Here is a 57,525-nt window from a genome sequence, read left to right as displayed (position 1 = left end):
TTCAGTTCTGTTGAAAACAGTGATTGAAACAGCTGAAGCGAATAACGCACCAGTTATCGTTGAATTAGCGCCGCCTGAAGTGGATTTTGTTGGTGATGAGTTTTTCCAACTTGCAACAGAACGACTGAGAAATGCAAAAGTTCCAGCAGTGCTGCATCTTGACCATGGAAAAACTGTTGAGGATTGTGTAAGGGCTATTCGCAATGGTTTTACAAGCGTGATGATTGACGGCTCTGAATTAAGTTATGAAGAAAATATTGCGCTTACTCAGCAGGTTGTTGAAATAGCACATGCCGTTAATGTGAGCGTAGAAGCAGAGATTGGAACAATTGGCGCTATGTCTGACTCCGTTGAAGGCGGGGTGGAAAACATTACCTATACTAAACCTGAAGAAGTAGAAGATTTCTCGCAAAGAACAGGACTTGATTCACTTGCGATAGCTATTGGCACTGCCCATGGTATTTATCCAACTGGTTTTGTACCTGAATTAAAGCTGGAAGTCTTGGATGCGATTCATCAGCTGACGCCGGATTTACCTTTAGTATTGCATGGCGGCAGTTCGAATAAGGATGAAGAAATTCATCAAGCTTGTCTTCGCGGCATCAATAAGGTGAATATTGCGAGTGATTATCGAAAAGCTTTCTTTTCTCAGTTGGAAAAAACATTGAATGAAAAGCATCTGTTTTGGACAGCCGATGCTGTTGATGAAGCTATGAAGGAAGCAAAGAAAGTAATTACTCACAAAATGCAGCTGTTTGACTGTATCGGCAAAGCTGATTTGTATAAATAGGAGGGATAGCTTGGTAACCAAAGATATAAGTGAAATGTGTAATAAAATCAGAAGTTTGACCAGCCAAATGTTTATCGAAGAAGGTATGGGGCATGCCGGCGGCGTCTATTCAATTATCGAATGTATAAGTGTTTTATTTGCGAAATATATCAAAGATGATCCAAAGGATTGGTTTGTTTTATCTAAAGGTCATGCCGGACCGGCTTATTATGCAGCCTTATGTGTAAAAGGTAAAATAAGTGAAGAAGCGCTTATGACATCAAATAAAAATGGCACACTGCTTCCGTCCCATCCAGATCGAAATAAAACACCTGGTGTTGACTGCACAACTGGCTCGTTAGGTCAAGGAATCAGTCAAGCGGTTGGTTTGGCACATGGATTAAAGCTGCAAAAAAAGGCCGGTCATGTTTACTGCATCATCGGCGATGGTGAATGTAATGAAGGAGAAGTGTTTGAAGCTTTTCAATATACAGTTAATAAAAAGCTGGATAACTTGACGATTATTATTGATGATAATAAAAAACAAGTAGATGGTTATACCAAAGAAGTAAGCTTTAATTTTCATTTTGACGAAATTATGCCATCTTTAGGCTTTTACACAATAACAATTAATGGAAATTCACTTGATGAATGTGATTCTGCGATTCAATTATGTTTAAATAGTAATAGACCTAATTGCATAGTTATGAATACCATCAAGGGACATGGTGTACCAGAAATAGAACAGATGAGTAATTGTCATCATATCCATGTCGATAAAACATTAAGTGATATTTTGAAAAAGAATATTGAACTATGGGAAGCAGGTGAAGAATGATGATGAAAGAAATGAGAGCTCAGCTAAGTGAAACCTTAGATGAATTAATGAGCAAAGATGATAAGCTCATTGTATGTGACGCTGATTTGGCCTGTTCATCAGGTTTAAAACCATTATTCGAAAAATATCCGGAAAGAAGTTCGAATTTTGGTATTTCTGAGGCAAATATGACTGCAGCCTGTGCCGGCTTTTCTCAAACAGGACTCAAACCTATTATGCATTCATTTTGCCCATTTGTAACCCGGCGGGTTATGGATCAGTTATATGTATCAATTGGTTTTGCACAGAATAACCTGTTTGTTTATGCCTCAGATCCAGGCTATTGGTCACAGTATAACGGTGCTACTCATACATCTTTCGAAGATATTGCAATCACCAGAAGTATACCTAATCTTACCGTTTTTGCGCCTAGTGATGCTCGATGTGTCGATTGGATATTAAGAGAATATGCCAGTCATCCTCGCTTTATTTATGCTCGTATTCCACGGACTAAGAATCCAGTCCTTTATGATGAAGGTACACAATTTGAATATGGAAAAGGTAAAATTTATAAGCAAGGCAAAGATATTGCTATTATATGCTGTGGCCCTGAAATTAACGATGCTATCGAAGCGGCAAAACGAATTGAAGAACAATGTGATAAGACTGTATCAATTATCGATCTGCTGTTTCTAAAACCCCTTGATACTGATTTGATCAAGCGGGTAATCAATACTCATAAAATTGTTATCAGCGTCGAAAATCACAATCGTTTTGGCGGCATAGGCGAAGCCATCGGCGCTTTGATCAGTGAAACACAGCTTCCGCAAAAACCTCTGTTTAAGATTATAGCTGTCAATGACCGTTATAGTGAGGTAGGCAGTGTGGATTATCTGAAATCACAGCTTCATATTGGGAAAGAAGCAATCTATGATGCTTGCATGGAACTTGTCAGCCAGCTGTAAATAGTGTTGAAATAATCCTAATTGTTGTCTAAAAGATGGGTTTACTGTTAAAGATTATGTCAATAAAGGTTTTCTTAAATTAAGATGTAATATAGAAATAGGAGTTCATATGAGTACAACAAAAAATGAAATTTTGAGTTATGTCGAAGAACTGACACAAAGCCTTGATTTTCATAATATGGATTGTTTTACATCAAATTCAATTTGCGAAGAAATGTCCATATCTAGAAGTTTGGCAAGTCAGTATCTGAATGATTTGAATCGTGAAGGCATTCTGGTCAAGATAACTTCAAGACCTGTTTATTTTCTTGATCGGCGTACCCTGGAAGATAAATTCCATGTCAGTCTTACTGAGGATTATTTTTTAGGTTTAGATGATTTGATTGAAACGATACAGGAGGAATCGGAAATTAAACGTAATTATCAAAAATTGGTTGGCTACGATACATTTTTAAAACAACCGATCAATCAAATCAAAGCAGCATTAAAATTTCCAGGGATTGGCTTACCGGTTATCCTGCATGGTAATGCTGGAGTAGGAAAAACCAGACTGATAAGAGAAATGTTTATCTATGGTGCTGATAACGGTTTATTTTCAAAAGATGCGAAGCTTTTGGAGATTAAAGTAGCTAAGGATACAGATGTACTGAGTCAGCTGGTCGGTACAGAATCTGCCAAAGGATATCTTGAAAAAGTGAACGGCGGCATAGTCTTTATTCGTAATTGTCAGAATATGTCGTTAGAAAATCAGCAGCAGTTAAGCAGGATAGTCGAAAAAGGCTTCTATTTTGATGCTAAGACATGTGTGAAAAACGAAGTGAAATGCCATATTTTTATATCAGTGGATGGCAATTACAAAACGCTGATTGATGGTGATCTTGCTCAATGCTTTCCCGTAGTCTGTGAACTTCCGGATTTTCATCTTTTAGATTATGAAGAAAGAGAATTATTTGTAATTCAGATCTTGCAGGATAAAGCGTTAAAGCTGAGGAAGAAAATATTTCTTTCTAAAAATGCGCTGCAGGCTTTGATTAATCAGAAATATAACCGAAATATTGATGATTTAAACAATATTTTAACTGATCTATGCGCTCTTTTGAATGCCCGTTCTGATGAAGACAGGCTGATTATTGACGCTACTGAATTACCGCTTAATTATGTAAGGCTGAATGATTTAGAGAATAATTGCTTGCCTAAGGGTGAGGAATTGAATTTGATCGATGTATCAGCTTATACACCGTGTAATAAAAATCATCGGATTCTTGATATTCTGTCGAGTTTATTGATCCAATTTTCAAATAAGCAGCTTCATGGTGATTTTCCAACTCTGCAGAATAAACAGCTTTTTCTAGATTTAGCCTCTTGTTTTAATTCATGTCTGAAAGTTGACAGTCTAACTGAAATTGAAACATTGTCAACTAATGTTCAGAGGGTAATTACTAATTTGGTTAAATCATATGGATATACAATGCCGTATGTTTCTTATAACATGATTGCCTATTTTTTGATTAACAGTAAAGATAAATCAGATATGTATGTTGAGTGGGAAGGTAAAAATAGATATAAAATTGAAACTCTTATAAGCTATTACCAAATGAATTATCCTGCCGCTCATCTGCTAACAGAGAAAATCATTAAACTGCTGGAAGTTACTTTAGACTTCCGCGGAGACGATGTGCTTCGTTCAATCTTGCTGTTAAATTTAAATATGTATAACAATTTTGATAATGCCTCACCGTTTCTGTGCTTTATTGTTGCCCATGGTGATTCAACGGCATCTTCAATGGCGAATGCAGTAAATACATTATTAGGATCAAGCATTTTTGAAGCACTAGATCTATCATTAAACTATTCAACGCTTGAATTGATGGATGAAATAAAGAACATTGTCCTGCAATACATGATTAAAACAGATATTTTGATTCTGGTTGACATGGGTTCATTGGAAGGTATTAATGATTCTCTAAAAGATATTCCTAATAAGAATATAGGATTGATTAATAATGTTTCAACAAAGTTGGCATTAGATATTGGATATATGGTGAAAGAAGGTTTATCCATCGAAAAAATTCTGAAAACATCAGTTGAACATTCTAAAAGCAGTTATACATTATATAAAAACATGTCTAAAAAGAATCTGATTATATTTGTATCAGATAATGGAATCAGCATGGCTAATCGAATGAAGCAGCTGTTTGTTAATAGTCTGCCTAAAAACATCATGCTGGAAATTGAATCATTTACAGTTGATAACGTTATGAGTGAAGACTTTATGAGTAATATTGAAAATGAATACAATTTATTATTTATTTCTGGAATGACAAATAAAGTGACAAGTGAAAAGTATATTTCATTAGAGAATATTTTGAATACAAAAAATCTAGATTATCTTTTGAGCGGACTGAGTCAGTACTTCAGCAATGATGAGACACAAACATTGCTAGATAACTTGCTGCATAATTTTTCGTTAGAAAATATTATAGCAAATTTAAGTATTCTTGATGGCAGAATATTGTTTAAGTATGTGGAAAATGCTGTGAATGACCTGCAGTGTGAATTAAATGTTAAATTCAGCAGGAATAATCTAGTTGGTTTGTATATCCATTTATGTTGTATGGTTGAACGACTTGTTACAAAGGAACCAATCACCAATAAAGAGGATCTTGATGAATTTATCGTAAAGCACAAGGATTTTATTGATATAGCCAGAAAAAGTATGAAGAAAACTTGCGATCATTATGGCATCCAAATTGAAATCGCGGAAATAGCGTATCTCTTTGATTTTGTCAGGGAAGATATCGTGAAGTAGAAAGGAAGTTATTAGTGCAAAGAACGAGAATTATTTTAGCCACACATGGATATTTTGCTGAGGGAATCTTATCATCAGCAAAAATTATTGTTGGTGAAATACAAAATGTTGAAACATTGTGCTGCTATGTAGAAGAGGGCGAGGACTACGAGCAAAGAATTAAAAGTTTATTAGAATCTCATGATTATTCAGAAAGCAGCTTGATTGTTGTTACTGATTTATTAGGCGGCAGTATCAATAATATGTTTATGAATTATATTAATGATTTTCAATTCTACTTGGTAAGTGGTTTGAATTTGGCTCTTCTATTGGAATTAATAATGCAGACAGAGGAAGTAAACAAAGAACGTATTCGTGCAGTGATTAAGAGCTGTGCTAAGGGAATGTCTTTGTGTAATGATATTGAACAGAATTCTAATGTTGATGATGATTTTTAAAGAGGAGGATTTCATTAATGATTAAGATTTTAAGAGTGGATCATCGCCTGCTGCATGGTCAAGTTGCGTTTTCTTGGACCGGTTATTTAGGAGCTAATTGTATTTTAATTGCAAGTGACACAGCAGTTTTAGATGATCTTAGAAAAACAACGCTAAAGCTGGCAAAGCCGCAATCATGCAAGCTGATTATTAAATCAGTTGAAGAATCAATTGAGGCGCTGAACCAGGGGAAAGCAGATAAATATGAATTATTTGTAGTTGTTGAAAATATTCAGGATGCATATCGATTAGGTAAAGCAGTTGATCGAATTAAGAATATTAATATTGGTAATGTGAAACCACATGATGGATCACATGTATGTAAATTGAATCATAGTGTGAATCTGACGGACAGAGAAGAGGAAATGCTTCGCGAGCTGAAGTCAGAGGGCAAAGAAATTGATTTTAGAAGTGTTCCAAGTGATGGAGCAAGAAAATTATAAAAAAGGAGAAAAAATATGATACAATCAGTACTCATTGCATTGATTGCTTTTCTGGTGTATATGGGAGATACTCTCGGTTATTCACAGTATGACAGACCTATATGTACAGGTCTTCTTGTTGGCATTGTGTTAGGTGATGTTACTCAGGGATTGATTATTGGTGCTAGTTTAGAGTTGGCTTTTATTGGTACTGTATCGATTGGGGCTGCTCTGCCGCCGGATATTTATACCGGTGGAATCTTGGGAACAGCTTTTGCAATCACAACTGGCAGCGGAGTTGAAAGTGCGCTGGCGCTAATGCTGCCAATTGCAACATTTGCATTAATTATTAAGCAGTTTATTTATTCTGTGATTCGTGAATCATTTAATGGCGTAGCTGATGCTTATGCTGAAAAAGGTGATGATAAGGGTGTAGCAAGAATGCATGTGATTTCAACCTTGACCTACCCGATTATGATGTCAGTCTTAGTTGGTTTTTGCTTTTATCTGGGAGGCCCGGCGGTTGAAGCATTGCTGAATCAGATTCCGGCATGGGTATCTAAGGGATTCTCGGCAGCATCAGCAATGTTGCCGGCACTTGGTTTCGCGATGCTTGTTAAAATGACGGTTACAAAAGACTTAGTACCTTATTTCTTTGCTGGTTTCCTGATTGCGACTTATTTAAAGATTCCGGTTATTGGTATTGCGGCAATTGCACTGGTAATAGCTTATTTGGTAACGAACAATCATGGCACACAGTTGGTTGAAGGAGGTAGTGACGATGACTTCTAATACAGTGATTACAGAGAAAAAGATAACGAGAAAAGAGCTAAAGCAAGTGTTTGTTCGCTCTATTGCGTATAATTCTTCTTTCAATTATGCACGGCAATTAAACTTAGGCTGGGCATGGTCAATGATGCCGGTTCTGCGAAAGCTGTATGGCGATGATAAAGAAGCGATGTCTGAGGCTTTGAAACGGCATTTAGTATTTAATAATATTACACCGTTTATTTGTACCTTGCTGATGTCTATAACAGCGGCATTAGAAGAGAAAAATGCGACTGTCGATGGCTTTAATGCTGAATCTATTAATGAAGTTAAAGTAGGTTTGATGGGGCCGTTGTCAGCTATTGGTGATTCTATTTTCTTTGGTTGTATACGTGTAATTGGTTCTTCAATAGGCGCATCACTTGCACTCCAAGGTAATATTTTGGGACCTATTCTCTATTTGTTGATTTTCAATATTCCGAATTTTGCGGCTCGTTATTGGCTAGTGTTTAAAGGTTATGAGTTAGGGTCGAGTTTTTTGACAAGTGTCCAGGAGAGCGGTATCTTAGATCGTATCTTCAAAGGTGCCGGTATTCTTGGTTTAATGGTTATTGGCGCGATGGTTGCAACAAACGTAAGTGTTCCTCTGGCAATTATGTTTGATGAAAGTACAAGCCTAGTTGCTACTTTAGATACAATCATGCCTAACTTACTGCCTTTATTATTTACTGGTTTTGTATATTGGCTGCTGAAGAAAGAAATGAAGCCGATTTCGATTATTGCTTTAATGATCGTATTTGGATTAGCCGGCGCATTTATTGGGATCTTCTAATATGAGAATAGCGGTAATAAATGAAGATTCGCAGGCAGATAAACATGAACTAATTTGTTCAACTTTAGCTGATGTGGTGAGCCAATACGGCCATGATGTGATTAGTTTAGGAATGGTAAACGAGAAAGATCAGCATGAAATCAATTTCACTGAGATTGGTGTTTTGGCTTCAGTATTAATTGAGTGCGGTATTGCTGATTTTGTAGTAACAGGCTGTGGTACTGGTCAAGGAGCAATGATGTCGTGCAATTCTTTTCCAAACTTGTACTGCGGATATGTAAATCAACCTTTAGATGCATACTTGTTTGCGCAGGTAAATGCTGGTAATTGTATCTCAATGCCATTTGCACAATATTTTGGCTGGGGTGCTGAGATTAATCTGCGATATGTATTTGAACGGTTATTTGAACGTGAATTTGGGCAGGGTTATCCCGATATTTATGCAAAAGGTGAAGCAAGAAGCCGAGCCAACTTCATGAATAATATAAAAGGTAAAATAAGTAAATCAACCATTGCTGCACTTAAAGGCTTGGATCAAGAGTATTTAAAATCCATTCTTGATTATACAGAATTTAAAGAAAACTATAAGAAATTCAGCAGTGATTGTGAATTGAGTGCGTATATTAAGGAATTGTTGAAGTTGTAATACAGGTGAATGAAAAAGGGTTGAGAAAAGATCTCAGCCTTTTTGTTTGCGCTTACTGATTCTCGGAATAGATTGTTTTATGTTATGACTAATGTTGATTTACGTGGGAAGGTACTTTATAGTATTATTATAAGAAAATAGGATGTTTATTATGAGGGGAAAACATAATGAAAAAAATTTTAGATAATTATTATGAGAATTGTACTTGTTTAGGTTTACTAAGAAAAACTGGCATCATCTATAAATATAACATTGCGTTTTCTTTCTTGCTGGCAGTTCCGTTGTGTGCTTTAGTGTATTTGTTTTTTTATTATTTAATTGGTGGATTACCTGAGATTATTGTAGTTGTTATGTATATTATAATTAGTATGTTTTTTGTATGTCTTTCTCTTCATTCGGTAACAAAAAAATGGAGAGATATATACAAAAACATTTGGATTGAAAGAGTCAAAGATGAAGAAAAAAAGGTAATATTAAACAGTAAATGTTTATTTAGAATTAATAATAAAAAAGTGCATATCACATACTTTTAAATTTGATTATCAAATATAATGAATCTAAATTTGTAACTGAATTTAATATTTATAATATAGAAATGATAGATTTCCTCATTCAGTACAATGATGAAGTTATGAAAAAAAATAAACATATAATAGATAAAAGTAAAATCAAGGATATATATAAAACTGTAGGTTTAATTGTTTTAGGAATAGTTATTTCTAAAACGCTTGATTTTAATGTCTTCAACTATGAAAATTTATTATCATCTGCGAATTTGATTTCATTTATAATATATTTATTCATTTGTTTAATTGTTTTTATTGTTTGTGTATATATTTTATTGTTATTAGAATCAGTTTTTGATTATTTAATAAAATTTATATACTCTGGTGAATTTTTAAGTTTGCAAAAATGTGATCAGTTTAATGCATTCCTTTTGAATAAGAAATTTGAATTAATACAAAAATCTGAATCAGAAAATGTATGATTATATAATTACATTTATCATCCCACACAGAATCATAATCACAATCGGATTCAGCTTGGTCTTTCTCACTAGAATAAGCGCAGTCATGCAGATAATCACTGAGCTCATATTAAGCGCCGATAATTTTATATTCTCAGAACCAAAAAAAGCCAATGCGAGAATAATCGCTGCCGCCGATGCAATTAGACCCAGTGAGGCTGATTTCAGCCCCTTCAGCATCTCTTTAAAATACGCTGAGTAAGAATATTTACTGAATAGCTTATAGAGTCCCACCGTTATCACAACACCCATTAAAATACATCCAACCGTAGCCAGCAATGCCCCAGCTAGTCCGCCGACTCGCATACCAACAAAGGTAGAGGTATTAACGGCTAAAGGCCCTGGTGTCATCTGTGATATAGTGATGATATCTGTAAATTCCTGATAAGTGATCCACTGTCTTAAAATGACAACCTGATCTCTTATTGCTGGAATGATCGCATAACCACCGCCGATACTGAATAGACCTATCTTAAAAAAATCAAAGAATAATTGAAATAAAAGATTCATTATCAAGCCCTCACTTTAAAGAATTGGTATTTAAAAATACACACAAACAGCGTGCCAAGTATGATTATGGCAACATTTACATGAAAAATATAATTAAGAATAAACGCAGCTGGCACCATGCAAGTATAAAACAGCTGCTTTTCTTTGATGATTAAAGCATACATATCAATAATTAAATCGACGATCAAAGCAGCTACACCAGCTTCCATTCCTTTTAAAACCGCCGATATGATGCGATTATCCCGAATCAACGAATATACCGCTGAAACAACAGACAAAATTACTAGCGGCGGTAAAATGGCCGCAAAGCAGCTAATCAACAACCCCTGCCAGCCAGCTACCCGATATCCGGCTAATGCGCTCATATTAATCGCGATTGCCCCAGGTGAAGACTGTGCAATAGCCGCAATATCCATTAATTCCTCTTCATCAAATAACTGCTTTTCTTCTACATAATATTTCTTAATCATTGGAATCACTACATAACCGCCGCCAAAAGTGAACGCACTGATAAATAGATTAATGCCAAACAACCAACAATAAGTTTTAACTTTATTCATAAACAACACCTCATTGCTACTATAACATTCGACTTATGATAAATAAAATGCTATTATTTTATCATATCTATTACTAAATAGTTATGGAGGCGTTTATGAACTTAAGACAGCTAAGAATATTTGTTGAGGTATGCAAACACAAAAGTTTTACCGCAGCATCAAAAGCTTTATATATGACCCAGCCTGCTATTTCACATGTTATACATGATTTGGAAAATGAAGTAGGTACCGCGTTGTTTGAACGAACACCTAAAAATATCATATTAACTTCCGCGGGTTCATTGCTGATGGAAAAAGCAAAACATCTTCTCTCAGTTTTTGATGACTTAGAAAAAGATATTGCGAAATTTGATGAATTATCACCACTGCGCATCGGCTCTTGTATAACGGTTGCACATCTTTTTCTTATTGATCTCATTGACAGCATGAAAAAAGAATTTCCGGATATTATGCTGCCGGTCACAATCGCAAGCGCCTCTGCAATATTAGAGAAACTAGAAAATAATGAAATTGACATAGCATTTATTGAAGGTGCCTTTCCACAGGAGAAATTCAATTCAATTCCCTTATCTTCTTACCAAATCATACCGGTTTGTGCCCCTGCCTATATCGCGTCTGCTGCAATTACGATTGAAGAGCTTATTTCCAAACCGCTTCTGCTGAGAGAAAAGGGCAGTGCCATTCGCGATGTTTTTGACAGCACATTGCTGCTTCACAATATAGAAATACAGCCGCTCTGGACTAGTGTTAATTCCAATGTCCTAATGAAAGCAGCGATGCAGGGAATGGGTATTGCCCTGCTTCCTGAAAACATTATTGCTGAAAAAGTAAAGCAAGGAGCATTAAAAAAACTGATAGTAAAAGATCTTGAATTAAGGAATGTAAATTATTTAATTTTCAATAAATATAAACAGCTAACTAAGCCCATGCAGTCGTTAATTTTAAAAGCAGAGGCATTATGCGGCAATAATTAAAGCCCTAAATATATGTTTTTCTTTGATCTTATACACTTTAATATAGAAGTATGTATCATATCAACGAAATGCGTTTGACAAACAAATAACTTTTGTTATAATTATTGATAGCGAAGTCTTTTAGGTTTTATTTATAATACTCCAAACAGATAATTCAAAGTTTGAGCTTATGCTTTTGCTCGTAAAACACTAAAGCATGAGCTTATGCTTTTGCTCTTTAAACTCGAAGCATTTGGAGGGAAATATGAAGAAGTTAGCTTTAAGTTTGCTGGCTGTTTTAATGCTGGCAGGGTGCACATCAGCTCCTAAACAGGATGAACCAAAAGTTGAGGATCAGCCAAAAGAAGAAGAAAAAAATGATAAACCAGTTGTTGATTCATTCACGGGTCCTACGCAGGATGCTGTAACATCTGCATCTATTGTTCCAGAGGAATATGTTAAGACGGTAACGCCTTCTGGATTTACTGACAGTGATAAAGAGAAAGCCTTAGTTATTATTGGTGACCCAAGACATAATAGTGTTTTATGGGATTTAGCTAATACTACTATGAGTTATTTAGAAGAAAAAGGTATGGAAGTTGAAAAACGTGACTTGTATACAATGAATTTTAATCCAGTGCTGAGTGCTGCGGATTTCTATTATGCTAAAGATGGACAAGGTGAACCTTCTGAGAAAATTAAAGCAGAACAGGATTTAGTATCTCAGGCAGATCATATCATCTTTATTTATCCTAACTGGCATGATTCAGAGATTGCCATTGTAAAGGGTTATAAAGAGGAAGTATTCGCTAAGAAGTTTGCTTACCAGGATGGTGCTGCTGGTCTTGAAGGCTTATTAACAGGCAAGACGATGTATACAATCATGAACTGCGGTTATCTTGGCGGCGGCCGTGGCTGGATCGGCGATGGCGTTGGTATCGAAGATGAAAAATGGGATCGTTATATGAAAGCATTTGAAGTATTTGATGATGATACAGCTGCATTCTGGGGAGTAGAGAATGTAGGCCGTTTCATGAATGACAGAACACCATCAAATAGTTCAGAAAATTATGAATCAGAATTAACTGAATTAGAGAATGCGCTGAAGGCAAATTTAGATAAAGTTTATTTCAGTAAATAAATGATACGATAAGAGATATGCAGCTTGGTATGCATATCTTTTTATTTGTTGATTGTGATGATTTTGTAAGATAATTCTTATAAAAAATGAGCTATTATATGATATATGGTAAAAGAAAGGGTGGGTTTTATATTATGAAAGCATTTGAATTATTACTGGATATATTAAAAGGAGCAAAACGTGAAAATGTTGTAGATATTATGTTGTACATTATTCTATGGGCTTGTTTGATTCTAGAAATTATATTGATTATATTTATAGAAAACAGAGAATTATTTTTGTTTATGGAATTGTTAAAATTACTGCTATTAATCGCCAGTATGGTAATTCCGTCTTATTTTTTTGATATACTTATTATGTCGGCTTATTGTGCATATAAGAATTATGATGCTAGCCATTTGCGTTATTTATTAGTTCTTCCTCTGGTGATAATGATTGTGATGAATTTTATTTATATTTTTATTTTTATGTTATGTGGAATTCCTTTTTCATTTCAGATAAAATATATGGTTGGTGTTTTGCTTCTTATCGTATTGTCTTATTTGAATTTAAAAATAGACGGCAAAAAATATGCAATTAAATTAAACGAAGAATGTAGTGATAATAAATAGTATATTTTACTAACCATTCTTTCTGATAAATAAGTTATAATATTCTTACTTGTTTGGTGAAAGGACGGTACCGCAATGAATAAAAACGAAGTCCTAAAAAATATCTTCGGCTATGATGAATTCCGCGAAGGTCAAGCTCAGCTTGTTGATGCTTTGCTGGCAGGCAGAGACGCGTTTGGTATCATGCCTACTGGCGCTGGTAAATCAATCTGCTATCAGGTACCGGCTTTGATGTTTCCCGGTATTACACTCGTTATATCGCCGCTCATTTCGTTAATGAAAGACCAAGTAGCAGCTTTGAATCAAGCGGGTGTCCGGGCTGCCTTCCTCAACAGCTCACTCACTTTCAGACAATATTTAAAGGCCATTGACAATGCCCGCAGCGGTATGTACAAAATCATATATGTAGCCCCTGAGCGGCTTGCCACGGATAACTTCATGGATTTTGCCTTATGCTCCGATATATCCTTTGTAAGCATCGATGAGGCACACTGCATTTCTCATTGGGGTCAGGATTTCCGCCCAAGCTATACTGCCATTGCTGACTTTATCGACCGTCTGCCTAAACGCCCGGTTATTGGTGCTTTTACTGCCACGGCAACAGAAAAGGTACAAGAGGACGTCATCGCCCAGCTCAGACTTAAAGATCCGCTGCTGATCAAAACGGGCTTCGACCGCAAAAATTTACGTTTCTTAGTCAAGACCCCTAAAGATAAATATAAAGAACTGCGTTCCTATCTAAGAGATCATGCTGACGAAAGCGGTGTTATCTACTGCATTACCCGCAAAGCGGTTGAAGAAGTCTGTGATAAATTGAATCAGGATGGTTTTTCAGCAACCCGATATCATGCTGGCTTGCCGGATGAAGAACGCCGTCAGAATCAAGAAGATTTTATTTATGACAATAAAAAAATCATTGTAGCAACGAATGCGTTTGGCATGGGAATCGATAAATCCAATGTCCGTTTTGTTGTTCATTACAATATGCCTAAGGATATTGAAAGCTATTATCAGGAAGCCGGCAGGGCAGGCAGAGATGGAATGCCGGCGGAATGTCTATTGCTGTACAGCGGCCGTGATGTGATTACTAACCAATTTCTCATTGAGCAAAATCGTGACAATGAACTGCTGGATGCCGATGAAGCTCAAGCTCTGATAGAAAAAGATAAAGCCAGATTAAAACAAATGACTTTCTACTCAACCACAAAGGATTGCCTGCGCGGTTTCATTCTCGCTTATTTTGGTGAAAGCCATCCTCAATACTGCGGCAATTGTTCAAACTGTTTAACTAATTTTGAAGAAATCAGCATTCTTAAGGAAGCAAGAATTATCATTCACTGCATCCTATCTGCTGATCAGCGCTATGGGAAAACCACCATTGTTAAGATATTAAACGGCAGTAAAGATGCCAGCATGCAGCGCTATGCAGCTGCCCAAAATGAATATTATGCGGCTTTAAAGCATTGCTCAGTGCAGCGCATTAACATTATGGTTCAGGAATTGATCTTACAGGGTTATTTGCAGATAACCTCAGGTGATTATCCGCTGCTGCAGACAACAGAGAAAGCTTATCAGCTTTTTGATGAGAATTGTCAGCTGACAATGAAACTGCCAAAAGAAGCAGAAATCAAAACAGTACGCAGAGAACCTGTCAATAGCAAGCTTTATGATCAGCTTAAGGCTTTGCGGATGAAATTCGCAAAGAAAAATCACATTCCGCCTTATCTGGTGTTTTCAGATAAGACCTTGCAGGAAATGTGTCAGCGTCTGCCTTCCACAAAAGAGGAACTGCTCGATATCAGCGGTGTAGGTATGGTAAAATACAATCAATATGGGGAGTCATTCATCAAGGTTATCGCATCATTCAAATCCCATGAATAATATTTAAAATCATAAGCAATAGGGGGAATTTATATGAAAAGAATAATTTTAATCTGTTCAGGCGGTATGTCAACGAGCTTTTTAGTATCGAAAATGCACGCTGCGGCAGCGGCTGAGGCTTTTGAATGCGAAATTGAAGCCTATGGCATGGCTGCGGCTGATGCAGTTATTCCGGCGGCTGATGTTGTTTTGCTAGGCCCGCAGATCCGCTATTACCAAGAGAAACTACTGAGACGCTTTCCTAATAAGCCGATTGCTGCTATTGATATGCATGATTATGGCTGTATGAATGGGCAAGCTGTACTCAAACAAGCTAAAACATTAATGAAGCTTAAGTAAAGCTTTAATAATTAATATATTCAAAAATATTAAAAAAGCAGCAAACACTTCTTGACTCTCCGGTTAAGGGAGGGAATATGATGAAAACACAAGGAAGGAGAACGATGAACATGTTTAAAATTGGTGAGTTTTCCACACTCAGTAAAACAACAATCAAGACGCTGCGTTATTATGATGAGATTGGTTTGCTGAAGCCGGCGTATATTGATGAAGCGACAGGCTATCGTTATTACGAAACGGCACAGTTATTCAAGCTGCATCAAATTCAATCACTGCGTCAGTCAGATGTTTCTATTGAAGACATACGGCAGATTATGAGCGGCGAAAATATAGAAATGATTTTAGAAAAGCATCGCCTGCGGCTTCAAAAGGAAATCGATGATAAAGCCGAGCAGCTCTCCCGACTTGAATTTATCCTAACTGGGAAAGAGGAGGAAAGCTTTATGAATTATGCAGTAATACTAAAAGAATTGCCTGAGTGTATCGTATATACAAAACAGCTGAATGTGCCTAGCTATAATGCCTATTTTGAATTAATTCCCGCTATCGGCGCTCAGATGCAGCAGCAATATCCGGATCTTAAATGCCGGGTGCCGGAATATTGCTTCGTTATTTCTTTAGACGGAGAATATAAGGAAAGTAATTTCCGAGTTGAATTTTGCGAAGCTGTTGAAACGATGAAACCGGATTTTGATGATATCCATTTCAAAAAGATGGCATCAGTGCTTGCCGCTTCTATTATGCATAAAGGTGACTATGCCGGCTTATCAAAGGCTTATGCAACACTGATACAATGGATTGAAGAGAATGATTATGAACCAATTCAGATGCCGCGTGAGAATTATATTGACGGAATCTGGAACAAAGACAGCTCTGAAGACTGGCTGACAGAAATTCAGATCCCAATCAGAAAGAAAAAGTAACATTTTTATAAACTAAACAAAAGCTGTATCATATGGCCATTATAAACCATAGAATACAGCTTTTATTATGTTTGACTTTATTATTAGCATTAGATGCTTAAAGACAAAAACAATTAAACAGCAAGCTGATTCACTGATTTTGATTATAAGTATTGCTATGGCTGACTGTCATCACAGAATAATTCATCAAAGTTTCAATTCACTTTAGTTGCCTTTTCCCTACTTCAGGCATATACTGATAATATAAGTTAGATAAAGTTAACTTAATAAGGAGATGACATTTGATGAATTATCAACTGGTACTTGTAAGACATGGTGAAAGTGTCTGGAATAAAGCTAATTTATTCACTGGCTGGAGTGATGTAGAATTAAGTGAGGCAGGTATGTCGGAAGCAAGCGAAGCAGGTCGGCTGCTTAAGGAAAACGGCTTTGACTTCGATGTTTGCTACACTTCCTATTTGAAAAGAGCGATTCATACACTGAATCTGATTCTTGATGAAATGGATCGTTCATGGCTGCCGGTCAACAAAAGCTGGCGGCTGAATGAGCGTCATTATGGTGCGCTTCAAGGTCTGAATAAAGCAGAGACAGCGGCAAAATATGGTGAGGAACAAGTTAAAATATGGCGGCGTTCTTATGATATACTGCCGCCGGCGCTGGCCAGCGATGATGAACGTCAGCCATCTAAGCAGCCAATGTACCGCGGTATTGATATTCAAGACCTGCCATCATCAGAAAGTCTCAAAACAACTATTGAACGGGTAGTTCCATATTTTGAAAATTGTATCAAACCAGCGATGCTTGAAGGGAAGCGGGTGCTGATCACCGCTCATGGCAATTCACTGCGTTCATTAGTTAAATATTTTGACGGCATCGCTGATGATGATATCGTCGATGTAAACATTCCCACCGGAATTCCACTGGTTTATGAATTTGATGAAAACTTCAATGCGATAAAACATTACTATCTCGGCGATCAAAAAGCAATAATTGCGAAAATGGCGGCAACGGCGGCACAAGGACAAATAAAATTAGAACTCATTCATGCATAATAAGTAAATTTCTGATTTAGCCTCATTATCTGGGGCTTTTCATATGCTTCTAATTATCATACAATAAGGATGAAAGAAGGTTTTCTTATGACATACTTAAATCCTCTGCTGCCCTTAAATGAATATATCCCTGATGGTGAACCGCATGTATTTGACGGCCGTGTTTACCTGTATGGTTCGCATGATCAGGCGGCAGGCATCAAATACTGTCCACTTGATTATACTGTCTATTCAGCTTCTGTAGACCATTTAGATGAATGGCGCTGTGAAGGTGTTATTTATCATAAAAGTCAAGATCCCCGCAATGCGGATGGTTCACATGAATTATATGCGCCTGATTGTGTGCGCGGCAGTGACGGCCGTTATTATCTCTATTATGTTTTAGAAGGCATTGATGCGATTGGCGTTGCGGTTTGTGATACACCAGCGGGTCATTATGAATATTATGGTGAAGTTAAGTTGCCAGAACACTGTCATGAAAAGCCAATTGCCTTTGATCCAGCAATCCTGCAAGATGGCGAACGTTACTATTTAGCTTATGGTTTTTCATTTAACGGTACATTGCCGACAATGAATCTTACGCCGGAAAATACCAAAGGCGGCTATGTTGCGGAACTGGCAGCGGATATGCTGACGATGAAACATGAACCGCGGCTGGTGATTCCCGGTTATGCCTTAGGCAAAGGGTCCAGTTTTGAGGGTCATGAATTTCTTGAGGCAGCCAGCCTGAGAAAATTTAATAACCGTTACTATTTTATCTATTCCTCACAGGCTCAGCATGAGCTTTGTTACGCGGTTAGCAGCTATCCGGACAGGAATTTTACTTATCAAGGTATTTTAATTTCCAATGCCGGCAAGCTAGAGGATAAGGCATTGTATAAAAATAATTATGCCAATAATCATGGTTCAATTGTTAAAATCAATGAGAAATATGCCATTTTCTATCATCGTCACACCTATGGCCGTCAATATTCCCGTCAGGCATGCGCGGAAATCATTCACATGAATGATCAGGGATTGTTTGAACCGGCCCAGGTAACATCACAGGGATTGAGTGAACAGCCGCTGAGCATTCATCGCCTATTGCCCGCGGCCGCCGCATGCTTTGTTTATGATGGCTTACAAGGCGAGTTCATTCCTTTTGGGGCAGACAGCATGGATAAGGCACGTATTGAAGGATCAAGCATTGTAAATATAACGGAAAGCAATATCTGTTTCCGTTATTTTGAAGCTATACCTGATCAGATAACTTTAAATTTACTGACAGATGGATCAGAGTGCGGAACGGTAGAAGTGATGATTAATGAGCGTTTAATGGCGGTGCTTAATATTAAGGGTGAACCAACCATAAGCTGTTCATTAAAACCTGAAGAAGTTAAGGCAGAGCTATGGCTTAACTTTCATTGTCCGCGGCCGATTCAATTAGAATCAATTATTTTCTAAATATTTACATAAAATGGATTGACAGTTAGGTGAAATAAGAGTAAAATGAACATTGTTCAAGTTGAGGTAAAACATGAATAAAACAGTGACATCCAGAGCGGAATTATTAGCCGCTGCCAAGCATATTGTATATCAGGAAGGTTTAGATCAGCTGAATATCCGCCGTCTTGCCAAAGAATGCGGAATTGCCTTAGGCTCAGTCTATAACTATTTTCCTTCTAAATCAGATTTAATATTCGGTGTCATTGAGGATTTTTGGACGCATATGTTTCATGATGATTTATATGTCATGAGCCAGCCGATGAGCTTTCCGGAATTTTTTGCGGAGGTTTATCAGAAGCTGAGTATCAGCCTTAATGAATTTGAAGCCAGTCTGCTTAAACAGCTATCCTTATTAAGCAGCGCCGATAAAGCCAAAGGCCGTGATATTGAGGGGAAGTATTGGCAGCATATGCAGGAAGGATTTGTTCATTGTTTAGACCAGGATGATCAAATTGACGCATCCATATGGCATGAACCTTTTACCAAAGAAAGTTTTTCACAATTCGTTTTCATGAATATGATGACGATGCTGAGAAGTGGTATTACCGACTGCAGTTTTTTTCAGGAAGTTTTAAAACGTTTGCTTTATAAATAAGATCTGCATCAGGCAGATTTCATTTTAAGTCAAAATGAACATTGTTCAATTTAAGGAGGAGCACTATGCAAGCAATTTTTGAATCAATATTTGATATTCTCTATCTGATTACCGTTATTACCCTAGGTATTACAATGATCAGAAAATCCAATGGCAACGCGCAGTTTAAATTATTTGGGATTATGGCTGTTGTATTAGGCTGCGGTGATGCCTTTCACTTAGTTCCAAGAGTCTATGCAATGTGGACAACGGGTATGGAGGCTAATGCCGCGCCGCTAGGCTTTGGTCAGTTTATCACCTCAATTACGATGACTGTTTTCTATTGTATCTTATACAATGTCTATGTGAAGCGCTATGATATTAAGAATGATGCAAAGATGAAGGCAGTGATCTATGGCTTGGCTATCATCCGTGTTATTCTATGCTTCATGCCGCAAAATGACTGGCTGAGTCCTGATGCGCCTTTACTTTGGGGTGTGTTGAGAAATATTCCATTCGCGTTGTTAGGTCTGATTATTATTGTATTATTCTATAAGCAGGCAAAGCTGCACAATGATCAGCAATTTAAATATATGTGGCTGGCTATCGTATTAAGCTTTGGCTTCTATATTCCGGTTGTGCTTTTTGCGAAGACATATCCGTTGGCAGGTATGCTGATGATCCCGAAGACATGTGCCTATGTCTGGATCGTATGGATGGGATACAGTGAATTAAAGAAATCATAAGCCGTTCCGCGGCTTTTTTTCATATTTTTTTGATAATGTTCCATGCTAAAGCTGAAGGTTCAGAAAGGATTTGAAAAAATATGCTAAATCAGGAAAGTATTTGGATCAAACAGGGAAAGAAAACAAATTATCAAACGTTAAATCAAGACATCGGCTGTGATGTTTTAATTGTAGGGGGCGGTATCTGCGGCTTGACAAGTGCCTATTATCTGCGTGATCAAATCAGAAATATAGTGCTTATTGAGGCGGATACCCTTGCTTATGGGGCCAGCGGGCGCAGTACCGGTAAAATCACCTCTCAGCATGGCTGTATTTATTCTAAGCTAATAAAAAAGCACGGCAAAGAAAAAGCTCGGGCGTATTATGATGCAAATGAAGAAGCGATAGCTTCCATCCGCGCTATTGTTGAGGAACATGAACTTGACTGCGGACTCTGTGAAAAAGACTCGGTGGTATATTGTATGAGTGTGGATAAAACAAAAGAAATCACGGATGAAATGAATGCGCTTGATGAATTAAAGATTCCTTATGAAATAATCCGTGAGGGTGAATTAGCAAATGTCAGACTGGGAATTCGTTTTAAGCATCAGGCTGCCTTTGATCCATATCGTTATTGTAAGGGATTGGCCAAGGTTTTAAAGGACAGCGGTGTGCATATCTATGAACATTCACCCGCGGCTGCATTTGAAGATCACTGTGTCATTGTAAACGATCATAAAATTACTTATAAGCAGATGATTCTGGCTACTCAGTTTCCTTTAACTGATCCAATGCATAAATACGCTGTCTGCATGTCACCTTACCAAAGTGCGTTAGCTGCCTATGACATGGCTGAACCATTAAAGGATCAGTTTATTTCTGTTGATGAACCTACCCGTACCCTGCGTACCTTTAATACTGAAAATGATACGCTGCTGCTGGCCGGCGGTTTTGAACATCGCAGTGGAATTGATACAGTGAAGATGATGCGTGAGTTGATGCATTGCCTTGATCTTCAGTTTCATCAGGAGCCTTTATGTATGTGGACATCTCAGGATTATGTATCTGCCGATTATCTGCCGCTGATCGGTGAATTGTCAGCAGACATTTACTTCGCGTCAGCTTTTAATAAATGGGGAAATACTAACGGTACAACGGCAGGCAAGCTGCTTACCGCGTTGATTCTCAAAGAGAAAAGCATTTATGCTGACTTATTTGATCCAACCCGCTCCACCTTGTTTATGAATACCAAAATCATCAATGAAAATCTGAAAACAGCGAATGAATTTATAACATCAAAACTGATGCAGACAAAACAGCTGCTGCCGGAAAAGGATGAGGCATGTGTTACTAAGCTTGGCACTCATCCCTATGGCCTCTACCGCAGTTTAGATGATGAAATCTACATTGTTGATCTGATTTGTCCGCATATGGGCTGTACTTTGCATTTTAATAATATTGAAAAAACTTGGGACTGTCCTTGCCATGGCTCCCGTTTTAATATTGACGGCACGATCATAAAAGCACCGGCGGTTTCATCACTGTCCTGTGAGAAAATTCATTGGAAAACATTCACTGATTCTGGGAATACTATCAAATAGTGAGTGCTTCTCACATAGAATACATTGGTAGGAGGTGGCATGGATGCACAGAAACTACGATGAACAAGTAGAACGGGTTCTGGAACATGCGAAAAATGTCGCATTAAAGATGGGGAATAATTATGTAGGCAGTGAACATGTTTTAATGGGGATACTCAGTGAAGAAGAGAGTGAATTGAAATCCTATCTGGAAAATCGCTGTGTGGATTATGACATGCTTTATGAAGATTGCAAAGTCCTGTTTGGACTTCAGGATAATAATGATCATGAAATCGGCAATACACAAATCGTTGATGAAATATTAAGTGAGGCGCTTAGACTTTCAAGAGATCAGGGATTGCATAAGATTAATCTGCATACTTTATCCTGCGCCTTATTGGAAACACCGCGCTGTGTAGCAATTGAATTATTGATTCGTTATGAAATTGATATGGATGATTTATTGAATACCTTAAATCATACGGATGAGTTAAGTAATATTGTTGAACTAGTTAATATCAATAAAGCGAATAAAAATCCGCATGTAGTCGGCCGAGACAATGAAATTGATTTAATTTTAAACATTCTCTGCCGTAAAGAAAAGGCGAACCCGCTGCTGATTGGTGAAGCGGGTGTCGGTAAGAGCGCAATCGTTGAAAAGATAGCCGGGATGATTGAAGAACATCAGGTGCCTGCCTTATTAAAAGGGTATACGATCTATGAATTAAATCTGAATTCATTAGTTGCCGGCACTAAATATCGCGGTGATTTTGAAGAGAAGCTTGAAAATATTATCAAGGGTGTGGAAAAGAATCCCAAGACGATACTATTTATTGATGAGGTGCATCAGATTATTGGTGCCGGTAAAGCCGAGGGTTCCATTGATGTATCCAGTGTTTTGAAGCCCTATTTGGCAAGAGGGCGGATCAAGTGCATCGGCGCTACAACGATTCATGAATATGAGCGGTTTATTGAAAAGGACAGAGCCTTGGCAAGACGTTTCCAAACGGTAATGATCAATGAACCGGATATGGATAAATGTATCCGCATGGTAGAAGCTAAGCTGCATGATTATGAACAATTTCACCATGTGCAGGTAGAACCTTCGCTGGCCCGGCAAATGGCAGAGTTAACGCAGATTTATCTGCCGGAAAAGAAACTGCCTGACAAGGTGTTTGATGTCTTGGATCTTTCCTGTGTCAGCGCGTCAAGAGAGGGCAGAGCGGTAACGCTGGCTGATGTGGAGAAAAGTATTGAGCAGCTCTCTAATATTCCTTTCAGCAGTGAACAGAAGCTGAAGGCTGTGGAAGAAGGTCTGCGTTCAGCCCTGCATGGTCAGGAAAATGTGATTCAGGCATGTCTTGAACAGCTTGCCCTGCGGACTTCGGCTTCCATGGATAAACCAGCGGTCTGGTTTTTAAATGGCAAAAAGGGAACCGGCAAGAGCAGCTTTATTCATGCGTTGAATGAACATTATTTTCATCAAAAGGAAATTCTTGAAATTGACTGCCTGAATTTTGATGCGACAATGGAAATTGTAGCCTCAAAACTAAAACAGAAGCCGCTTTCTAGTGTGGTGATTGAAAATATTCAGGAAGCTTCGCTAGCCTTAAAGGAAAAATTATTTGCGGCTTTTGATAAGGGAATTCTTTTATTTAATCATGAAAATGTACAGCTGAAGCATGCTTATTTATTAATTGTCGGCTATTTTCCAAAAGAAGGCAGTGCTTTTCTAAAAGAAAAACAACGCAGCGGTCTGCGTTATGAACTTGAAAATGCGGTTGATGAATTTTTTGAATTTGAAGAATTAAATGATGAAATCAAGATGCAGATTCTTACTGATAAGGTAGGTACGAAAGCGAAGGATGTTAATTTATTAACCATCGTGCAGTCTACCTCAACCATCGATGAAGCTGAACGTAAAATACGCAAACAACTGCATGCAATTGCTTCTAATCAAACAGCATAAAGAAACAACGCCAGATTTATTATTGGCGTTGTTTTAACTTAATTCCATTCATTAACGGTCATGAAGATTGAGACATCTTATACAAATTAAACAGAATTTGAATTTATTTTTCTAATAGTTCCAGAATAACTGCATTTAACTTTATATCAGAAAATCAATATGAAAATCAATATTTTATTGACTGTAATCGATAAAATAAAGCATATTAAATCAATTGTATAAGCAAAGAATGAACAGGCATGACGTCATTAAAAGCATAGTAATGTTTGTCTCCTTATGATAAAATGAAGAAAAATAACATCATATGTAGGGAGCAGTGTATGAGTAATCTAATTAATAGTATCTTCAAAAATAAAAAGGTAAATCTATCCAAGCTTGAACCCTTTGGTTTTGTGTTGACTGAAACAGGCTATGTGTTTAATCAGAATTTAAAGGATTGTGAGCTGAAATTAATCATTTGGATATCTATGTCGGGTGAGCTTTCCGCAAAGGTTTTGGATGCTTATTCTGAGGAACCGTATACCCTGCATTTGACAGAGGGAGCGGCCGGCAGTTTTGTGGGGAATGTTAAAAGTCAATATGAAGAGATTCTGCTGTCTCTTGCCGAGCAATGCTATGAACCGGATGTTTTTCATATGAGCCAGGCGCTTGAAGTGATTGAGCATGTGCATAATACTTATGGTGATGAATTAGAGTTTTTGTGGAAAAAGTCTAAGAGTGCTGTATGGCGGCGTAAGGATAATAATAAATGGTACGGGGTTATGCTTTCTATCACGAAGCGTCAGCTGGGGCTGGATGGGGATGATTTGATAGAAATCATTGATCTGAGAATTCAGCCGGAGGAATTAGAGAGCTTGGCGGATCATCAATATTATTTTCCGGGTTATCATATGAATAAAAAGCACTGGCTAACGATTATTCTTGATGATTCAATCGACCTTGATGAGATAAAACAAAGGATAGCAAAGAGTTATCGGTTAGCAGCTTTAAAATAAGGAATGCTTGATTAGGAGGTTTTTATGAAATATTCGGCCATGATTTTAGCGGCTGGCAGCGGACAGCGCTGCGGCCTTGGTTATAATAAGCTGCTTTATCGTTTTGAGGACGGTGAAACAATTCTTGAAAAAAGTGTTAGAGCTTTTGAACGTCAAGCTGACTGCGAACAGATCATACTTGTAATCAGTGAAGGTGATGAGGAAATTATTCGTTCATTATTCGGCAATCGTGTTGAGTATGTGTATGGCGGTGCTTCGCGTCAGGACAGCTCGCTGAATGGCTTGGCGGCAGTGTGTTATGATTATGTTATGATTCATGACGGCGCCCGTCCTTATGTCAGTGATGAGGAAATTCAGGCATGTGCTGAACGCTTAGAAACGTGTGATGCCTGTCTTTTAATGGTGCCTGCCAAAGATACGATCAAGGTTGTGGAAAAAGGTCAGGTGATGTCAACGCTTAAGCGTGAATCATTGATGATCGCGCTGACTCCGCAATGTTTTAAAACAGCGTTAATTAAAGAATGCACACAAAAGGCTAAACGTGACGGCGCTGTGGTTACTGATGACGCTTCAATTGTCGAAATGTATGGCGATAGACCGGTTGAGGTTGTGTGCGGCAGTTATGCTAATATTAAGATAACTACACCCGATGATTTAAAGTAGTCATTCAGCGTTTTCATGATTTCATCCTTCATCGCATAGAGTATAGTGGTGAGAGTATGAAACGGATAAAACGCAAATTAATGAATGTAGGCATCGTTATGCTGTCGTGTCTTTTGGCGGTGCTTTTTAATCAGCAGGTTACACCGGTCAGCGAAGAGGCAGAGAAAATTGTCGCCCTGACTTATGATGATGGCCCGAGCAAGGTTTCCACAGCCGCTCTTTTGGAAGTTTTAGAGAAGCATGGCGCGCATGCGACTTTTTTTGTGAATGGCAATCATGCCTTGGAAAATAAAAAATTGATCAGCGCAATTGTTGAACAGGGCAGTGAGATTGGCAATCATACACTGGATCATGTATGGCTGAGTAAGGTTGATGAGGCTGAAGCTTTGCGGCAGGTAATCGGCAATGAACATTTGCTGCGCTTTCTCAGCGGTCAAGAGGGAATCATGCCGCTCAGACCGCCCTATGGTGATATTAATCAAACCATTCTTGATCAGTTTAACTTGCCGATTGTCTTATGGAGCGCTGATTCCCGTGATTGGGAGGTGCAGGATGTGGAGCGGATCAAAGCAAACGTCTTATCAGAAATTGAAGACGGCGGCATCATTATCATGCATGACGGCTATGAAACCAGCGTACAGGCCACCGATGAATTGCTGGCCCTGTTAACCGCTCAAAACTACCGTGTCGTCTCAGTATCTGAGCTGTTTGCGCTGAAACATCAAAGCATGCCGCTGCATGAAAAAATAAAAACCTGCAAATAAGGAATAAAAGTGAAAAAATGCCTGAAAATAGGGAATTTATTCATTTTTTTCTTTACAAAGTGCTCAGGTTTTGTTATTATACTAAATACGGGTAGATATGTCTAATATTTACTCCTTGCTCATCAGTGAGTGGTGAGCCAATAGACCACAAGGAGGTGTACACCATGAGAAAGTACGAAATTATGTACATTTTAAAAGCTAATCTTGAAGAAGCAGCTCGTCAGGAAGTTGTTAACGGACTGCACGCTATCATCACAAGCCACGAAGGTACAATCGACAATGTTGATGATTGGGGAATTAAAGAATTCGCCTACGAAATCGACGGTGACATGAAAGGATACTATACAGTGTTAAAGGTAACTGCAACAACTGAAGGTGTTCAGGAATTTGATCGTTTGTCTCGCATCAACAACAACGTTGTTCGTCACATGATTATTAAGCTGGAAGCTTAATAATTTAAGACAATGATCAATCGTGTTGTATTAGTGGGTCGAATTACTAAAGACCCAGAATTAAGAAAGACTCAGTCAGGACTTTCCACTGTTTCATTTACGGTTGCCTGCAACCGCCGTTTCACAAGTCAAGGACAGGAGCCGCAGGCTGATTTCATCAACTGTGTCGCATGGCGGCAGACGGCTGACTATATGGCTAACTATGTGAAAAAAGGTGCATTGTTGGGTGTTGAAGGAAGAATTCAGACACGCAATTATGAAGATCAGACAGGTAAACGCGTTTATGTGACAGAAGTTGTCTGTGACAGTGTTCAAACTTTAGTAAGAAGCAATACTGAGGGACAGAGCAATTATCAGCCGTCATATCAGGCTTCTGCTCCGGCAGATAACAGCGGTTATACACCGGACAGTCCTACTAGCTATGACAATGATTTTTCAACTGAAACATTAGATATTGCAAGTGATGATTTACCATTCTAGGTAAATAGAAAGGAGATTTCTACCATGGCATTTAAGAAACAACGTATGGGACGCAAAAAAGTTTGCTACTTTACTAAAAACAAAATCGAAACAATCGACTACAAGGATACTGAATTATTAAAACGTTTTATTTCCGCTAACGGAAAAATTATTCCAAGACGTGTAACAGGTACTTGTGCTAAATATCAGCGTATGCTTGCTACTGCTATCAAGCGCGCTCGCCAAATGGCTTTACTGCCTTACGTAGCAGACTAATACAAACAGCCTCCGTCAATGAATGATGGAGGTTTTATTCTTTAGGAGGGTCTTATGCATCAGAGTGAAACACGTAAAATTACAGAAGGCGCAATGATGGTTGGCATGATCGGTCTGATTCTTTTTCTTAATCGTCAAAGTGCCGGTATCTTAGAAAGTACATTTTATTGGCTGCTGAGTCTGCCGATTCTTGTGTATACGGCAAGGCAGGGACTGCGCTGGGGATTGATTACTTCAGCTGCTATGATGCTGTTAAGCCTGATGCTTTCAACTCCGCAGACGATCTTTTATTTATTTTCATCATTAATCATCGGTTTGTTTTATGGTGCCGGGGTAAGAAAAAAATGGTCAAATCGAATTCTGTTAGGCGGTACATTACTTTTTACTTTTTTTTCTTATCTTATCACTACATTTGTTTTAGCTTCTCTTTTTGGTTATAATATAGGAGAAGAATTGCAGGGAATCATTGAATTTCTGGAATTACTGAATGTCAATCAAATCATTCCCCTGGGAAATCTGGCAATGCTAGCGTCACTTGTGCTGTTTGCGGCCATGGTTGTCATGCAAAGTCTCTGTGTTCATTTACTTGCGATTTTAATTCTAAAGCGTTTAAAAGTCGAAACGAATACGCCAAAATCATATTTTGATTTACGTCTGCCGGCATGGGCGGCTGTCTTAGCAGCTGTTTTAATGATTATGAGCAAGGGTGTTGAATATGTACCGGTAGATGAATCAGCTGCAACTGTTATATTGGCGCTGAGCATCACGGCGATGGTTATCTATCTTGCTTATGGCATCAGTGTGGCAATGTGCTTCATGCATGTGCTGGGTAAACAGAAATATATGGTTTTGCTTGTTTTAGCGGTAATGATACCGCTGTGTTATCCGTTTTTAATCGGCTTAGGTTTTTGGGATAGCTTTGCCGATATCAAAACCAAACTAAAAAGAGGTGAATTTAATGGACCGTCTGGAAAACTTTAAAATACAAATTATCATCATTCTGGCAGCGGAAGCTGTACTGAACGGACTCTTATATTTCTTTGGCTTTTCATCCATGGGTATTGTTTTTACCGCATGTCTGTTATTTAATGCGATGCTGATCGTATGGGTGATAGTTCGTTATGAAAGAGATAAAAAGAATCGAGATATCGATATTTCACGCGTATTGGGACGCGATGCCAAGGATGCGCTGATTTTTGGTAAGACGGGAATCATCATTTATGATGAACAATATAATGTGACTTGGATCAATGATTTTCTTGAGGAAAAAGGCATCAATTTGATAGGGAAACGGCTTTCTAACTGGAATCCGATTTTAAATGATCTGTTTACCGGCGATGTCGATGTCGTAAAAATCAAGGATGAGGACAGTGTCTATGAGATTACCCGCAAGGAAGATGCCCAAGTTTTATATGTAAAGGATATTACTGAATTTGATACGATTAATTCTAAATATCAAGAGGAACGGCTTGTTTTAGGGTTGATGCATCTTGATAATTACATGGATATTTCACAGTATGAGGATGAAGCAAAAATATCGCTGATGAATTCAACACTGCGTCAGCCGCTTGTTGAGTGGGCGAAAAAATACGGCATGGCAACCCGCCGTCTGCGCTCTGATCGCTATTTAGTGATTCTTGATGAACAAATATTTGCGGAGATATTAAAAGATAAGTTTAGTATCTTAAATTTAGTGCGCAATAATGCGACGGCAAACGGTGTGGCAGTAACGCTGTCCATGGCCTTTGCCAGAGGCAGCAGTGATCTTCAAATGCTGGATACGATGGTCAATGATTTGCTGGAGCTGGCGCAAAGCCGCGGCGGCGATCAGGTGGCAGTCAAGGTATATGGCGGTGACGTAAAATATTACGGCGGTAATTCTGAGGCACAGGAGAAGCGCAGCCGGGTTCGTGTCCGGGTAATGGCACAGGCAATCAAGGAAGCGATTCTTGATGTGAAGCGGGTATTTATCGTAGGCCATAAGAATATGGATTTTGACTGCATGGGTTCTTGTTTATGCATGAGCCGTATCTGCGCGGCAAATGCCAAAGAGGTCTATATCGTGTCTGAAAGCGGCGGTATTGAACCGCAGCTGGATAATGCGATGCATGTGTATGCGCCGGTATTAAATGATCGGCATCATTTTATTACTGAAGAAGAGGCAATGAATATCGCATCAAAGGATGATTTGGTGATTGCTGTGGACTTCCACAATCCGAATCACTGCAATGCCCCTCAGATTTTGAATTTTGTTGATAAGGTAATTGTCATTGATCATCATCGACGTTCAGAAGCCTTTATTGATAACCCATTATTGGTCTATGTCGAAACCTCGGCTTCCTCAGTCAGCGAGCTGGTGACGGAATTTATTCCTTATTCATCAAGCCGTTTGGATCTCAGTGAGGCGGAAGCGACAATCATGTATCTAGGTATTCTGATTGATACGAATCGGTTTAAACAGCGCACGGGTTCACGGACCTTTGAAGCGGCAGCAGCCCTTAGAAAAATGGGCGTTGATCCAATTGAGGCTGAAAATCTTCTGAAAGAAGACTTTATTGATTTTGAAGCTAAGACAAATATCATGAAATATGGTAAACTTGTGTTTGGCAATATGATTGTAGCGGCAGTTGATAATAATGAAATTATTTCACGCACGATGATGAGTCAGGTGGCTGATTATCTGTTGAATATTAAGGGTATTGAAGCAAGCTTTGTCATAGCGAAGACGGCAGAGAATGTGGTGGCTGTATCGGCTCGTTCACGCGGTGTAGTCAATGTGCAGCTGATTATGGAAGCGATGCATGGCGGCGGTCATTTTACGGCGGCGGCCTTGTCACGCGATGACACAAGTGTAGCGGCAATCAATGAGGAATTGATGGCTACAATTAAGAAGAGTACAGAGGAGGAAAACGAAAATGAAAGTAATCTTACTGAGTGATGTTAAAAAGGTTGGCAAAAAAGGAGACATGGTTGAAGTCTCTGACGGTTATGGCCGTAACTTTCTGATTCGTCAGCATTTAGCGGTAGCAGCTACTGAGCGCAGCAAGGAAATCCTTGCCAACCAGCAGCATGAACAGGCGCTGGAGGAAGCGGCTTTAGAAGCTAAGGCTAAGGAAATTAAAACTGAACTGGAAGGCTTAACGCTTGAGTTTAAGGTGAAAACCGGTGCCGGCGGCAGAGTGTTTGGTTCAGTGAGCACAAAGCAGATCGTTGAAGAGCTGCGTAAGAAGAACATTAATTTAGATAAGCGTAAATTTATTGATACGGATGCGATTTCTTCACTGGGAATTACTTATGTGAAGGTTGATTTATATCGCAATCAGGTAATTGGCTCAATTAAAGTTCATGTTTCTGAACAACAATAGGACAGGGATATGAATAACAATCAGGTTCGTCAGCTGCCTCACTCATTAGAAGCGGAACAGGCAATATTGGGTGCGATGCTGATTTATCCTTCAGTCATCCGTGATGTGGGTGACCAGGATCTTGTAAAAGAAGATTTTTTCTTAGATCTGCATCAGCGGATCTTTTCAGCGATGATGCATTTGGTTGACAATGGCAAACCGGTTGACGCGATGGGTTTGATTACCCGGCTGCAGGATACCGGCGAGCTGAATTTGGTCGGTGGTGCCGATTATATCCTGAAGTTAAGTGATACAGCGGTAACGAGTGCCAATAGTATTTACTACATTGAAATGATTAAAAACCGCGCGCATATGCGCCGGCTGATTGAAACTGCGGAACAGATTGCTGAAGAAGGGTTTGACTCGGCGAGTGAGCTTGACGAAATCATGGATAAGGCCGAAAAAGAGATACTGGAAGTAACTCGTTCACGGCGGACTACTGATTTTAAGAGCAGCAAACAAGTCGTGAATGAAGTTATCAACGAGGTTATTAAGCTGCGTGACGCTAAAGGCGGTGTAACAGGAATTAAAACGAACTATCATGTGCTGGATAATATCACCAATGGTTTCCAGCGGGGTGATTTGATTATTTTAGCGGCCCGTCCTTCAATGGGAAAGACAGCATTCGCGCTTAACCTTGCATTAAATGCGGCTTTGCTTAATCCAGGGGCAATCGCAATCTTCTCACTGGAAATGCCCGCCGAACAGCTGATGAAACGTATCCTGTCTGCCAAAGGCAGGGTAGAGGGTAATAAGCTGCGTACCGGTTTCTTAAATAATGATGAATTTAATAAGCTCTCAGAAGCGGCGAATGAAATCATGGCATGTAAATTATTTATCGATGACAGCGCTGTGGTAAAGATGGGTGACATCTTCTCTAAATGCCGTAAATTAAAATCTGAACATGGTTTAGATCTTGTTGTCATTGACTACCTTCAATTAATCAGCGGTAATTCAAGAGGCAGTTCCGATAACCGACAGCAGGAAGTATCCGATATCTCACGTGCCCTGAAGGCATTGGCCCGTGAGCTAGAGGTTCCGGTTATCGCACTGTCACAATTATCGCGTAGTGTTGAATCGCGTCAGGATAAACGTCCGATGTTATCCGATTTGCGTGAATCCGGCGCCATCGAGCAGGATGCCGATATTGTTATGTTCCTGTATCGTGACGAATACTATAACCGGGATAAAGACCCGGATAATACAGAACCTGACCGCACTGAAATTAATCTTGCCAAGCATCGTAACGGTGCTACGGGACAGGTTGAGTTAGCTTTTGATAAATCATATAACGCATTTTATAACTATAACGAATAAAGGAGGAACGGCATGAAAAAACAACTGATTTTGATAGTTTCACTAGCATTTGTCAGTATTCTGCTGGCCTTCTTTTATCCTAAATTTGGGATCATCAATGCCATTCCTGATGAAGATGCCGCGGCTCAGCTGGCTCAGGATGCTATCATTCCTCAAAAAGTAATTGAGACTTTCAGTGAGGAACAGAGCGTTTATACAGTCTATTACAAAGACCGTCAGCTGGGGATTATTACCGATCAAAGCAAGCTTGACAGCTTTTTAAATCAGGTTTATGAGGAACGGTATAAGGATGAGTTCCCGGATTCAAAGGTAGGCTTTGGTGAAGATATTCATGTGACGGAATCTTATTCACTCAGCAAGGTTGAGGATAAGGATGATGAAATCATTGCTTATATTGATGAAAATGATTTATTCTCAATCATGGGATATAAGGTAGAATTCTCAAATGGCAGTGTTGTTTATGTTCAAGATCCTACGGAATTTTCTAAGGCGCGTGAAGAATTTGTACTGAACTTCTTGGAAAATGAGGGAGTCGATCCTGCGGATACATATTGGAAACTGAATAACTTCCAGAAGCAAACAGTTTACTCAGCCAAAAATGCCCGTGATATCAGCTATCGCTTTGAAGAAACTGCTGAAATCACTGAAAAATTCGTACCGATTGAAAAGCTTTTAAAAAGCTATGATGAATATTTGACATGGCTTTATTATGGCTATGATTATGAACCGAGTTATACAACGGTTGATGAATATGACACTGTACAGTATATTGCATTGAAAGCAGGAATATCATCACGTTCATTAATTGCTTTAAATCCTGATTTATTAAAATCAGAGACACAAATATTACAGGCAGGGATGCAGCTTAACGTTTCTAAGGTAAACTCACCGATCAATGTTGAGGTGGTTAAGGAAGTAATGCGTGAAGAAATCGCGTTCCCAGGTGAAACGGAATATATTTATGATCCTACACTGCGTGAAGGAATTACGCAGACAGTTCAAGAATACAAAGAAGGTAAGAAGAATGTCTTGCGCCGGGTTACAGAAGTAAATGGTATTGAAACCGAGGTAGAAACAATTTCAGAATTGATTACCGAATATCCTGATCATGCGATCGTTCGTATCGGTACAATGGTTATTCCAAGTATCGGCAGCGGCTCTTTCCGTTGGCCGGTGGATAATCCTACAGTTACCTGCGGCTGGAACTGTTACTATGGACACACTGCGATTGATATTCAAAATATGTATGACCATTATGGCAACGTCTACGCGGCTGACCGCGGTGTTGTTGAAGAAAATTCATATAATGGCATCAATGGCAACTACATGGTTATCAACCATAACAATGGCTATCGTACTTATTATGGTCATATGAATGTACCGGGCTTCTGGCCGGTGGGCACGGTTGTGGATAAAGGTGAGATAATCGGTCAGATTGGTCAGACAGGTCTTGCATTTGGGCCGCATGTCCATTTTGAAGTCCGAACCGGCGGTTATGGCACAAGCTTATATACGTGTCAATTCTTGGGGTGCTGACGATGAAATTTTCAATGTTAGCCAGCGGTTCTAAAGGGAATTGCTGCGTAGTAGAGAATAAGGATTCACGCATCGTTATCGATTGCGGAACAACGAAGAAATATTTAAACAGCAGTTTTAATGAAATCGGTATTGATCCGCATGCGGTAGATGGTTTATTGATTACTCATACACATAAAGATCATATCGCGGCTATAAAGCTGTTTGAGGGAATTGATACCTATGCGGAAGAAGATTTAGGCATCATGAATCAAAAAATTATTCATCCTGATGATGAGTTTACTATTTCAAGTATACATGTACGCTGTATCCGTTTAAGCCATGATGCGGCGTGCATGGGTTATCTTTTAGAAGATGAAGAATCAAGATTAGTCTATGTAACTGACACAGGATATTTTAAAGAAGAATACTATCCGCTGTTATGCAACGCGGATGATTATATTTTTGAAAGCAATCATGATATCGGTATGCTGATGAAAACATCGCGTCCAGCTTATGTCAAGCAGCGCATTATTCAGGATAACGGCCATCTTTGCAATGAAGACAGTGCCAAGCATCTGGCTAATCTGATTGGTGAGCGCACTAGGGAAATCGTATTGGCACATCTCAGTGAGGAAGGCAATTCACATGAGCGGGCGCTTACCGTCTTAGAAGAGACACTTTTAAGGGAACAGCGAATGAAGGAAAATTTAAAGCTGCGCGCCGCTAAACAACATGAGGTACTTACAGGAGGCAGACGCTGATGAAAAAACTGACCGCTTTGATTCTTGTTTTGTTGATCGCATGGAATGGGGTATTGACCTATCAGCTGATTGAATTAAAAAATCAGCCGGTACCAGTAGTCAATACACCCAATAATACCACCGTCAATCAGATGGTAACCTCAGTAACAACGGATTTAAGCGAACTGGTAGCCAAGGTTGAAAATCGGGTTGTCGGTATTACTGCCCGTCTTTACAATGGCACATCAACAGGCAGCGGTGTCATTACCTATGCGCAGGATGGCACTGTCAAGATTGTGACAAATAACCATGTGATTGAGAATGCTTCGGAAATCGTTATCAGCTATGGTGACGGTCAGACAAGTGTCGCGGAAGTAATGGGGGCTGATGCGATCAGCGATCTTGCCTTACTTAAAACCACTGTTGATTTCACAGTCGAAGCGATGCCGTTTGGTGATTCAGATTTAGTGAAAAAGGGAGAGCCGGTCATTGCCATTGGTTCGCCGCTTTCATTAAATTATCAAGGCACCGTGACGGATGGTATTATTTCCGGTGTAAATCGTTCAGTTGACATTGATTTAGATGGCAATGGTACAGCCGATTGGCAAATGATTGTCCTGCAAACCAATGCCGCGATTAATCCTGGCAATTCAGGCGGGGCATTAGTCAATATGGCTGGTGAATTGATCGGTATCAATTCAATGAAAATTTCTTCCGTAGAGGGAATTGGCTTTGCGATTCCGGTCAATGAAGTTGTTCCAATCATTCGTCAATTAGAAGAATACGGCAAGGTGGTGCGGCCTAATCTGGGCATCAGTGCTGCGGATCTGAGTGAGCTATCAGCCTATGAACGTTATATTTATCGTATCAGCTATGAGGATGAGCAACAAAGCGGCCTGTATATCACACGTGTGCTACAAAATTCACCGGCCGAAAAAGCAGGTCTATTAGTTGGTGATATTCTCGTTCAATTTGATGGCGTTGAAATCACATCCTTTAAACAATTCAGAGCCTTGCTTTACAGCCGTCAGGTAGGCGATGAAATCACGCTCAACATTATCCGTGATAATGTGGAAAAAGCGATACAGGTGGTGCTGGGATGAAGCTGATAACAGTTGGCAAATTAAAGGATAAGGCACTGACTGCTTTAGTTGATGAATATGTGAAACGTCTGAAGCCTTATGAAAAGGTTGAAATACTTGAGGTTGCGGATATGATGGCACCGGAAAGCAATTCCGATGCGCAAAATGAACAGGTTAAAAAAATTGAAGGCGAACGTGTACTTTCTAAAATCAAAGAGAATGAATATGTAATTTTACTTGATCTTTGGGGAGAAAGTATCAGCAGTGAACAGCTGGCCGCCAAAATCGAAAAAATCTATACTTATCAATCAAGCAATCTTACCTTTGTCATCGGCGGTTCATTGGGCTTAAGTCCTGAATTAGTAAAAAGGGCGGATTTCAGGTGGAAACTGAGTGACTGCACATTTACGCATCAGATGGTTCGAGTATTAGTTTTAGAACAATTCTATCGGGCAACAATGATTAATCGTCATATGCCCTATCATAAATAAAAACTATATCAAGCATGACGCTGTCTGTTGTCTGCTTGATATAGTTTTTTTCTTATTTATAACGGCAATTCCATGGGGGTGCGCTTTTTAAATATTGTAAGAGTGTCAAAGCCGCACGATTTCAGCAGCCTTTTGGTTTCTTCAAAGCCGATGCCTAATTGTTCAGGCTTATGAGCGTCAGAACCAAGGGTGATTCGATGACCGCCTAATTCACGATATCTTTTTAGGATTTCCAGTCTTGGATTTGGCTGGTTGAGTCCGTATTTAAAACCACCGCTGTTTACTTCCAGCGCTTTGTTTTTCATAATTAAAACTTGTAGAATTTCATCAATGAGGTCACGAACCAGCGCATAATCATAATGCTGTGTCTTTTCATAACGCACTAGATAATCAAGATGAGAAAGACTGTCAAAATCATCAAATTGCTTCACTCGCTGCAGCGTTGCTTCAAAGAATACACGATATCCTTCATCATGCCCCAACTGATCAAAATATGCTGGCTGATAAGGGTCCATGCCTCTTGCGTAATGACAGGAACCTAAAACAAAATCAAATTCATAAGTGTTTAATACTTCATCGATTTCATCTTTCACATGGCTCTGCAGTCCCAGCTCAATCCCAGTCAATATTTCAATTCGATCCGCATAAATTTCCTTTAATTCTGCAAGCCGCTTTTGCTGGGCAGGGATATCTAAAAGAAAACAGCAGTCACCCTCTGGCGCATCAATATCATGATGATCGGTAATACAGATCGTTTCCATGCCCAGTTTGATGGCTCTTTCAATCTGCGCAGTGACAGGCGTCTGTGAATCCCCTGAAAATTCGGTATGTACATGAAAATCAGGCAACATAAAAAATCCTCCTTAATGTTGATATTATAACGCAAAGTATTTAGGTTTTAAATCACAACATAGGCATTTATGGGCATTTTGAAACATTAAGCACTTGGGACATACGTTAAGTGTGAGAAGATTCAGAAAGAAGGAAAGAAAATGCAGAGTTTACAAATACCGCTCAGTAAGCTTGAAAAAGGCGAGAGCGGAAAAGTTCGGCAGCTGAATATCAGCTCTGACCTCAGGCGCCGTCTGCTCGATTTGGGCTGTATAGAAGGCACCCTGATCACATACTTGCAGGCAAGTCCAGCCAATGATCCAATTGCTTATCGAATCCGCGGCAGTGTGCTGGCCCTGAGAAAAGATGTCAGTGATCAGATATTCATTGTAAAGGAGGAAAGCTTATGAGCTTAACAAATCAATCCACAGGTGCGTTCGCCCTTGACCATGAGTTAAAAATTGAAAGAACATCCGCAGACCGGGTTATCGCTATCGGCGGCAACCCCAATGTCGGCAAAAGTACGATCTTTAATTCATTGACAGGGTTGAATCAGCACACCGGCAACTGGCCCGGTAAAACCGTTGTCAACGCCCGCGGCAGCTATCAGTATAAGGGTAAAAATTTCATCTTGGTGGATATTCCGGGGACTTATTCATTGATGGCTAACTCACAGGAAGAAGAGGTTGCCCGTGATTTTATCTGTTTTGGCGATCCGGATGTGACGGTGATTGTTTTAGATGCGACATGCTTGGAGCGCAATTTGAATTTGGTGCTGCAGACCTTGGAAATTACTGATCGGGTTGTTGTCTGTGTCAATCTGCTTGATGAGGCAAGACGGAAGAAAATCAATGTAAATCTGAAAGCCTTGGCTAAATCGCTGCATGTGCCTGTCATCGGCACTAGTGCGGTCAGTGAACAGGGGCTGGACAATTTGATGGAAGAGCTGTATACCTATGCGCCAAGTGAGGAAAAGCTAACAATCACTTACCCGCAGCCAATCGAAGAAGCAATCGCGTCAATTACGCCTCAGCTTGAAGGCCTGCTGGATGAGAAAATCAATGCGCGCTGGACAGCGATTAAGCTATTGGACGGTAATGTTTCACTGCTTGATTCGATTCAAAAATATCTCGGCTTTGATCTGCGCGCGAATGAGGAATTAATGCATGAAGTAAGAAAGGCGAATGCTATTCTTATGCTCCAGCATATTGGCCAGGATCAGTTCAGGGAACTGCTTGTAACCTCATTAGTTGAAAAAAGTGAACAAATTGCCGCGAATTGTGTCATGACCCAAAATCATCAAAGTGACAGCCGAGATCGTAAAATTGATAAGATTTTAACCTCAAAGGCTACCGGTATACCCATCATGATCCTGCTTCTGTGTCTGGTATTTTGGATTACGATCAGCGGTGCCAATGTACCCTCTGAGCTTTTGTCCGGCTTACTTTTCAGCTTTGAAGAACCTTTAAAAAATTTCTTGGCCTTTATGCATTTTCCCTTATGGGCGCAAAGTCTTTTTGCTGAGGGAATGTATCGCACGCTGGCTTGGGTCGTATCCGTCATGCTGCCGCCAATGGCTATCTTTTTCCCTTTATTTTCACTTTTGGAAGACCTTGGTTATCTGCCCAGAGTGGCTTTTAATCTCGATCATGCCTTTAAAAAAGCCGGCGCTTGCGGTAAGCAGGCCTTAACCATGTGGGTAGGGTTTTTTTGGATATCCTGTAAAAAAAGTTTGCAATATAGTTCAACCTGGCATATAATGTGAACAGTGAGTGTGTGAAAACACAATGAGAGGAGGTTATGATCATGAAATTATTTTATAGCTGCAAGACCCGTAATACTAACATCTATAACGCTGAAAACCATGCTTTTATTCATGATAAAAACCGCCTGTCTAAAGATTTTTTCATTTAGCCAGATCATTCATTTTATTCATTAATAGGCATGATGCCTATTTTTTTTATGCTATAAAGGAGGGAAAATATGAAAAAGTTAAAGTTTATATTGGACTATGCGAAACCAGATGATAAGCGGATTATTGCCATTTTCTTTGATGTGGCAATCTACGCGCTGGCAATGCTGGTATCACCATTGATCTTATCAATCATGGTGGATAATGTCATTCAGGGGATTCCGGCTGATAATCAAATGATTACCGCAATTCTGCAGCGGCTGGGCGGTGATGCGCATTTGCGTAATAATTTATGGATTGGTTCATTGCTGATGCTGGCTGTTTATATATTAATTGCTTTTGGCGTTCATCGGCGAACCATTAACTGCGGTTTGGTATCTGAAACCTTTGCGGAAAATATCCGCAACGCGGTTTATGATCATATGCAGAAGCTGCCGTTTGCCTATCACAAACAAAAGGACAGCGGTGATTTGCTGCAGCGCTGTACCTCAGATATCGATCAGATTCGGCGTTTTCTCGCCTCACAAATATCAGAAATGCTTTATTCGATCTTGATCGTCTGTTTTGCGGCGGCAATCTTATTCTCTAAGCATGCTAAGCTCGCGGCAATTTCAGTCGTACTGCTGCCGCTGATTCTGATTGCATCCTTGATTTTCTATACCAAGTCTAAAAAAATCTTCTTGGACTGCGATATTGCGGAATCAAAAATGATGGCGGTTTTGCAGGAAAATCTCAATGCGATGCGGGTAGTGAAAGCATTCCATCAGGAAAAAGTTGAAATTGATAAATTTGAAGAGAAAAATGAAGATTATCGTGTCAAGCTGTTTCGCTTAGTCAACGCCTTAGGTATTTTCTGGAACATCTCCGATTTAATCGGCATGATACAGATTCTGATCATGATTATCTTCGGCATTCAGTTTGCAGTGGCGCAACAGCTGAGTGTAGGTACCTTCTTTGTCTTTCTGACTTACATCAGCATGATTATCTGGCCAATCCGTCAGCTGGGCAGAATCCTTGCCGATATGGGGAAGGTCAGCGTATCTGTTAGCCGTATCAAGGAAATTCTTGATGAAGAGGCAGAAGATCTGGAAGCGGGTATTAAGCCTGAAATCATCGGTGATATCGTGTTTGATCATGTATCCTTCAATTATGAAGACAGTGAAGAACACACGCTGAATGATGTCAGCTTCCATATTGAAGCGAATACCCGCGTGGCAATCATGGGGCCAACGGGCAGCGGTAAAAGCTCATTGATTCATTTGTTGAATGGCATCTATGATTATAAGGGCGGTTCAATCCGCATAGACGGCCATGAACTGCGCACCATCAGCAAAGCTTGGCTGCGCAAGAAGGTACAAATCGTGCTTCAGGAGCCATTTCTATACAGTAAAACGATTTATGAAAATATTCATCTGGCTGCCAGTAAGAGTGAGCGCGATGAAATCATCAAAGCGGCTAAGACGGCCAGTATCCATAATGTAATTGAGGAATTTGAAAAGGGCTATGATACTGAAGTCGGCGAAAAGGGTGTAACCTTATCCGGCGGTCAGAAACAGCGTCTGGCTATCGCACGCTCACTGCTGCTTAAATCACCGATCGTTATCTTTGATGATTCACTAAGCGCTCTCGATTCTAAAACTGATGCGATGATTCAGGATGCCTTAAATCAGCTGGATTATCCGGTTACTACTTTAATGATTACGCATCGGATCAATACAGCGCGCAGCGCGGATTTAATATTGGTGCTTGATCATGGCAAGCTGATACAAAGCGGCACTCATGAGACTTTAATTCATGAGGAAGGCTTATATAAACGAATTTATGAAATACAAAGTGAAGGAGGTGAGAGCCATGGCGAATAGTATTCTTGAGGAAAAGGAATATCAAAGCAAGGCGTTTGACCGCTCATGCTGGATGCGGATGCTTAAAATTCTGTGGGAAGAGAAAAAAGTGGTTATTTGTTTATTAGCGGCCAATCTTGCCTTTGCACTTACCGATATTATTTTCCCGCTGTTCAACCGATATGCGATTGATATGTATGTGGTTGGTCAGGCAAGTCAGGAATCTTTACCGATTTTTATAGCTGTATATGCCGGCGGTATTGTGATTCGCTCAATCTGTCTCTATCTTTATTTCCGTTATGCCGGCGGCGTAGAGAGCAGTTTTGGTAAGAACTTACGGAAAAAATGTTTTGTGAAGCTGCAGAATCTGTCTTTTCCTTATTTTGACCGTACCGCAAACGGCTGGCTGATGGCGAGAATTACATCGGATACGGGCAGACTGGCAGAAATACTAGCCTGGAGCTTAATGGATCTGATCTGGGGCGCCGTATTAATTGTTGGTATTACGGCTGTTATGCTGGCAGTTAATTGGAAAATGGCATTGGCTATTTTAGCCGCGGTTCCTTTTTTATGGTTTGTGACGATGTATTTCCAGAAGCGTCTGTTATCGGCGCAGCGTAAGGCGAGAAAGAGTAATTCTAAGATTACTGCCGGTTTCTCAGAAAGCATCAGCGGCGCAAAGACAACAAAAACATTGGGTGTGGAACAGGAAAATTATGAGGAATTTAAAATTAAAACGCATGACATGAAAACTTATTCAATGCGGGCGGCACGAATTAATTCACTGTTTCAGCCGGTTGTTTTCTTATTATCAGGCATCGTGCTGGCTTTATTAGTTTATATCGGCGGTAATCAGGTTCTGCTTTCAGTAATACAGTTTGGGACGCTGTCAATGTTTATCAATTACGCGGAGCTGTTCTTTGAACCTTTAAAGCAGATTGCCAGAGTTTTAGGTGAAATGCAGATGGCCCAGGCAAGCGGTGAGCGAATCCTGAGTCTTTTAGATGAAGAGGTAGAAATTGATGACAGTGATGAAGTAAAAGCAGTCTATGGAACCTTACTGGAACCGAAGGAAGAGAATTATGAACCATTGCTTGGCAATGTGGAATTCAGGCATGTTGATTTCTTCTATAATGAAAATGAAAAGGTATTATCCGATTTTAACCTACAAGTAAAACAAGGTGAAATGATCGCACTGGTTGGTGAAACCGGATCTGGCAAGAGTACGATTGTTAATCTGCTCTGCCGTTTCTATGAACCAAAACAGGGCCAGATTTTAATGGATGGCAAAGATATTCAAAAACGCAGTGTCGGCTGGCTGCATTCCAATATCGGTTATGTGCTGCAGACTCCCAACTTATTCAGCGGTACAATCAGGGATAATATCCGCTATGGCCGGCCGGATGCTACTGATCAAGAGGTTGAAGATGTAGCGCGTTTGATTCATGCCCATGACTTTATTATGCATATGCCTAAGGGTTACGACAGTGAGGTTGGCGAAGGCGGTGATATGCTGTCTACCGGCCAGAAACAGCTGCTCTCATTTGCCCGTGCTATCCTCTCTGATCCAAGCATCGTGATTCTTGATGAAGCGACAAGCTCTATCGATACAGAGAGTGAAAAGGTGATTCAGCTGGCAATCAAGGAACTGCTGGCCGGCCGCACAAGCTTTGTGGTTGCGCATCGCTTATCGACAATTGTCAATGCGGATAAAATCATTGTTCTTGATCATGGTTTGATTAAAGAGATGGGATCTCATGATGAGCTGATGAAACAAAAGGGCGCATATTATGAATTGTATACATCACAATCATTATTAGAGAAGCAGCAGCAATTATTATCAATAGAATCAGAACCACTTGTCTAAGCGTGGTTCTTTTTTCATATGATAGAATGGTGATCTTATGAAAAAGAAGAAAGTAAATTATACAGTACAAGTAACAAGCGGTAAAATGGAGCTTAAACAGTTAATCAAATTACTGATTTTGAAGGAAGTGCGTTATGGAAAGAAAGCATAAGCTGCGCGGTGCTTTTTATCTACGTCTTTCAAAAGATGATGACAATCAAAAAGAAAGCTCCAGTATCTCCAACCAGCGTAAGCTGCTTCAGGATTATGCGGAAAAAGCCGGCTTTGATATCGTGGCGGAATTCTGTGATGACGGCGTATCCGGAACAACCTTTGACCGGCCGGGGTTCAATCAGCTGATTCAGGCTGTGGAAAATGGTTTAATTAATTTGATATTGGTAAAAGATTTGTCGCGGCTGGGCCGTGATTATATTCAAACCGGTCAGTATACTGAAGTCTATTTTCCCGCTAAGAATGTGCGTTTTATCGCGGTGAATGATGAGGTGGATTCGGATCAGCCGCTGAATGATCTGGCCCCTTTCCGCAACGTGGTTAACGAAATGGTGGCCCGCGACACTTCTAGGAAAATCCGTTCCTCTTTTCAGACTAAAATGCGTGAAGGCGCCTTTATCGGCAATTTTGCGCCCTATGGGTATCAAAAGGATAAGCATGATAAGAATCATTTAGTGATTGATCCCAATACGGCTCCAATCGTACACCGAATTTTTGAAATGGCGGCTTTTGGCTGTTCCTCCGCCAATATTGCGAAAAGCTTAAATGAGCAGAAAATCAGTTCACCGGCCGTTTATCGCTGTCAGAAATACCCGCATCTCAAGCTTGCTAATTATACCCAGAAAAAGGCGTGGTCGGCTTCAACGATCCGTAAGATATTGAAGAATCCGGTTTATCGCGGACACAGCGCACAGGGGAAGTCAGTCAAGAGCAGTTTTAAAAATCGTCATGTCAGTGCATTGCCGATGCAGGAATGGATCATTGTAGAAAATACACATGAGGCGGTTGTGGAACAGGAATTATTCGATTTAGCCAATGAAGGGGCAAAGCAGCGGCAGTGTGTAAAAAAAGACAGCTTTGTTAACAGCTTTTCAAAGATTGCGGTTTGTGCTGACTGTCATCACGGCATGTCGACGATTGGCAGTATGCCGCATGTGATTCTGGCATGCGGTTCATACAAAAGCCATGGAAAATCGATCTGCAGCAATCATTTTATTGATTATAATGATCTGATGCAGTGTACAAGGGAAGTGCTTAAACGCTATGCACTCTTGGATGAGGCTGAGAAGCAGGAAGTATTTGCTGAGATCAAAGAGGAGCTGTCGCCGTCCAAGCATGAGAATGAACGCATTGATGAATTGAATCACATCCTTGATACGCTCTATCTTGATTATTATGCGGGTACGCTGAGCGCTCAGCGCTTTGAACAGCTCAAAGAGCATTATGAAGCAGAGAAAAGTCAGCTGGACAGCTTTAGACAAACGGTAGATGACACTGTGGATTTTGAAAAAATATATCGGGATATTATTCGCTTTGACGAGCTGTCACCGCAGCTGTTATCTGCGTTTTTTGAATCTATTGAAATCAGTCAGGGAAGTGATGAGAATCATGAAAAGCAGCAGCAGATCGTTTTTCATCCGCGTTTTAAAATCAAACCATAGCGCCGAAAACACTAACCATGTGCATGGGGTTTGGATGTAATGCGGCTGGCATCGTCGGCTGTCGGATCATCGATTCGCCAAGAGAGCGTTTAATGGCTATCTGTACGAATAACTTTGTACCATGCAACGGGCGCTTTCCTACAATGATAGCTATTATAACGATGTTTTTTGTCGGAGCTTCCCTGCCTTTTATGCAGTCAATAATATCCACACTGCTGTTAATGGGAGTCATTCTGCTAGGCGTATTCACAACCTTTAAGGTATCGTCGCTCCTGAATAAAACGATTCTTAAGGGGGTGCCCTCCACCTTTATTTTGGAGCTGCCGCCTTATCGTAAACCGCAGATTGTCAAAACGCTTGTACATTCAATTTTCGACCGTACCCTGTTTGTGTTAGGCAGAGCGATGGCAGTGGCCGCCCCGGCCGGTCTCTTAATTTGGCTGATGGCGAATATTACAATCGGTGATGCCACACTGCTGACTCACTGCGCAGGACTTCTTGATCCCTTTGCAAAGCTGTGCGGGTTAGATGGTTATATACTGTTGGCCTTTATCCTTGGTTTCCCAGCCAATGAAATCGTGATACCGATTCTGATTATGAGCTACTTAGCCAGCGGTTCCATGGTTGATTATGATAATATAATGCAGTTAAAAACATTGCTGGTAGATCATGGCTGGACATGGATCACCGCGATCTGCACCCTGCTCTTTACTTTGCTGCATTGGCCTTGTGCAACGACCCTGCTGACCATCAAGAAAGAGACACAAAGCTGGCGGTGGACGCTGATTGCATTTGCGCTTCCGACATTGATTGGCTTGGGCTTATGTATGCTTGTGAATTTGGCAGCGACACTGATTTTTTAACAGATTTGTATTTATTAGTAAAAATTAATTGAAAAAAGTCAAAAATTTAGCACTCAACTATTGACAGTGCCAACACTTTGGATTATACTATAAGTGTAATCAGGATAGGACCTGATGAGGTTTGAATTCATGAAATGATATTGTTACGAAAGAGGCGATGGTTATGAAATTCTTACCTGGATTGAATTTATTTGATGATGCATTTGATGATATGTTTTTTGATCCGATTTTCACTAAGAAAAGCTCGAATATCATGAAAACGGATGTAACGGAAAAGGATGGCAATTACCTGCTTGATATGGAATTGCCTGGTTATGGCAAGGAGGACATCAAGATTGAATTGAAGGATGGATATCTGAATGTCAGTGCCAGCAAGAATACAAGCAATGAAGAAAAGGATGACAAGGGTAATGTGATCCGTCAGGAGCGTTACACCGGCAGCTGTTCACGCAGCTTCTATGTTGGTGACGGTGTTAAGGAAACGGATATTAAAGCTAAATTTGAAAATGGTGAACTGAAAATCGTAGTACCTGTTGATGCACCAAAAGAAGTTGAAGAAAAGAAATTTATAGCAATTGAATAAAAGCATAAAGCTGTAACGGTTTGACCCAAGATTGAGAAGGTCAAAAAGCGTTACAGCTTTTTTTGTGCTTTATAAAATTTTTCTATGAATCATAAAAGTGTCCCTTGTGGAAATTTTCATTGCCAGTTTTATTAGCGGTCATTTTAAATAATACACAGCCATCTGGACATACGACATTTTTACTGTAACGTTCATGACCGCCGATATTCTCCAAATCACCGCCGCTTCTGACAGCTTCCATGATAGGAAACATTAAAAGCATTACCTTTGAACAAATACCTTGGCCATCCGCGTTTACTGGACAGCCATAGGTACAGGTGTATTTATCCCCGATCTCTTCACCATTGCGGCAATAGTGTTCTGTCTGCTGTCCGCGCAGAAAGCCGGCTACTTCAATTTCCCATTCATATTCTTCGTCATACCATTTTTTCATTATATTGCTCCTTGTCTGCCTGCCTCTTTACAGGTCTGATATATTTCCATCCCTTCACTGGATCAAAATAGAAATAAATGATTCTGCCAGGTGTCAGATCCGGTACATAATCAGTTTCAGTATAATCAAAATCTGCCATTGCTTTTTCCATTTGCTCTTCTACGCTGCGGTTTTCCTGATCATAATCAAAGGGCCCATGTTCAAAGACTATATATTCTGCAGATAAGACATCCCGCAGCTGAAAATGCGGAGGAATAACACCATGATAATTAGCTGGCAGTCTGACGCCATAGCATTCAACGCGCTCAATCCCCCAATCACAAAGCCTGCCGCCGGGATCGATAATATAAGCCATAATCTGACCGCTGCTGCTGTTGGTTTCACTGCCGCCGCCATCATCCAGCTTGCCCTTGATGCTGTCCAGATAACCGCAGACAGTATCTTGATCCTGACCTTGTTTTAATTTTTGTTTCTGCCAGAAATCCCAATAGCCATTGCTTTCATAATTACTGATATATAGAAATTTATGAGCGGGAATTGTCACAAAATAAATCTTAATTGACGCAGAGGATTTCATCATGCCTATTTCCTGCAGACCTAAAAAATAACGGTCAAAGGGCTGTATTTTAGTGCGGAGAATGACTGCTTGGGGATTGGCGCGGTAGTGACTTGGTGTAACACCATAGGTATTCTTAAATGCTCTGGTGAATGCTTCATGCGATGAAAAGCCATAATCTAAAGCAATTTGCATAATACGCTTATCACTGTCACGGATTTCCTTCAGCGCAAAGGCTAATTTTCGGCATCGTAAATAATCTTTAAACTGCATGCCTGTTATCTGTTTGAATTTTCTGGTTGTATAGAATTCAGAATAACCAAGCCGCTTAGCAAGCATACGCAAGGTTAAAGCTTCATCATTGTAATTTTTGATGCATTGATCGATTTCATCCGTTATAATTTGAATCTGCTGCTGCCATTCAAACATATTTACACCGCCATTCTGTTATATAACAATGATTATTATAAAACAGAATCAAGAATCAGACTTGATTTTACTTGCACTTCTATATGAGCTTTACCAATATCAGGAATGGTACTTATTTCTTTCAAAGAAGCAAAGTGTTTACGCATAATTAAAACAAGGTTAGGCATAGTAATCTTGAAAGAAGGCTACCGATGAAAATTTTACTCTCTTTAATATTGCTGCTGAGCATGCCATCTGCATTAAAGGTAGAACAGATTCCTTTTTCAGCTCAATGCCCGGCAGAAACATCCTGTGAACCACTTGATTATATGCAGTACCGGCAGGGGAATGATGTTTTATATGCACTTAAAAGCAGTGCGTCCTATAAACGCTATAAGAACAACTTTGACAGTGTGATCTGGCAGACATTTTTTGATGATGTACCTTTGGGACATGTTTCATTGACTGAACGCTGGCATCTTGATCAAAAGGATACTTATGAATATACACAGACTGGGGTGAGGATTGACAATGATCAGCTGAATGAATATACCCATCTGATACAAGGAGATGTCTTGGCTTATGCGGTGGTATCTGATGTTCTTAAAGATTTTGAAGAGCTGGTCAGCGATGATACACTTACTGATAAGGAACATTTTGATCAACAGGCAGATTTAATACGCAGACGGCGGCTTGCGCAATATAGAACGGATAACCTGAATGGTATTCTTGTTTACCAAGAGGCGGGAGAGGTGCCGGATGAATTGTTGGTACTGATGGCTCAAAAGGCTTTTGATCAGATCAGCGGTTATTATTCAGCATTGTTTGATATCGCTTTAAAAGCAGCCTTGGCGGCAGAGATGGAAAATGCATCACATCAGGTTGAGCTGATCAGTGAAGGGAATAAATACTGGCTGAAGCTTAGCAAAAATGCACAGCAGGAGAGTGAAACAGTGGCGGCTGAACCGGTTGATGACCTCACAGAAAAAAATGATTGGCTTTATGTCTCCATCGTTTTGACTATTTTATTTGCGATGATTGCCTGGTTCTTTGGCTATGCGGGATAAAAAAAGAACAGGCGTACCTGTTCGAGAGAGGGAAAACTTTAAAAATTAAGGCAGAGATACCAGCGAATCAAGGTAACTAAGCCTTGGAATATCAACAGGGCGCCAAGCAATACACTGATTGTCAGAATTGCCAGCGACGGATTGAAAAAGGCAAAGATTGAAAATGCGATGCCGACAATGCCAAGCGCACACATCCAATTCCAGCTGGCAAAGTTAAAGCGGCGCATTTGAAAACTATTGATGAATTTTGCAAGACTTGTAACTAAAAGCCAGCTACTGAATATATAAGGTATAAAGGCAGCGGTTATGTCATTATAACCGATTAAAAAGCAAGCCATGACAACACTTAAAATACCGTCGATCAGCATCCATGCGTTACTGAAAAAGGTATCTCTGAAGAAGAAATAACCAACAATATCTGAAAAGCCTTCAAATAATATCGCAATGGCAATAATCCAGGCGATTGATGAGAGGGCAGTCATCGGATTCATAATACAGATCACCCCGGCACCAATTAATAAAATCGCGGACAGCAGCCACAAAACCTGACTCCATTTTCTATTCATTACGATCACTCCTTTTATCTATTCTTATCATAACCTATTTTTTACAATTAACCATTAGACAGAAAGATTTATTTGACTTATTTTATTACATGCGGTTAAATTTGTATAGGTATTAAGGAGAAAGATAATGATCATATGTTGTTCACCGACTAAAACGATGAAAAGCGAGGCAATTGCGGAAGCGAGCCAGCCGATGTTTGCACAGACAGCTGCCTATATAGCTTCCTTATTAAAAGATAAAAATAAAGAGGAACTAATGAAATTCTATAAGTGCAATGAAAAGATAGCGCTGCAGAATGTGAGTCGTTTTCAATCCTTTGAACCAGTGACGCAGAACAATGCCGGACTGTGCTTTGACGGCCTGCAGTTTAAACGGATGCAGGTGCATGAATGGAATCAGGAGGATTGGGATTTTGCTCAAGAACACTTGCGGATTATGAGTGGCTTGTATGGGATGCTGAGGGTAAAGGACGGCATCAGTGAATATCGTTTGGATGTTGAGAATCCCTTACAGGTTGAGGGCAAATCGCTTACTGAATTTTGGCGGTTAAAGCTTGCGGATGGTTTAAAGGATGAATGCATTTTGGATTGCTGTTCTAAGGAATATAGTGCTTTATTGCCTGAAACAAAATGCAGTGTATCCTTTTATGTGGAAAAACAGGGTAAACTGAAGATTGAGGCGACGGCGGCTAAGATGGCCCGCGGTTCGCTGATTTATTATTGCATTAAGCATAAGATAGATAATATAGAAGCGGTAAAGGCTTTTAATGAAGATGGATATCACTTTCATGAACAGCTTTCCAACGCTAAGCATTTAGTATTTGTCAAGGAGGTGCAATTATGATATTGGTCAGTGCTTGTCTGCTTGGTGAAAATTGTAAATACAGCGGCGGTAATAACGCCAATGCTTTACTTATAGATTATCTGAAGGATAAGGAATACATCAGTGTTTGTCCTGAGGTGATGGGTGGTCTGCCGACGCCAAGGGCCTGTTGTGAACGGGTAAAGGATCGGGTTATCAACAATCTTGGCGAAGATGTGACAGAAGCTTTCATAGAAGGCGCAAAACAAACGCTGGCAGTTGCACAGGCGAATAAATGCACGCTGTGTATCCTGCAAGTACGCTCGCCAAGCTGCGGCGCAGGCAGGATTTATGATGGAACTTTCAGCGGCAGAATCATTGAAGGAAACGGCATAACCGCGCAGTATTTACTGGATCACGGCTTTAATGTAATCAGCAGTGAGGCTTTTACTGAACAGCTTAAATCAGGAAAAATAGATGAAGAACGGCTCTGTAAAACTTTATAAATCTCGTTTGTCAGATTGAAATACCACTACATTTCTGATTGAAAAACAAGGCTCGCAGATTTATTTTTAAAATAATCAAATATTTGCGATTTTAGCATTGTAAGTGCTACCGAAATGGTTTAAAATGGAGTAGAAGAATATTAGGAGGAATAAAAATGAAACAAATTACAGTATCAGTAATCGATCCAGTTGGATTACATGCACGCCCTGCAACAGTAGCAGTTAACGCAGCTAGTAAATTCAAATGTGAAGTGAATGTGTCTTTCAAAGGACGTGAAGTAAACATGAAATCAATCATGGGTGTTATGTCTTTAGGAATTCCAACACAATCTGAAATCACTATTTCTTGCAACGGTGAAGATGAAGATGCTGCTATCGCAGCTATCGAAGAAGTTCTTCGTACACAAAAAATCGTTGGTTAATTTAATTCACAATTAAATATAAAAAAATGGCATTTAGCCATTTTTTTTATGAAAGTTTTATGTTATAATAGCATCGCAATGTCAGTATTGGGGTTTTAGCTCAGCTGGGAGAGCGCTACGCTGGCAGCGTAGAGGTCAGGGGTTCGAGCCCCCTAAGCTCCACCAATATACGAATAAACGCCTTTTATGGGTGTTGAGATAAGAAAACAAATTTAACAACTAAATAACCAAGCAAAAGGGACGTTATCACAAGATAGCGTCCTTTACTGCATATTGCCACGCTACAGCTTGAAATAAGTTGCGGTATTTTTGTGTGTTATTCTACAAACGGCAAGCAGTTGTTTGAAAGGCTCATGCGGCAGAAAGGCATCTCCGAAAGAAAGGTACAGAAACTTTGCGCAGGCCGAATATCCGGCGTTTTGATTGATACAATGACGCTGACAAGCCTGTTGGCGGGAGAAGAAAAAGTATCTTAAAAATAATTGTAACGTTTTTCAATTTCGTTAGTCTTATAAAGGAAGGAGGCGGCCAATGAGCTTATTTGATCCTATCAGAAAATCCGGGCAGCCGATAACTTTTTCTAAAGCAATTATTCATTTTGTCCTTATTAGTTGCTTGGGGCTAATTACAGGTGTCTTGATTAAGCTGCTTGATCTTTACACAACTGACATTGGAAATATCTTTTCACAAACATCTGTTTGGATTTTTATTTGCACATTGATTTCTGTATCCAGCAATTCTGCTGTGCGGGCCTCAGTTAATGTTTTCAGCTTTTGCATGGGAATGTTAATGACATATTACATAACTGCAGAAATGACAGCAAGTGTTTATTCACATTTGATAGCCTATGGGTGGACAGTGTTTGCCTTTCTCTGCATGCCTATGGGATTTTGTATTTGGTACGCAAAAGGTAAGCATTGGTTTTCAAGGATAATTTCTATTGGAATCATTTTGATAATGCTTGTGACTTCAACAGTATTGTTTGATAAAATCAGAGTATCGGATATTCTATTTGCCGTTTTAACAAGCATGATCCTATTCAAAAAATAAAGCCATCAGAAAGATGAAAGAAAGCGAGGTGTTGGAGTGAAAGACTTTGAAAAGATATATTCAGAATACTTTGATACGGTATATCAATATACCCTTTCCCTTTGCAAAGACGAGGCATGGGCAGAGGAACTCACTCAAGAGGCTTTCTTTAAGGCTCTAAAAAATATTGGCACTTTTCGCGGGGAATGTAAATTAAGTGTTTGGCTTTGCCAGATTGCTAAAAATATATTTTATACAGAGGTCAAACGGAAGCAAAGACAAGTTGATTATCCTTTAGATACTATCCCGGGTACTGAAAGCATAGAGCAAAAACTGCTCAATAAGGAAACGGCTTTTGAACTTCACAAATTGCTTCATCGGTTAAAAGAGCCTTATAAAGAGGTATTTTGGATGCGTACTTTTGGAGAACTCTCCTTTGCAGAAATCGGAAGTCTTTTCGGTAAATCTGAAAGCTGGGCGAGAGTAACTTATCATAGAGCAAAATTAAAGATAAAGGAGGGCATAAAATGAAATATCCTTGTAGTTTGATAAAGGACTTGCTGCCCCTATACCATGATGGGGTTTGCAGCGAAGAAAGCAATAAGATTATTGAAAATCATTTGTCAGAATGTTCTTCCTGTAAGGACTACTATAATTTCCTTTGTGAAACAGATGAAATCTTTCCAGCTCCGCAAAATGCTGAGTTGGAAATGAAAAAAGCAGCGTCTTTTCGCTCGATAAAAAGAAAGCTGCGCAAAAAGCAAATATTAGTTGTTGTACTTGCATTTGCCATATTTGCGGCTGCATCTTTTTCAATTGTCGGCTTTTTGAAAAAATCCGAGCAGGTGATTTCCTATGAGAACAATATTTCGGTGTCAATGGCAGACGACAGCTTGATTGGCAGATTACAGGGCAATCAAGCTAATTATATTAAAATTAAGCAAGTGGAAATCAAAAATAACGGACAAATGGACACCTATTTGTTTTTCTATATGTCGGGAACAAAGTGGGACGATCTTATTACGAATGATGATATATTCAGCGAGTATGTCCTATGCAGTGCCGATAAGGGCGCAGAAAACATTGACCGCGTATTTTACTATACAGGGGATTATACAGGCATAGAAAGTATGGATATCGGCAATTTGCAGAAAATAATTGACAATTCTGTTTTGCTTTGGCGTAAATAGGAATACATATAAAAGATTGGAAAGCGGCGCACAAAAAAGTGCGCTTTATTTTGTAACGAATTGTAAACTGCGCAGTCATAGAGTAAAAGCGAAAGAGAGGTTTACTATGTTTAAAATAAAGCGGAAGTGCCGTCCTACTACAATCTTATTAGCGATCGGATTTTCAATTTCTATAATGTCCGTATTGGTTGGCATTAGTGCAATTAATGATATTTTAAATTCTTTAGCAGATGCAAACCAAGAAACACCGATATTTACTACTATGCAAAATACGGGGATTTCCCTTGCGCTTTCAATTTATCTGTTTTCTATTGCAAATTGTCTTGTGGTTACAAACTATTGGATTGTTACAAAGCGCAAAGATATGGCAATTCGTAAAGCGTTCGGCTGGTCAAATCGTAATCTCATTTGCGCGGCAGTATCAGAAATGGCGGAAATACTATTTGTCAGTCTTTGCATAGGGTTTATTTTGATTGAGATATTTTCACGCATGACTCAGGGAGTCATATCCATACATATAACACCTTTTTTCTTACGTAGTTCGCTGCTGTTCTTGTTATTTACTTTGATGATTTCTGTTATTATTCCTGTTATACGCATTTTGAAAATACACCCTGCGGAGGTGATTTCTTAAATGAAACTTTTAATGTTATCGATCAGGGAAATAAGGAAAAAGAAGTTTTTTTCATTTTTGATGTTGCTTGTATGTGTTATTGCGATGCAGACGGTTCTATCTGCTTTCACAAATGCGGCCAGTGCAGCTTATCAGCAAAAAATATTTGAAAGCAATATGGGTGTTGATATGGAAAAGGTATTGCACTTGAATTACCAATATACAGAAGAAAGCCCAGAGTTTGCAAATGTGATCCGGCAATATCTTGACTATATCAAAGCACTGCAGGGGGTGGAAGCAGCAGGACAGTTTGACGCAACCGGTATGTATTTTTCCGAACTTGAAAACATGAATGAATATAAGGCAATCAATGGGGAGCTGTTAAAGGGACAAAAATACGAAAATTATCCGGGCATATCGCAGCTATTAAGCATCGATGAGGAAATATTGTCATTTGTCAAAGGCGGAATTACCGAATACACAGCTACAACAAGCGGTCTGCTGCCTCTTTATGTAAGCGAGGTATTCAAGGATATTTTATCAAAGGGACAAATACTTACCGATGAGCGCACAGGCGGTCAGTACGAAATTGCCGGGTATATTCCCATTGATGCAAAGTGGGTTGAGGAAGATGATTTAATACGTTATCCCTTGGTTTCATTAAACGGTTGGTTCATTGCGCCTTTTACAAAACAAAGCCGTGATGATATCATGACGCAGCTTTCTTCTCTGCATAATACCTATGTATTTCTTTCCAATCATGCGGATATAGACTTTGTTAAAGAGCAGGTGTCTACATATCCATTACAACACGGGTTTGAAGCGTCGGCAGTGCTCATATCAGAGGAATATAAGGGATATCAGTCAGAAACAGCAGCATTTACTAGACGGCAAATACTGCTCGCACTCTTTATTTCCATTATGGCAACCAGCTCCGTCACTGCAGTTTTTACTACCAATACTTTGTTGAAAAAGAAACAATATGGCATTTGGATTGCAAATGGTTTTACGCTTTCCGATATCGCGGCAGAAATAGCTATTGAAATATTTGTCATTATTTTCTGCTCGGGTATTTTTGCTTGGGGAATGAAATGGATAGAGCTTACTCGAAGTATTGACCTATTCAAAACTGTTTTGCTAACCGTGCATATCAGATACACACTTCCAATCTGTATTATACTTGCTTTTATTTTGACAATGATTGCAGCATTAATTCCGATAACAAAATTAATGAAATATCAGCCTTGCGAGTTGATAGGAGGAGATACAAATGGCAGCGATTGAATTGAAAGACATAACAAAAGAATACAGAAGTGATGAAATTATTACTTCAGCTTTGAGAAATGTTAACTTAAAAATAGGCAGCGGTGAGTTTGTAGCAATTATGGGAGCTTCTGGTTCCGGCAAGACAACATTATTAAATATTATAGGCTGCATGGACATTCCCACAAGTGGTACATATTTGCTTGATAATGAAGATTTAGGGGGTGCAAAAGAAAAATACTTATCTTCTATTCGTGGTAAAAAAATATCGTTTGTCTTTCAACACTTTGCCCTTATCGATGATTATACCGTATTTGAAAATGTAGAAATACCGTTGATGAAGCAGCCGCTGTCAAAAGCAGAACGAAAGAAAAAGGTTTTATCTGCATTGAAACTCGTAGGCATATCTAATTTAGCCAAAAAGAAACCGTCGAATATATCCGGCGGTCAGAAGCAAAGAGCGGCAATCGCAAGGGCGATTGTATGCCAAGCCGAAATAATCCTTGCGGACGAGCCAACAGGAGCATTGGACAGCAAAACAGGAAATGAAATTATGCGGGTATTTTCAGAATTAAATAATATGGGAAAGACGATCATTCTTATTACCCACGATAAAAATGTTGCGTCTTACGCAAAAAGACTTATTACCATTCAAGACGGGAGGATTTTAAGTGATGAAGCTATATAAAATATCGTGGTTAGTTTGCTTGCAGTTTGTTTTGCCTTTGCTCTTACGGCTTGTAATAACAGTGAATCAGACGAATTTACTTCTTTACAAAGCTTTGAGTACCACTTTTTCCCCGAAGAATATGAGAAGGAATACAGTGAGCATGAAAAGACAATTACACTTGAAGCAGATACAGATTATCAATTTAAGGTGGATGCAGCTTGTGAAAGTGGAACAATAGAAATCAGTCTTACTTATGAGAACGCAGAAGAAACAATTGTCGTCAATTCTTCTGCTCCATGTAACGATAAAATCACAATTCCTGCAAATACAACTGAAACAGCATGTTTTACAATTAGCGTTGATTCCGAAACCAAAGGTAATGTTGTAGTAGAAGTATTAACACGGTAATAACAATGAATATTCGGGCAGTTTATTCACTGTCATAGTAAAAGAGTAAATTGAACTGAAACTTCATGCAAAACTCATTTCTGCCTACTCTCCTCTAAAGTGGAATTTAACTTTTCACTTCAATTCAGTCAAAAAAAGGTCAAAAAAATCAATTCATTTTATGAAATCGCTTGCAAATCTGGCTTTATAGTGCTATTATAAACCGGTAAGGATAGTGATTGGTAACAAGCTAAACCTACGCGTCAACTATTTTCATTGCTTTTTAAGCATGATAGGAGAGGTGTAGGTTTTTTTTATGAAAGGGGGATAAGCAATGATTATTGACAAGATTCTGAACAATAACGTAGCCGTAGTTTTAGTAGATGGTGAAGAAAAGATCGTTATGGGGAAAGGTATCTGTTTTAAAAAGAAAGTAAATGATGATATTGATGAAAACATGATTGATAAGGTATTTGCTTTATCTTCAGCTGATGCCAGTCATAAATTCCAGGAAATTATCAAAGAAGTGCCAATTGAGCATATTATCGTGAGTGAGAAAATCATTCAATATGCGAAAGCAACACTCGGCAAAAGATTGAATGAATATATCTATATCTCTTTAGTAGATCATATTTATTCTTCAATTGTGCGCTTTCTTGAAGGTATCACGGTAACCAATGTATTACTGTGGGATATCCGCAGATTTTATAAAGATGAATTCGCTGTCGGTTTGGCAGCTTTAGATATGATAGAAAAAGAATTTAACGTGCGTCTTCCAGATGATGAAGCAGGCTTTATCGCCCTGCATTTAGTCAATGCGGAATTAGATGAAAAGGGTATGGAGGATATGCTGGCGATTACTAAAGTAATGCAGGAAATCACCAATATTGTCCGCTATATTTTCAATGTTGAATTTGATGAGGATGACGTATATTATTATCGCTTCACAACTCATTTGAAATTTTTTGCACAGCGTTTAGTGAATCATACAACGTATGAAAACAGCGATGACGATGATTTATATGATGTGATTAAATTAAAATATAAGAATTCCACGAAATGCGTAAACCGCATTAGTGATTTTATTGAAAGAAAGTATAATTATGTACTTTCTAATGAAGAAAAGCTGTATCTTACAATTCATATTGAACGTGTTATCTACCATAAAAGATAACTCGTCAGATAGATAAAGGAGGATTGATACAACACGGATAGTGACATTAAGTTGGCTAAACCTATAAAGATGAATAAGAAAAATTGATCATTAATTATGTATTAAATTATTCATATTTGTTATAGAAGGACATAAAATCATGGGAAAATATGAAAAACTCGCTAAGGACATTATTGCGAATGTCGGCGGTAAAGAAAATGTAATAAGTTTAACTCACTGCGTAACACGTTTACGTTTCCAATTAAAGGATGAATCAATTGCTAATACAGAAGTGCTTAAAAATATGGATGGTGTCGTTACAGTCATGCAGACAGCTGGTCAGTATCAGGTAGTTATCGGCAATCATGTTCCTGATGTATTCCGCGATGTCTGCGAAGTGGCTGGTATCAGCGGTGATGGTGCTAATGCGCCTAAGACTAAGCGCAAATTCTCTGAAGCGGCTTTAGATATAATTACTGGTATCTTCATGCCGTCAATCGGTATCTTGTGTGCCAGCGGTATCTTAAAGGGTGTAAATACATTATTAGATATGGTCGGCTTAGTGAGCGCTGCTTCCGGCTTAGGTGTATTGCTTGCGGCAGCTGCTGACGCGATGTTCTTGTTCTTCCCAATCATTTTGGGATATAACGCATTTAAGAAATTAGGCGGCAATCCTTACCTTGGTATGACATTGGGTGCTGCATTGTGTTATCCGACAATTCAGGGTATCGATATTGAAGTATTCGGTTTTGTTGTTAACGCGACTTATACAAGCACAATGCTGCCAATGGTTGTATTAAGCTTTCTGGCTGTATATATAGAAAAAGGTTTAAATAAAATTATTCCTGATGTTGTAAAGACCTTCGTGGTACCGGCAATTGTATTGGCACTCTGTCTGCCTATCGGTTTCTGTGTA

The 57,525-nt window shown here is 39.3% G+C and carries 63 protein-coding genes and 1 tRNA gene (2 of these 64 cut by a window edge); 58 read left to right on the top strand and 6 right to left on the bottom strand.

Annotated elements, in window-relative coordinates; genetic code table 11:
* The 11 genes from DWZ33_RS06435 to DWZ33_RS06385 all read left to right on the top strand — a co-directional run.
* Positions 1-790: the 3' portion of a ketose-bisphosphate aldolase gene (locus DWZ33_RS06435; RefSeq protein ID WP_244925858.1), read on the top strand. It extends 80 nt beyond the left edge of the window; 790 of the gene's 870 nt are visible here — the last part of the coding sequence; its start codon lies off the left edge, out of view; it ends in the stop codon at positions 788-790.
* Between the two features lie 10 nt (positions 791-800).
* Positions 801-1,607, top strand: a complete 807-nt coding sequence (locus DWZ33_RS06430) for a transketolase (RefSeq protein ID WP_118454228.1) — start codon at positions 801-803, stop codon at positions 1,605-1,607.
* Positions 1,604-2,551, top strand: coding sequence for a transketolase family protein (locus DWZ33_RS06425; RefSeq protein WP_118454227.1), 948 nt, complete (start codon positions 1,604-1,606; stop codon positions 2,549-2,551). Before DWZ33_RS06430 ends, DWZ33_RS06425 begins: the two co-directional genes overlap by 4 nt.
* 109 nt (positions 2,552-2,660) lie before the next feature.
* Positions 2,661-5,360, top strand: coding sequence for a PRD domain-containing protein (locus DWZ33_RS06420; protein ID WP_118454226.1), 2,700 nt, complete (start codon positions 2,661-2,663; stop codon positions 5,358-5,360).
* A gap of 14 nt (positions 5,361-5,374) precedes the next feature.
* Entirely contained in the window at positions 5,375-5,797 is a 423-nt protein-coding gene (locus DWZ33_RS06415; RefSeq protein ID WP_118454225.1) for a PTS sugar transporter subunit IIA, read from the top strand.
* Between the two features lie 17 nt (positions 5,798-5,814).
* Positions 5,815-6,279, top strand: a complete 465-nt coding sequence (locus tag DWZ33_RS06410) for a PTS sugar transporter subunit IIB (protein ID WP_118454224.1) — start codon at positions 5,815-5,817, stop codon at positions 6,277-6,279.
* Positions 6,280-6,294: 15 nt separating this feature from the next.
* Positions 6,295-7,050 (top strand): PTS mannose/fructose/sorbose/N-acetylgalactosamine transporter subunit IIC, encoded by a 756-nt coding sequence (locus DWZ33_RS06405; RefSeq protein WP_118454223.1) that lies wholly within the window; start codon positions 6,295-6,297, stop codon positions 7,048-7,050.
* Positions 7,040-7,858, top strand: a complete 819-nt coding sequence (locus DWZ33_RS06400; RefSeq protein ID WP_373128177.1) for a PTS system mannose/fructose/sorbose family transporter subunit IID — start codon at positions 7,040-7,042, stop codon at positions 7,856-7,858. Before DWZ33_RS06405 ends, DWZ33_RS06400 begins: the two co-directional genes overlap by 11 nt.
* A gap of 1 nt (position 7,859) precedes the next feature.
* The gene (locus DWZ33_RS06395) at positions 7,860-8,504 is read left to right on the top strand and encodes an RpiB/LacA/LacB family sugar-phosphate isomerase (RefSeq protein ID WP_118454221.1); all 645 of its coding nucleotides are present in this window, start codon (positions 7,860-7,862) and stop codon (positions 8,502-8,504) included.
* 167 nt (positions 8,505-8,671) lie between these two features.
* Positions 8,672-9,037 (top strand): hypothetical protein, encoded by a 366-nt coding sequence (locus tag DWZ33_RS06390; RefSeq protein WP_118454220.1) that lies wholly within the window; start codon positions 8,672-8,674, stop codon positions 9,035-9,037.
* Positions 9,038-9,135: 98 nt separating this feature from the next.
* Positions 9,136-9,492 carry a hypothetical protein gene (locus tag DWZ33_RS06385; RefSeq protein WP_147352874.1) on the top strand — a complete coding sequence of 119 codons (357 nt, stop codon included), beginning with the start codon at positions 9,136-9,138 and terminating at the stop codon, positions 9,490-9,492.
* On the opposite strand, the gene DWZ33_RS06380 is transcribed toward DWZ33_RS06385, so the two are convergent.
* Entirely contained in the window at positions 9,493-10,041 is a 549-nt protein-coding gene (locus DWZ33_RS06380) for a chromate transporter (protein ID WP_118454218.1), read from the bottom strand.
* A 2-nt stretch (positions 10,042-10,043) separates the two neighbouring features.
* Positions 10,044-10,601 (bottom strand): chromate transporter, encoded by a 558-nt coding sequence (locus DWZ33_RS06375; protein ID WP_118454217.1) that lies wholly within the window; start codon positions 10,599-10,601, stop codon positions 10,044-10,046.
* 95 nt (positions 10,602-10,696) lie between these two features.
* Between DWZ33_RS06375 and DWZ33_RS06370 the strand changes: the two genes are divergently transcribed.
* From DWZ33_RS06370 to rlmH, 26 genes are all read left to right on the top strand, one after another.
* Complete coding sequence (locus DWZ33_RS06370; RefSeq protein ID WP_182425554.1) at positions 10,697-11,575, top strand: LysR family transcriptional regulator; 879 nt, start codon at positions 10,697-10,699, stop codon at positions 11,573-11,575.
* 244 nt (positions 11,576-11,819) lie between these two features.
* Positions 11,820-12,695, top strand: a complete 876-nt coding sequence (locus DWZ33_RS06365) for an NAD(P)H-dependent oxidoreductase (protein ID WP_022937249.1) — start codon at positions 11,820-11,822, stop codon at positions 12,693-12,695.
* Between the two features lie 134 nt (positions 12,696-12,829).
* Positions 12,830-13,306, top strand: a complete 477-nt coding sequence (locus DWZ33_RS06360) for a hypothetical protein (RefSeq protein WP_118454215.1) — start codon at positions 12,830-12,832, stop codon at positions 13,304-13,306.
* Positions 13,307-13,381: 75 nt separating this feature from the next.
* Positions 13,382-15,187, top strand: a complete 1,806-nt coding sequence (gene recQ, locus DWZ33_RS06355; protein ID WP_118454214.1) for a DNA helicase RecQ — start codon at positions 13,382-13,384, stop codon at positions 15,185-15,187.
* A 33-nt stretch (positions 15,188-15,220) separates the two neighbouring features.
* A complete protein-coding gene (locus DWZ33_RS06350) occupies positions 15,221-15,526 on the top strand; it encodes a PTS sugar transporter subunit IIB (RefSeq protein WP_118454213.1) in 306 nt (101 codons plus the stop codon).
* Between the two features lie 80 nt (positions 15,527-15,606).
* Complete coding sequence (locus DWZ33_RS06345; protein ID WP_118454212.1) at positions 15,607-16,449, top strand: MerR family transcriptional regulator; 843 nt, start codon at positions 15,607-15,609, stop codon at positions 16,447-16,449.
* Between the two features lie 284 nt (positions 16,450-16,733).
* On the top strand, positions 16,734-17,501 hold the full coding sequence (gene gpmA / locus DWZ33_RS06340; protein ID WP_118454211.1) for a 2,3-diphosphoglycerate-dependent phosphoglycerate mutase: 768 nt from the start codon (positions 16,734-16,736) through the stop codon (positions 17,499-17,501).
* Positions 17,502-17,588: 87 nt separating this feature from the next.
* Positions 17,589-18,944 carry a family 43 glycosylhydrolase gene (locus DWZ33_RS06335; RefSeq protein ID WP_182425552.1) on the top strand — a complete coding sequence of 452 codons (1,356 nt, stop codon included), beginning with the start codon at positions 17,589-17,591 and terminating at the stop codon, positions 18,942-18,944.
* A gap of 73 nt (positions 18,945-19,017) precedes the next feature.
* Positions 19,018-19,581, top strand: coding sequence for a TetR/AcrR family transcriptional regulator (locus DWZ33_RS06330; protein WP_118454209.1), 564 nt, complete (start codon positions 19,018-19,020; stop codon positions 19,579-19,581).
* A gap of 65 nt (positions 19,582-19,646) precedes the next feature.
* On the top strand, positions 19,647-20,306 hold the full coding sequence (locus tag DWZ33_RS06325) for a hypothetical protein (protein ID WP_022937242.1): 660 nt from the start codon (positions 19,647-19,649) through the stop codon (positions 20,304-20,306).
* A gap of 80 nt (positions 20,307-20,386) precedes the next feature.
* On the top strand, positions 20,387-21,886 hold the full coding sequence (locus DWZ33_RS06320; RefSeq protein WP_118454208.1) for an FAD-dependent oxidoreductase: 1,500 nt from the start codon (positions 20,387-20,389) through the stop codon (positions 21,884-21,886).
* A gap of 43 nt (positions 21,887-21,929) precedes the next feature.
* The gene (locus DWZ33_RS06315) at positions 21,930-23,834 is read left to right on the top strand and encodes an AAA family ATPase (RefSeq protein WP_118454207.1); all 1,905 of its coding nucleotides are present in this window, start codon (positions 21,930-21,932) and stop codon (positions 23,832-23,834) included.
* Between the two features lie 320 nt (positions 23,835-24,154).
* Entirely contained in the window at positions 24,155-24,829 is a 675-nt protein-coding gene (locus DWZ33_RS06310) for an MmcQ/YjbR family DNA-binding protein (protein ID WP_182425550.1), read from the top strand.
* Positions 24,830-24,853: 24 nt separating this feature from the next.
* Positions 24,854-25,492 (top strand): 2-C-methyl-D-erythritol 4-phosphate cytidylyltransferase, encoded by a 639-nt coding sequence (gene ispD, locus DWZ33_RS06305; RefSeq protein WP_118454205.1) that lies wholly within the window; start codon positions 24,854-24,856, stop codon positions 25,490-25,492.
* Positions 25,493-25,548: 56 nt separating this feature from the next.
* Positions 25,549-26,256: a polysaccharide deacetylase family protein gene (locus DWZ33_RS06300; RefSeq protein WP_118454204.1), complete on the top strand. Its 708-nt coding sequence runs from the start codon at positions 25,549-25,551 to the stop codon at positions 26,254-26,256.
* Between the two features lie 164 nt (positions 26,257-26,420).
* Positions 26,421-26,708, top strand: coding sequence for a 30S ribosomal protein S6 (gene rpsF, locus DWZ33_RS06295; RefSeq protein WP_022937236.1), 288 nt, complete (start codon positions 26,421-26,423; stop codon positions 26,706-26,708).
* 12 nt (positions 26,709-26,720) lie between these two features.
* Positions 26,721-27,188, top strand: a complete 468-nt coding sequence (gene ssb / locus DWZ33_RS06290) for a single-stranded DNA-binding protein (protein WP_022937235.1) — start codon at positions 26,721-26,723, stop codon at positions 27,186-27,188.
* Between the two features lie 24 nt (positions 27,189-27,212).
* Positions 27,213-27,443, top strand: a complete 231-nt coding sequence (gene rpsR / locus DWZ33_RS06285) for a 30S ribosomal protein S18 (protein WP_022937234.1) — start codon at positions 27,213-27,215, stop codon at positions 27,441-27,443.
* A gap of 54 nt (positions 27,444-27,497) precedes the next feature.
* The gene (locus DWZ33_RS06280; RefSeq protein ID WP_110370643.1) at positions 27,498-28,424 is read left to right on the top strand and encodes a DUF2232 domain-containing protein; all 927 of its coding nucleotides are present in this window, start codon (positions 27,498-27,500) and stop codon (positions 28,422-28,424) included.
* Positions 28,402-30,381, top strand: a complete 1,980-nt coding sequence (locus DWZ33_RS06275) for a GGDEF domain-containing protein (RefSeq protein ID WP_022937231.1) — start codon at positions 28,402-28,404, stop codon at positions 30,379-30,381. The genes DWZ33_RS06280 and DWZ33_RS06275 overlap by 23 nt, the downstream gene beginning before the upstream one ends.
* A complete protein-coding gene (gene rplI / locus DWZ33_RS06270; RefSeq protein ID WP_022937230.1) occupies positions 30,359-30,808 on the top strand; it encodes a 50S ribosomal protein L9 in 450 nt (149 codons plus the stop codon). Before DWZ33_RS06275 ends, rplI begins: the two co-directional genes overlap by 23 nt.
* Before the next feature lie 9 nt (positions 30,809-30,817).
* The gene (gene dnaB / locus DWZ33_RS06265) at positions 30,818-32,164 is read left to right on the top strand and encodes a replicative DNA helicase (protein WP_022937229.1); all 1,347 of its coding nucleotides are present in this window, start codon (positions 30,818-30,820) and stop codon (positions 32,162-32,164) included.
* Positions 32,165-32,176: 12 nt separating this feature from the next.
* Positions 32,177-33,700: a peptidoglycan DD-metalloendopeptidase family protein gene (locus DWZ33_RS06260; protein WP_118454203.1), complete on the top strand. Its 1,524-nt coding sequence runs from the start codon at positions 32,177-32,179 to the stop codon at positions 33,698-33,700.
* 2 nt (positions 33,701-33,702) lie between these two features.
* Positions 33,703-34,443, top strand: a complete 741-nt coding sequence (locus DWZ33_RS06255) for an MBL fold metallo-hydrolase (protein ID WP_118454202.1) — start codon at positions 33,703-33,705, stop codon at positions 34,441-34,443.
* Positions 34,443-35,525: a S1C family serine protease gene (locus DWZ33_RS06250; protein WP_022937226.1), complete on the top strand. Its 1,083-nt coding sequence runs from the start codon at positions 34,443-34,445 to the stop codon at positions 35,523-35,525. The genes DWZ33_RS06255 and DWZ33_RS06250 overlap by 1 nt, the downstream gene beginning before the upstream one ends.
* Positions 35,522-35,995, top strand: a complete 474-nt coding sequence (gene rlmH, locus DWZ33_RS06245; RefSeq protein WP_118454201.1) for a 23S rRNA (pseudouridine(1915)-N(3))-methyltransferase RlmH — start codon at positions 35,522-35,524, stop codon at positions 35,993-35,995. The genes DWZ33_RS06250 and rlmH overlap by 4 nt, the downstream gene beginning before the upstream one ends.
* A 56-nt stretch (positions 35,996-36,051) precedes the next feature.
* Here the strand turns inward: rlmH and DWZ33_RS06240 are convergent, their stop codons facing one another.
* Positions 36,052-36,846 carry a histidinol-phosphatase HisJ family protein gene (locus DWZ33_RS06240; RefSeq protein ID WP_118454200.1) on the bottom strand — a complete coding sequence of 265 codons (795 nt, stop codon included), beginning with the start codon at positions 36,844-36,846 and terminating at the stop codon, positions 36,052-36,054.
* A gap of 141 nt (positions 36,847-36,987) precedes the next feature.
* On the opposite strand from DWZ33_RS06240, the gene DWZ33_RS06235 reads away from it, so the two are divergent.
* The 7 genes from DWZ33_RS06235 to DWZ33_RS06205 all read left to right on the top strand — a co-directional run bounded on the left by DWZ33_RS06235 (position 36,988) and on the right by DWZ33_RS06205 (position 45,544).
* Positions 36,988-37,236: a FeoA family protein gene (locus tag DWZ33_RS06235; RefSeq protein ID WP_022937222.1), complete on the top strand. Its 249-nt coding sequence runs from the start codon at positions 36,988-36,990 to the stop codon at positions 37,234-37,236.
* Positions 37,233-38,591, top strand: coding sequence for a ferrous iron transporter B (locus tag DWZ33_RS06230; RefSeq protein ID WP_118454199.1), 1,359 nt, complete (start codon positions 37,233-37,235; stop codon positions 38,589-38,591). The genes DWZ33_RS06235 and DWZ33_RS06230 overlap by 4 nt, the downstream gene beginning before the upstream one ends.
* 218 nt (positions 38,592-38,809) lie before the next feature.
* A complete protein-coding gene (locus DWZ33_RS06225; protein WP_118454198.1) occupies positions 38,810-40,600 on the top strand; it encodes an ABC transporter ATP-binding protein in 1,791 nt (596 codons plus the stop codon).
* A complete protein-coding gene (locus tag DWZ33_RS06220; protein ID WP_118454197.1) occupies positions 40,590-42,446 on the top strand; it encodes an ABC transporter ATP-binding protein in 1,857 nt (618 codons plus the stop codon). Before DWZ33_RS06225 ends, DWZ33_RS06220 begins: the two co-directional genes overlap by 11 nt.
* 134 nt (positions 42,447-42,580) lie before the next feature.
* Positions 42,581-44,098 carry a recombinase family protein gene (locus tag DWZ33_RS06215; protein WP_118454196.1) on the top strand — a complete coding sequence of 506 codons (1,518 nt, stop codon included), beginning with the start codon at positions 42,581-42,583 and terminating at the stop codon, positions 44,096-44,098.
* A 23-nt stretch (positions 44,099-44,121) separates the two neighbouring features.
* Positions 44,122-44,961: a nucleoside recognition domain-containing protein gene (locus DWZ33_RS06210; protein ID WP_420841412.1), complete on the top strand. Its 840-nt coding sequence runs from the start codon at positions 44,122-44,124 to the stop codon at positions 44,959-44,961.
* A 163-nt stretch (positions 44,962-45,124) separates the two neighbouring features.
* Positions 45,125-45,544 (top strand): Hsp20/alpha crystallin family protein, encoded by a 420-nt coding sequence (locus DWZ33_RS06205; RefSeq protein ID WP_022937214.1) that lies wholly within the window; start codon positions 45,125-45,127, stop codon positions 45,542-45,544.
* An 82-nt stretch (positions 45,545-45,626) separates the two neighbouring features.
* Here DWZ33_RS06205 and DWZ33_RS06200 read toward each other — a convergent pair whose 3' ends face one another.
* Positions 45,627-45,977: a TIGR04076 family protein gene (locus tag DWZ33_RS06200; RefSeq protein WP_118454194.1), complete on the bottom strand. Its 351-nt coding sequence runs from the start codon at positions 45,975-45,977 to the stop codon at positions 45,627-45,629.
* The gene (locus DWZ33_RS06195; protein ID WP_118454193.1) at positions 45,961-46,962 is read right to left on the bottom strand and encodes a helix-turn-helix transcriptional regulator; all 1,002 of its coding nucleotides are present in this window, start codon (positions 46,960-46,962) and stop codon (positions 45,961-45,963) included. The genes DWZ33_RS06200 and DWZ33_RS06195 overlap by 17 nt, the downstream gene beginning before the upstream one ends.
* 191 nt (positions 46,963-47,153) lie before the next feature.
* Between DWZ33_RS06195 and DWZ33_RS06190 the strand changes: the two genes are divergently transcribed.
* On the top strand, positions 47,154-48,008 hold the full coding sequence (locus DWZ33_RS06190) for a hypothetical protein (RefSeq protein ID WP_118454192.1): 855 nt from the start codon (positions 47,154-47,156) through the stop codon (positions 48,006-48,008).
* A 38-nt stretch (positions 48,009-48,046) separates the two neighbouring features.
* Here DWZ33_RS06190 and DWZ33_RS06185 read toward each other — a convergent pair whose 3' ends face one another.
* Positions 48,047-48,574 carry an HdeD family acid-resistance protein gene (locus tag DWZ33_RS06185; protein ID WP_118454191.1) on the bottom strand — a complete coding sequence of 176 codons (528 nt, stop codon included), beginning with the start codon at positions 48,572-48,574 and terminating at the stop codon, positions 48,047-48,049.
* A 127-nt stretch (positions 48,575-48,701) separates the two neighbouring features.
* Here DWZ33_RS06185 and DWZ33_RS06180 point away from each other — a divergent pair, with 127 nt between their 5' ends.
* From DWZ33_RS06180 to DWZ33_RS06120, 13 genes are all read left to right on the top strand, one after another.
* Positions 48,702-49,418, top strand: coding sequence for a YaaA family protein (locus tag DWZ33_RS06180; RefSeq protein ID WP_118454190.1), 717 nt, complete (start codon positions 48,702-48,704; stop codon positions 49,416-49,418).
* Positions 49,415-49,882, top strand: coding sequence for a 2-thiouracil desulfurase family protein (locus DWZ33_RS06175; RefSeq protein WP_244925857.1), 468 nt, complete (start codon positions 49,415-49,417; stop codon positions 49,880-49,882). Before DWZ33_RS06180 ends, DWZ33_RS06175 begins: the two co-directional genes overlap by 4 nt.
* A 155-nt stretch (positions 49,883-50,037) precedes the next feature.
* Positions 50,038-50,304: a phosphocarrier protein HPr gene (locus tag DWZ33_RS06170; protein WP_022937207.1), complete on the top strand. Its 267-nt coding sequence runs from the start codon at positions 50,038-50,040 to the stop codon at positions 50,302-50,304.
* Between the two features lie 89 nt (positions 50,305-50,393).
* A tRNA-Ala gene (locus tag DWZ33_RS06165) sits at positions 50,394-50,469 on the top strand.
* 366 nt (positions 50,470-50,835) lie between these two features.
* Complete coding sequence (locus DWZ33_RS06160; protein ID WP_118454188.1) at positions 50,836-51,354, top strand: hypothetical protein; 519 nt, start codon at positions 50,836-50,838, stop codon at positions 51,352-51,354.
* A gap of 36 nt (positions 51,355-51,390) precedes the next feature.
* Positions 51,391-51,864: an RNA polymerase sigma factor gene (locus DWZ33_RS06155; RefSeq protein WP_118454187.1), complete on the top strand. Its 474-nt coding sequence runs from the start codon at positions 51,391-51,393 to the stop codon at positions 51,862-51,864.
* Positions 51,861-52,523, top strand: coding sequence for a zf-HC2 domain-containing protein (locus tag DWZ33_RS06150; RefSeq protein ID WP_118454186.1), 663 nt, complete (start codon positions 51,861-51,863; stop codon positions 52,521-52,523). Before DWZ33_RS06155 ends, DWZ33_RS06150 begins: the two co-directional genes overlap by 4 nt.
* A gap of 106 nt (positions 52,524-52,629) precedes the next feature.
* Entirely contained in the window at positions 52,630-53,157 is a 528-nt protein-coding gene (locus tag DWZ33_RS06145) for an FtsX-like permease family protein (RefSeq protein WP_118454185.1), read from the top strand.
* Complete coding sequence (locus DWZ33_RS06140; RefSeq protein WP_118454184.1) at positions 53,158-54,420, top strand: ABC transporter permease family protein; 1,263 nt, start codon at positions 53,158-53,160, stop codon at positions 54,418-54,420.
* Positions 54,407-55,087 carry an ABC transporter ATP-binding protein gene (locus DWZ33_RS06135; protein ID WP_118454183.1) on the top strand — a complete coding sequence of 227 codons (681 nt, stop codon included), beginning with the start codon at positions 54,407-54,409 and terminating at the stop codon, positions 55,085-55,087. Before DWZ33_RS06140 ends, DWZ33_RS06135 begins: the two co-directional genes overlap by 14 nt.
* Positions 55,088-55,102: 15 nt before the next feature.
* Positions 55,103-55,477 (top strand): hypothetical protein, encoded by a 375-nt coding sequence (locus DWZ33_RS06130; RefSeq protein ID WP_147352872.1) that lies wholly within the window; start codon positions 55,103-55,105, stop codon positions 55,475-55,477.
* A gap of 313 nt (positions 55,478-55,790) precedes the next feature.
* Positions 55,791-56,630 (top strand): BglG family transcription antiterminator LicT, encoded by an 840-nt coding sequence (gene licT / locus DWZ33_RS06125; protein WP_022937199.1) that lies wholly within the window; start codon positions 55,791-55,793, stop codon positions 56,628-56,630.
* 139 nt (positions 56,631-56,769) lie between these two features.
* Positions 56,770-57,525, top strand: the 5' end (the start) of a protein-coding gene (locus tag DWZ33_RS06120; protein ID WP_022937198.1) for a beta-glucoside-specific PTS transporter subunit IIABC. 1,068 nt of this gene lie beyond the right edge of the window; the window shows 756 of its 1,824 coding nt (coding positions 1-756); it begins with the start codon at positions 56,770-56,772; its stop codon lies off the right edge, out of view.

This window comes from Dielma fastidiosa, from assembly GCF_003475485.1.
Taxonomy (GTDB): domain Bacteria; phylum Bacillota_I; class Bacilli_A; order Erysipelotrichales; family Erysipelotrichaceae; genus Dielma; species Dielma fastidiosa.
This window is presented reverse-complemented; position numbering and strand designations above follow the sequence as displayed.

Excerpts from the sequence above, each read along its gene's own strand:
- DWZ33_RS06425 (WP_118454227.1), top strand. The coding sequence starts at position 1,604 with ATGATGATGAAAGAAATGAGAGCTCAGCTAAGTGAAACCTTAGATGAA.
- DWZ33_RS06420 (WP_118454226.1), top strand. The coding sequence starts at position 2,661 with ATGAGTACAACAAAAAATGAAATTTTGAGTTATGTCGAAGAACTGACA.
- DWZ33_RS06410 (WP_118454224.1), top strand. The coding sequence starts at position 5,815 with ATGATTAAGATTTTAAGAGTGGATCATCGCCTGCTGCATGGTCAAGTT.
- DWZ33_RS06405 (WP_118454223.1), top strand. The coding sequence starts at position 6,295 with ATGATACAATCAGTACTCATTGCATTGATTGCTTTTCTGGTGTATATG.
- DWZ33_RS06400 (WP_373128177.1), top strand. The coding sequence starts at position 7,040 with ATGACTTCTAATACAGTGATTACAGAGAAAAAGATAACGAGAAAAGAG.
- DWZ33_RS06395 (WP_118454221.1), top strand. The coding sequence starts at position 7,860 with ATGAGAATAGCGGTAATAAATGAAGATTCGCAGGCAGATAAACATGAA.
- DWZ33_RS06390 (WP_118454220.1), top strand. The coding sequence starts at position 8,672 with ATGAAAAAAATTTTAGATAATTATTATGAGAATTGTACTTGTTTAGGT.
- DWZ33_RS06385 (WP_147352874.1), top strand. The coding sequence starts at position 9,136 with ATGAAAAAAAATAAACATATAATAGATAAAAGTAAAATCAAGGATATA.
- DWZ33_RS06380 (WP_118454218.1), bottom strand. The coding sequence starts at position 10,041 with ATGAATCTTTTATTTCAATTATTCTTTGATTTTTTTAAGATAGGTCTA.
- DWZ33_RS06375 (WP_118454217.1), bottom strand. The coding sequence starts at position 10,601 with ATGAATAAAGTTAAAACTTATTGTTGGTTGTTTGGCATTAATCTATTT.
- DWZ33_RS06370 (WP_182425554.1), top strand. The coding sequence starts at position 10,697 with ATGAACTTAAGACAGCTAAGAATATTTGTTGAGGTATGCAAACACAAA.
- DWZ33_RS06365 (WP_022937249.1), top strand. The coding sequence starts at position 11,820 with ATGAAGAAGTTAGCTTTAAGTTTGCTGGCTGTTTTAATGCTGGCAGGG.
- DWZ33_RS06360 (WP_118454215.1), top strand. The coding sequence starts at position 12,830 with ATGAAAGCATTTGAATTATTACTGGATATATTAAAAGGAGCAAAACGT.
- recQ (WP_118454214.1), top strand. The coding sequence starts at position 13,382 with ATGAATAAAAACGAAGTCCTAAAAAATATCTTCGGCTATGATGAATTC.
- DWZ33_RS06350 (WP_118454213.1), top strand. The coding sequence starts at position 15,221 with ATGAAAAGAATAATTTTAATCTGTTCAGGCGGTATGTCAACGAGCTTT.
- DWZ33_RS06345 (WP_118454212.1), top strand. The coding sequence starts at position 15,607 with ATGAAAACACAAGGAAGGAGAACGATGAACATGTTTAAAATTGGTGAG.
- gpmA (WP_118454211.1), top strand. The coding sequence starts at position 16,734 with ATGAATTATCAACTGGTACTTGTAAGACATGGTGAAAGTGTCTGGAAT.
- DWZ33_RS06335 (WP_182425552.1), top strand. The coding sequence starts at position 17,589 with ATGACATACTTAAATCCTCTGCTGCCCTTAAATGAATATATCCCTGAT.
- DWZ33_RS06330 (WP_118454209.1), top strand. The coding sequence starts at position 19,018 with ATGAATAAAACAGTGACATCCAGAGCGGAATTATTAGCCGCTGCCAAG.
- DWZ33_RS06325 (WP_022937242.1), top strand. The coding sequence starts at position 19,647 with ATGCAAGCAATTTTTGAATCAATATTTGATATTCTCTATCTGATTACC.
- DWZ33_RS06320 (WP_118454208.1), top strand. The coding sequence starts at position 20,387 with ATGCTAAATCAGGAAAGTATTTGGATCAAACAGGGAAAGAAAACAAAT.
- DWZ33_RS06315 (WP_118454207.1), top strand. The coding sequence starts at position 21,930 with ATGCACAGAAACTACGATGAACAAGTAGAACGGGTTCTGGAACATGCG.
- DWZ33_RS06310 (WP_182425550.1), top strand. The coding sequence starts at position 24,155 with ATGAGTAATCTAATTAATAGTATCTTCAAAAATAAAAAGGTAAATCTA.
- ispD (WP_118454205.1), top strand. The coding sequence starts at position 24,854 with ATGAAATATTCGGCCATGATTTTAGCGGCTGGCAGCGGACAGCGCTGC.
- DWZ33_RS06300 (WP_118454204.1), top strand. The coding sequence starts at position 25,549 with ATGAAACGGATAAAACGCAAATTAATGAATGTAGGCATCGTTATGCTG.
- rpsF (WP_022937236.1), top strand. The coding sequence starts at position 26,421 with ATGAGAAAGTACGAAATTATGTACATTTTAAAAGCTAATCTTGAAGAA.
- ssb (WP_022937235.1), top strand. The coding sequence starts at position 26,721 with ATGATCAATCGTGTTGTATTAGTGGGTCGAATTACTAAAGACCCAGAA.
- rpsR (WP_022937234.1), top strand. The coding sequence starts at position 27,213 with ATGGCATTTAAGAAACAACGTATGGGACGCAAAAAAGTTTGCTACTTT.
- DWZ33_RS06280 (WP_110370643.1), top strand. The coding sequence starts at position 27,498 with ATGCATCAGAGTGAAACACGTAAAATTACAGAAGGCGCAATGATGGTT.
- DWZ33_RS06275 (WP_022937231.1), top strand. The coding sequence starts at position 28,402 with ATGGACCGTCTGGAAAACTTTAAAATACAAATTATCATCATTCTGGCA.
- rplI (WP_022937230.1), top strand. The coding sequence starts at position 30,359 with ATGAAAGTAATCTTACTGAGTGATGTTAAAAAGGTTGGCAAAAAAGGA.
- dnaB (WP_022937229.1), top strand. The coding sequence starts at position 30,818 with ATGAATAACAATCAGGTTCGTCAGCTGCCTCACTCATTAGAAGCGGAA.
- DWZ33_RS06260 (WP_118454203.1), top strand. The coding sequence starts at position 32,177 with ATGAAAAAACAACTGATTTTGATAGTTTCACTAGCATTTGTCAGTATT.
- DWZ33_RS06255 (WP_118454202.1), top strand. The coding sequence starts at position 33,703 with ATGAAATTTTCAATGTTAGCCAGCGGTTCTAAAGGGAATTGCTGCGTA.
- DWZ33_RS06250 (WP_022937226.1), top strand. The coding sequence starts at position 34,443 with ATGAAAAAACTGACCGCTTTGATTCTTGTTTTGTTGATCGCATGGAAT.
- rlmH (WP_118454201.1), top strand. The coding sequence starts at position 35,522 with ATGAAGCTGATAACAGTTGGCAAATTAAAGGATAAGGCACTGACTGCT.
- DWZ33_RS06240 (WP_118454200.1), bottom strand. The coding sequence starts at position 36,846 with ATGTTGCCTGATTTTCATGTACATACCGAATTTTCAGGGGATTCACAG.
- DWZ33_RS06235 (WP_022937222.1), top strand. The coding sequence starts at position 36,988 with ATGCAGAGTTTACAAATACCGCTCAGTAAGCTTGAAAAAGGCGAGAGC.
- DWZ33_RS06230 (WP_118454199.1), top strand. The coding sequence starts at position 37,233 with ATGAGCTTAACAAATCAATCCACAGGTGCGTTCGCCCTTGACCATGAG.
- DWZ33_RS06225 (WP_118454198.1), top strand. The coding sequence starts at position 38,810 with ATGAAAAAGTTAAAGTTTATATTGGACTATGCGAAACCAGATGATAAG.
- DWZ33_RS06220 (WP_118454197.1), top strand. The coding sequence starts at position 40,590 with ATGGCGAATAGTATTCTTGAGGAAAAGGAATATCAAAGCAAGGCGTTT.
- DWZ33_RS06215 (WP_118454196.1), top strand. The coding sequence starts at position 42,581 with ATGGAAAGAAAGCATAAGCTGCGCGGTGCTTTTTATCTACGTCTTTCA.
- DWZ33_RS06210 (WP_420841412.1), top strand. The coding sequence starts at position 44,122 with ATGGGGTTTGGATGTAATGCGGCTGGCATCGTCGGCTGTCGGATCATC.
- DWZ33_RS06205 (WP_022937214.1), top strand. The coding sequence starts at position 45,125 with ATGAAATTCTTACCTGGATTGAATTTATTTGATGATGCATTTGATGAT.
- DWZ33_RS06200 (WP_118454194.1), bottom strand. The coding sequence starts at position 45,977 with ATGAAAAAATGGTATGACGAAGAATATGAATGGGAAATTGAAGTAGCC.
- DWZ33_RS06195 (WP_118454193.1), bottom strand. The coding sequence starts at position 46,962 with ATGTTTGAATGGCAGCAGCAGATTCAAATTATAACGGATGAAATCGAT.
- DWZ33_RS06190 (WP_118454192.1), top strand. The coding sequence starts at position 47,154 with ATGAAAATTTTACTCTCTTTAATATTGCTGCTGAGCATGCCATCTGCA.
- DWZ33_RS06185 (WP_118454191.1), bottom strand. The coding sequence starts at position 48,574 with ATGAATAGAAAATGGAGTCAGGTTTTGTGGCTGCTGTCCGCGATTTTA.
- DWZ33_RS06180 (WP_118454190.1), top strand. The coding sequence starts at position 48,702 with ATGATCATATGTTGTTCACCGACTAAAACGATGAAAAGCGAGGCAATT.
- DWZ33_RS06175 (WP_244925857.1), top strand. The coding sequence starts at position 49,415 with ATGATATTGGTCAGTGCTTGTCTGCTTGGTGAAAATTGTAAATACAGC.
- DWZ33_RS06170 (WP_022937207.1), top strand. The coding sequence starts at position 50,038 with ATGAAACAAATTACAGTATCAGTAATCGATCCAGTTGGATTACATGCA.
- DWZ33_RS06160 (WP_118454188.1), top strand. The coding sequence starts at position 50,836 with ATGAGCTTATTTGATCCTATCAGAAAATCCGGGCAGCCGATAACTTTT.
- DWZ33_RS06150 (WP_118454186.1), top strand. The coding sequence starts at position 51,861 with ATGAAATATCCTTGTAGTTTGATAAAGGACTTGCTGCCCCTATACCAT.
- DWZ33_RS06145 (WP_118454185.1), top strand. The coding sequence starts at position 52,630 with ATGTTTAAAATAAAGCGGAAGTGCCGTCCTACTACAATCTTATTAGCG.
- DWZ33_RS06140 (WP_118454184.1), top strand. The coding sequence starts at position 53,158 with ATGAAACTTTTAATGTTATCGATCAGGGAAATAAGGAAAAAGAAGTTT.
- DWZ33_RS06135 (WP_118454183.1), top strand. The coding sequence starts at position 54,407 with ATGGCAGCGATTGAATTGAAAGACATAACAAAAGAATACAGAAGTGAT.
- licT (WP_022937199.1), top strand. The coding sequence starts at position 55,791 with ATGATTATTGACAAGATTCTGAACAATAACGTAGCCGTAGTTTTAGTA.